The organism is Cupriavidus sp. OV096, assembly GCF_900115455.1.
Taxonomy (GTDB): domain Bacteria; phylum Pseudomonadota; class Gammaproteobacteria; order Burkholderiales; family Burkholderiaceae; genus Cupriavidus.
Map to the genome: position 1 here is coordinate 56,644 of NZ_FOWM01000008.1, position 57,671 is coordinate 114,314.

A 57,671-nucleotide genomic window follows, 5' to 3' on the forward strand; every position below is an offset into this window, starting at 1 on the left:
GCCACGCCGAGCTTTTCCAGCAGCAGCGCGTAGAACTGCGGCTCGATCGACCCGACCGTGATGCTGTGCCCGTCCGCGCAGCGGTAGGTGGCGTAGAAGTGCGAGCTGTCGAAGATGTTGTCGCCGCGCTGGCCGGTGACGAAGCCCTTGGCCTGCGTGGCGAGCAGCAGTTGCAGCATGTGCGCCGAGCCGTCGACGATGGCCGCATCGACCACCGTGCCCTTGCCCGTGGCGCGCGCGTTGAGGATGCCGGACAGCAGGCCAATCGCCAGATACAGCGCGCCGCCGCCGATGTCGCCCACCACGGTGATGGCGGAGGAGGGCGGCTCGACCGGCCCGCCGTTGTAGTACAGCGCGCCCGACAGCGAGATGTAGTTGTTGTCGTGCCCGGCGGCCTGCGCCATCGGGCCGGACTGGCCCCAGCCGGTCATCCGGCCGTAGACCAGGCGGGGATTGCGCGCGTGGCAGGCATCGGGGCCCAGGCCCAGGCGCTCCATCACGCCGGGGCGCATGCCTTCGATCAGCGCGTCGGCGTCCTCGATCAGGCGCAGCACCAGCTCGCGGCCTTCCGGCGTCTTGAGGTCGGCCACGACCGAGCGCTTGCCGCGGTTGATCACGTTGCCTGCGGGGGGTGGCGTGCCCGTACCCGTGCCCGCGGGCAGGCTGCGTTCCACCGCGATCACATCCGCGCCGAGGTCTGCCAGATGCATGGCGCAAAACGGCCCGGGGCCAATACCGCAGATTTCCACGATCCTGATGCCAGACAACATGTGTTTCTACCGTTGGATGAAAGGAGGGGCCTAGGTTACGGTCAGGCCCTCCCACCCCCTCCCCCCCGCATCGGGTAGGTAGCGGGGTCAGTCCAGCCGGGCGCCCGTGCTCATCACCAGCCGCTGTTGCACCGGGTACATCGCCTCGTAGTTGGCCAGCGCCTGCTTGCTGCTGTTGCCGATCGGCTCCATGGCGATGGCGCGCATGCGGGCGCGGATCGGCTCCGAGGCAATCGCGGCGCGTGCAGCACTTTCCAGCTTTTCGACGACCGGGGCGGGCGTGTTGGCCGGCACCATCATCACCACGCGGCCGGTGACCTGGAACTCCGGATCGGTCAGGCCGGCCTCGGCCAGCGTCTGCACGTTGGGCAGGCCGGGCAGGCGGCGGTCCGACGCCACCGCCAGCACCTTGAGCTTGCCGGTTTCGACGAACGGCTTGGCGGCGAAGGCGGAGACGAAGGCGAGGTCGATCTGGCCGCCCACGAGGTCCTGGATCATCGGTGCCTCGCCCTTGTAGGCTACGTGCGTGATGTCGGCCTTGCGCGTGCGGGCCAGGTGCGAGCTGACCAGATGGCCGTAGGAGCCCACCCCCCACGAGCCGAAGCTGGCGTGGTGGTGCGCGGTCCAGTCCAGCAACTCCTTCATGTCCTTGGCCGGCACGTTCGGGCTGGCCACCAGCAACACGCCGGCGGTGCAGATCTCGGTGACGAAGGCCAGTTCCTTGCGGGTGTCGTACGGCAGCTTCGTATACAGGAACTGATTGTTCAGGATCGCCTGGGTCAGTGTGATGCTGACCGTGTAGCCATCGGCAGGTGCCTTGGCCACCACATTCGTGCCGATCATGCCGGACGCGCCGGGACGGTTTTCGACGATGACCGGCTGGCCGAGGCGCTTGCCCATGTCATCGGCCAGCGCGCGCGAGACAATGTCGGCGGCGCCGCCCGGGGTGAACGGCAGGACGAAGGTGATCGGGCGGTTGGGGTAGGGCGCTTGCGCCGCCGCGGCCTGGGCGAGGCATGCCAGTACGAGCATGCAGGTCTTCTTGAACATCGTGTCTCCTGGTCGGCGCGGTCAGGCCGCGCATCGTGATTTTTGGCGCTGCGGCGGGAAGGGGATCCCTGCCGCCGACGCCATCATGCACGGCGCCTGCGCGTCACGACCCACCCGGTCCGGGTGGACGTTGGGGAGGCCCGGGCCCCCGTGCGCGCCGGAAACCCAGGCGCGGCGCGGCCTCCAGACTGACCCCGATGGTCCGGGTGCTGGCGCGTCTCTATAATGCGGGGTTCCCATCGCGCAGAATCCTGCCTGGGTGACGAGCCCGGCACAATCGACACACATGTCTTCGTATGACCCGGCGCCGAAGCCATTGTCGGAGGCTTCCGCGCGCAACTTCGAGCCCATCGCCGGTACCAAGCTGGTACCGCCACGGCCCGCCCGCCGCCCGCTGGCGCGGGAGGCCCTTGCGGCGCGCCTGCTCGAAGCGCGGCACAAGCGCTGCGTAATCGTTCAGGGGCCGGCCGGGTGCGGCAAGACGTCCGCGCTCGTCAGCTGGCGTCAGTCGCTGGTGTCGCTCGGCTTCGAGGTGGCGTGGCTGTCCTTGTCCGAGGAGGACGACGATCCGGCCCGCTTCTTCGATTGCCTGCTCGCCAGCATCGGCTTGATCGATGCCGACATCGTCCGCGACGCGGCGTCGCTGGTGGGCGACGGCAGCGATGCCTCGGCCATCGAGCATTGGGTGGTCACGCTGATCGAGGCCATTGCCGCGCAGCCGCGCGACCTCGTGCTGATCCTGGACGATGTGCACCTCCTAGAGGACGCCCGCATCTGGCAGATGCTGCAATGGCTGTTCGACTATGCGCCGCCGCACCTGCACATCGTGCTCTGTTCGCGCGCCGCGTTGCCGCTCTCGCTGGCGCGGCTCGATTCGCAGGGACTGGTGGCCACGCTGGACCTGCGCGACCTGCGCTTCAGCCCCGAGGAGTCCGAAGCCTACCTGCGCGACCAGCTCGGCGAGATCTCGCCGCGTGACGCGCGCCGTCTGCACGAGCTGACCGATGGCTGGATCGCCGGCCTGCAGCTGTTTGCGCTCGACATCAAGGCCAAGCACGGCACCGGCACGCCGGGCTTCTTCCCCGGTTCCACCAGCACGCTGCGCGACGCCAGCGCCTTTGCCGATTATTTCGAGCACGAGGTGCTGCGCCAGCTTGGCACGGACGACCAGGAACTGCTGACCTGCGTGGCCATCTGCAGCCGCTTCTGCGCGCCGCTGTGCGCCACGCTGGTGGGCGAGCCGCGCGCCGTGGCGCGCATGACCACCCGGTTGGTGCGGCTGGACAGCAGCAACCTGTTCATCATCCAGGTCAGCGGCCACGACCATGAAAGCTGGTACCGGCTGCACCCGCTGTTGCGCGAGGTGCTGCTGGCGCGCGTGGCGCGCATGCCGCAGGCCCGGCAGCATGCGCTGCACGCGGCGGCGTGGCGCTGGTTCGAGCAGCGCGGGCAGGTGGAGGAGGCGGTCCGGCACGCGGTGATGGCCGGCGAGGCCGGCGCGGCGGCCGACGCGATCCAGACCTGCGCGCCCGAGTTGCTTGCGCGCGGTAGTTTCCGCCAGTTGAGTGGCCTGCTGCGCCTGCTGCCCGTCGCGCAGATCGAGTCGCGCTTCGCGCTGCAGCTGATGCAGGCCCACGTGGATTTGCGCTCGCTCAGGCTGGACGCCACCGCGCGGGCCATCCCCCGGCTGGAAGCCCAGGCCGCCGCGCTGGGCGCCCGCGAGCGCTTCGCGGTCATCGTGCTGCGCGGGGCCATGGCGCTGATGCGCGACGATATCGGCGCGGCGGTGGCCCTGCTGCCCGAACTCGAAGCCGCCCCGCCCGATGCCGACGATTTCGTGCTGACCTCGCGCGCCAACGTGCTGGGCTGGCTGCACATGCATCGGGGCGAGTACGAACGCGCCCGCCAGATACTGGCCGATGGCACGCATCACGGCGGTGGCGGCATGCTCAGCAACCTGATCGGGCGATGCCTGTCCGGCCTGAGCCTGTCGATCGAAGGCAGGATGCTCCAGGCCGAGCCCGTGTTCCGGCAGGTGCTGCACGAGGCCGACCAGCTTGGCGCCGAGTACGTCGGCGTGGCCCACATGGCGGCGGTGCTGCTGAGCGAGACGTTCTACGAACTCAACGAGATCGACGCCGTCTGCACGCTGCTGGAGCGGTGGATTGGCCAGCTGGAAACGGTGTCGGTGCCGGATGCGACGCTGCGCGCGCTGCTGATGCTGTCGCTGTCGCACCGCGTGGCTGGCCGGCGGCTGGAGGCCGCGGCCTGCCTGGACCGCCTGGAGGACTACGCGGTACGCAACAACCTCGACCGCCTGCTGGTGATGGCGCTCAACGTGCGCTCCCGCTGGCAGTTGCGCGAAGGCGAGACCGATCTGGCCGAGGCGACCATCGAGCGCGTGCGCAAGCTGGCCGCCGTCAACGCGGGCCGGACCGATGTGTGGGAGATCGCCGCGCACGCGCAGTTGGCCTGCATCGGCCTGGGCCTGCATCGGCATGATTTCGACGGGGCGCTGGCCCGGCTCCACCCGATGCTCTCCAGCCCGGTGCTGGCGTCGCGCGGCCGGCATGGCGCCATCGTCCATATGCAATGCGCGGTGGCCGAGAACGGCCGGGGCAATGGCCGTGCCGCGCGGGAACATCTGGTCGAGGCGCTGCGCCTGGGCCACCGGCTGGGCCTGCTGCGCAGCCTGCTCGATGCCACCTCGGGCGGCGTCACGCTGCTGCGCACGGTGCTGGCCGAAGGCACGCTCGATCCCGTACTGGCGTTTTATACGAAGCGGCTGCTCGAGGCATCGGGCCGCTGGCGCGAGCGCGAGGCGCCCGCCGCGCCGGCCCGCCGCTCCGCGCCGATCAAGGCCCTGAGCGAGCGCGAGACCGAGGTGCTGACCTTGATCTCCCAGGCGATGTCGAACAAGATGGTGGCGCGCACGCTGGCAGTCTCGCCCGAGACCGTGAAGTGGCACCTCAAGAATATCTTCATGAAACTGGGCGTGAGCGGACGCGACGAGGCGGTGGCGCTGCTGCGCGACCTCGCCGCCGATGCGCCCGCCAGCGGCAAGCCGTCCGCCAGCCGTCCGTCTTCCCAGTAGTTCCGCCGTACCGCTGCACCGCCACCCCCCACCCCCCCGTACCGGGGAGGGGTGACGCCGTCGCACCGCTGTAACGTCCAGATCCGTGGGCGGGCGTCCTTCCGGCATCTCTTTCGGCATGCCCGCCTGTTTGTCCGTCCCATCGCATTTAGAGGTTCAGCCATGAAAGCTGCGGTATTCCATCGTCCCGGCCAACCCCTCAGTATCGAGGACATCGCCATCGCCAAGCCCGGCCCGCGCGAGGTGCTGATTCGCACCCGCGCCGTCGGCGTCTGCCATTCCGACCTCCATTTCGTCGACGGCGTGTTTCCGCACCCGGCGCCGGTGGTGCTGGGCCATGAGGCCGCCGGCGTGGTCGAGCAGGTGGGCTCGGAGGTGCGCACCGTCAAGCCGGGCGACCACGTGGTGACCTGCCTGTCGGTCTACTGCGGCCACTGCGAGCACTGCCTGACCGGGCACCTGTCGCTGTGCGAGTCCCCCGACACCCGCCGGTCCAAGGGCGACGAGCCGCGCCTGGCCTACCAGCACAAGCCAATGCCGCAGTTCGCCAACCTGTCGGCCTTCGCCGAGCAGATGCTGGTGCACGAACACGCCTGCGTGGCGATCCGGCGCGACATGCCGCTGGACCGCGCCGCGCTGATCGGCTGCGCCATCACCACGGGCACCGGCGCGGTGGTCAACACCGCCAAGGTGGCGCCCGGCGAGACGGTTGCCGTGATCGGCTGCGGCGGCATCGGGCTGGCCGCGATCAACGGCGCGGCGCTGGCCGGCGCCGGGCGGATCATCGCCATCGACATGCTCGACAGCAAGCTGGAACTGGCGCGGCAGTTCGGCGCCACGGACCTGATCCAGGCGAAGGACATCGACGTGGTCGCGGCCGTGCGGGAGCTGACCGGGCAGGGCGTGCACCACGCTTTCGAGTGCATCGGCCTGAAAGCCACTGCCGAGCAGGCCTTCGGCATGCTGCGGCGCGGTGGCACCGCCACCGTCATCGGCATGATCAAGCCGGGCACCAAGCTGGAGATCGATCCCTTCCATCTGCTGTACGAGCGCCGCATCCAGGGCTCGATGATGGGGTCCAACCGCTTTCCGGTGGATATGCCGCGCCTCGTCGATTTCTACATGGCGGGCAAGCTGCATCTCGACCAGATGATTTCACGCCGCCTGCGGCTCGAGCAGATCAACGAGGCCTTCGACGAGCTGCGGCGCGGCGAACTGGCGCGCTCGGTGATCGTGTTCGACAGCTAAACCGCCCCGCACGTCCGCGCGGGGCTGCATTCCCACGACGATAAAACGAGGAGACAACCATGCAACCTGCAGCAACCGCCGTCGCCGAAGACGCGCCCCCCGCGCGGACCCCCGCCCAGGACACCGAAGCCTGGCCGTTTGGCGTGCGCCGCTCCACCCCGACGATCGGCGCCGAGATCACCGGCATCGACTTCGCCCGGCCGCTCGATGAAGAGACCCACCTCGCCCTGCGCCGCGCGCTGCTGCTGTACAAGGTGCTGTTCTTCCGCGACCAGCACATCACGCCGGCGCAGCACGTGGCCGCCGCGCGCCGATTCGGCGAGCTGGAGGTCCATCCGATGATCCCGCACCATCCGGAGCACCCGGAGCTGGTGGTGTTCGGCCGTGACGGCAGCGCGCGTGGCCGCGAAAACCTCTACCACTCCGACGTGACGTGGCGCCAGGTGCCGTCGATGGGCTCGATGCTGCGCTGCGTGAGCTGCCCGGAGGTGGGTGGCGACACCATCTGGGTGAACATGGTGGCGGCGTACGAGAACCTGCCGGACGAGGTCAAGACGAAGATCGCCCGACTGCGCGCGGTGCATGACGCCATGCCGACCTTCGGCCAGGCCCTCTCCGACGCCAAGGTCGAGGAACTGCGCAAGCTGTATCCGCCGATGGTGCATCCGGTGGTGCGCACCCATCCGGAGACTGGCGAGAAGATCCTGTTTGTCAATGAAGGCTTCACCACCCATTTCGACAACTTCAGCAAGGTGCAGCCGTACCGCATCGGCTCTGATTTCCGTCCCGCAGAGCTGGACCTGCTGCAATACCTGTTCCGCCAGGCCGCCGCGCCCGAGTATCAGGTGCGCCTGAAGTGGGAGCCGGACACCATCGCGCTGTGGGACAACCGCTCCACGCAGCACTATGCGGTGCAGGACTACTTCCCGGCGCCGCGCCATATGAACCGCGCCACCATCATCGGCGACCGCCCGGTCTGAGCGCGCGGGGCAGGGAATGAAAAACGGGGCGCATGCCGCAGTGGCATGCGCCCCGTTCTCATTGGAGCGAGGGGATCAGAACCCGCCGCGCCCACCGCCGCAGATGATGGTCTGGCCGGTGACGTAGTCGGACTCGGGGATGCAGAACATGAAGACCGAACCGGCGGCTTCCTCGGGCGTGCCCGGGCGGCCCAGTGCGATTTCCTTGCTGGCCTGCACGATGCGGTCCGGGTTCACGCCGACCTTGATGTCGCGCCCTTCGATGCTGACGGTCTTCTCTTCGGCGGTCGGCTCGGTCAGGCGCGTGGCGATGAAGCCGAACGCCACGCAATTCACGTTGACCTTCATGCGGCCCCACTCGCGGGCCAACGTCTTGGTCATGCCCATCACGCCGGCCTTGGCGGCCGAGTAGTTGACCTGGCCGGCGTTGCCCTGCGTGCCGGAGGTCGACGAGATATTGACCACCTTGCGGAACACCTCGCGGCCGTCCGCCGCCTCGGCCTTGCTGGCCTCGCGGAAGTAGGGCTGGGCGGCGCGCAGCAGGTTGAAGGGCGCCTTGAGGTGGCAGTCAAGAATCGCGTCCCACTGCTCGTCGCTCATCTTCTGGATCACGTTGTCCCAGGTGTAGCCGGCATTGTTGACGATGATGTCGATGCCGCCGAACGATTCCAGCGTGGCCTTGACGAGGCGGTCGCCGAAGTCCGGCGCCGTGACGTTGCACGGAAAGGCCAACGCCTGGCCGCCGGCGGCGCGGATCTCCGCCACGACTTCGTTGGCCGGGGCGGCGTCGAGGTCGTTGACGACCACGCTGGCGCCCTCATTGGCGAATTTCAGCGCGATGCAGCGGCCGATGCCGCGTCCCGCACCGGTGACGATGGCGACCTTGCCTTCCAGTTTCCTGCTCATGGTGTGACTCCTCTTGTCTCTTGTAGATGGGTAGCGTCAGTTCTTGCCGTAGAGCGTGACCACGCACGCACCGCCAAGACCGAGGTTGTGTTGCAGGGCCAGGCGCGCGCCTTCCACCTGGCGCTTGTCGGCCGTGCCGCGTAGCTGGTGGGTCAGTTCGTAGCACTGGGCCAGCCCGGTGGCGCCGAGCGGGTGCCCCTTCGACAGCAGGCCGCCGGACGGGTTGGTCACGACCTTGCCGCCATAGGTGTTGTCGCCGTCCATCACGAACTTCTCGCCCTCGCCGGTGGGGCAGAAGCCGAGCGCCTCGTAGCTCAGCAGCTCGTTCTGGGCGAAGCAGTCGTGCAACTCGCATACGTCGATGTCCTGCGGGCCGATGCCGGCACGCTCGTACACCTGCTTGGCGGCGGCGCGGGCCATATGGCCGCCGACGTAGCTGATCATCGAGGGCGGATCGAACGATTCCACCGGGTCCGTCGTCATCGACTGGGCCACGATGACCACATCCGAACGCAGGTTGTGCTTGCGGGCGAAGCGCTCCGAGACGATCAGCGCGGCGGCGGCGCCGCACGTCGGCGGGCAGGCCATCAGGCGAGTCATCACGCCGGGCCACATCACCTTGTCGTTCATCACGTCTTCGGTGGTCAGCACGTTGCGGAACAGCGCCAGCGGGTTGTTGGCGGCGTGGCGGCTGGCCTTGGCGCGGATGGCCGCAAAGGTCTCCATGCGCGTGCCGTAGCGCTGCATGTGCTCGCGGCCCGCGCCGCCGAAGCTGCGCAGGGCCTGGGGAATGTCCGTGACGTCCTCGGTCAGCTTCTTCAGGATCGGCTGGAAACGCGCGCGCGTGGGCGGGCGGTCGTCCCAGTGGGACTTCAGCGCGCCGGCCTGCATCTGCTCGAAGCCGAGCGCCAGCACGCAGTCGGCATCGCCCAGCGCCACGGCCTGGCGGGCCAGGTACAGCGCGGTGGAACCCGTCGAGCAGTTGTTGTTGACGTTGACGATGGGAATGCCGGTCAGGCCCACCTCGTACAGCGCGGTCTGGCCGCAGGTGGAGTCGCCGTAGACGTACCCCGCATAAGCCTGCTGGACCAGCTCGTAGCCGATGCCGGCATCGGCCAGCGCGCGGCGCACGGCTTCGGCGCCCATGTCGGTGTAGCTGGCGCTCGCGCCGGGCTTGGCGAACGGGATCATGCCCACGCCGCCGATGATGACTTTCTCGCTCATATCTATCCTCTCTCTATAGGGGGGAGCCGCCCGCCGTTACAGCTTGCGGGCAATCAGGTCGCGCATGACCTCGTTGGCGCCGCCCACCACGCGTGAGACGCGGTAGTCGGTAAAGGCCCGCGCGATGGGGTACTCGAGCATGTAGCCGTAGCCGCCATGGAGCTGGACCATATCGTCCAGACACTTCCACAGCGTCTCGGTGGCGTGCATCTTGGCGATGGCCGCCTCGTTCACGGTCAGCTTGCGGCGCAGGTGCTCGCCGAGGTAGTAGTCGACCATGGTGCGGATGGCCACGGCATGCGCCTTGGCGTCGGCCAGCTTGAAACGGGTGTTCTGGAAGTCCCAGATCGTGCCGCCGAAGGCCTTGCGCTCCTTCACATAGTCCACCGTGATGCCAAGCAGGCGCTCCAGCGCCACGGCGGCGTAGAGCGCGATGATCAGGCGCTCCTGGGCCAGCTCCTGCATCAGGTAGCCGAAGCCCTGGTTCACCTCGCCCAGCAGGTTGCTGGCCGGCACGCGTACGTTGTCGAAGAACAGTTCGGCGGTGTCCGCGGCGGGCTGGCCCACCTTGTGGAGCTTGCGGCCCCGGCGGAAGCCCTCGCGGTTGGTCTCCACCATGATCAGGCTCACGCCCTTGGCGCCGGCCGCCGGATCGGTCTTGCAGATCACCATGATCATGTCGGCGCTCGTGCCGTTCGAGATGAACGTCTTGCTGCCGTTGATGACCCACTCGTCCCCATCCCGGACTGCCGTGGTGCGGCAGGCCTTGACGTCGGAGCCGCCACCGGGCTCGGTGATCGCCACGGCGAGGATGGTCTTGCCGGCGCAGATGTCGGGCAGCCAGCGCTGCTTCTGTTCCTCGGTGCCCAGCCGCGCGATGTAGGGCGCGACGATGTCCGAGTGCAGGGAAAACCCCGAACCCGAGATCCCGGCGCGGTGCGTTTCCTCGAGCACGACCGCCGAGTGGCCGAAATCGCCGCCGCCGCCGCCGTATTCGGTGGGGATGGCCACGCAGAGCAGTCCTTCGCGGCCGGCCTTCAGCCAGCTCTCGCGGTCCACGCGGCCGTCCGCGTCCCACTGCGCCTGGCGCGGGGCGCATTCACGCTCGAAGAAGCGCCGCGCGCTCTCACGGAGCATTTCGTGGTCTTCACGGAAAACGGTACGGGTTACTTCCACGGCACACCTCCTCTTCTGGTTATGGTCGGCGCGGCGTTGGGGGCACGCGCGGCCTGACGGAGATGATGGAGGGGGGGAAGGGGGGTGCGGCCTCCCCGGTTTGGGGAGGGGCGCGGCGCCGGGGGGCAGGGCGGTGGCGACTACCCGATTCGGGGAGGGGTGGTGCGCAATGCGGCCCCGCATCATTTCGCTCACCGCAGGCAGCCCGGGAGCCGCCAGGCGCTTGTCAATTCCGAACAGGAGAGTCTTCGTGGAAGTCGTTCGTAATGTTTATCGTGAAGATCACGAGCAGTTCCGCACCACCGTGCGCCGTTTCCTCGAGCGTGAATGTCTGCCGCGTCAGGAATCCTGGCTGGCCGACGGCATCGTCGACCGCGAGACCTGGCTGAAGGCCGGGCGCGAAGGCTTGCTGGGCACGTCCCTGCCGGAAGAGTATGGCGGTGGCGGTGGCGACTTCGGCCACGCGGCGATCATCGCCGAGGAAATGGCCGACGTGGGCGTCAGCGTGAGCTTCGGCCTGCATTCGGACATCGTCGCGCCCTACATCGCGCGGCTGGGCACGGAGGAGCAGAAGCAGCGCTGGCTGCCCGGCGTCTGCGCCGGCGAGACCATTCTCGCCGTGGCGATCACCGAGCCCGGCGGCGGCTCCGACGTCAAGGCCTGCCGCACCACGGCGGTCCGGGACGGCGACGAGTGGGTCATCAACGGCAGCAAGACCTTCATCTCCAACGGCTTTATCTCGGACATGGTGATGGTGATCTGCAAGACCGATCCCGCCGCCGGCGCCAAGGGCGTGAGCCTGATCATGGTGGAGACCAACCGCGAGGGCTTCCGCCGGGGCCGCAAGCTCCACAAGGTGGGCATGCACTCGCAGGACACCGCCGAGCTGTTCTTCGACAACGTACGCGTGCCGGCCAGCAACCTGCTGGGCGAGGTCAACAAGGGCTTCGGCTACCTGATGCACGACCTGGCGCAGGAGCGCTTCATCATCGCCGTGGGCGCCGCCTCCAAGCTGGAGCGTCTGCTCGCCCAGACCGTCGAGTATGTGAAGGACCGCAAGGCCTTCGGCGGCACGATCTGGGACTTCCAGAACACCAAGTTCAAGCTCGCCGATATCAAGGCGAATGCCGTGGCGCTGCGCACGATGGTGGACTACTACCTCGGCGAGCACATGCGCCGGGGCCTCTCGGGCGAGGAAGCCGCGATCGCCAAGCTGTACTCGACGGAGGTGCTGTGGAAGTGCATCGACGACATGGTGCAGCTGCACGGCGGCTACGGCTACATGCTTGAGTACCCGATCGCCCGGGCGTTCGTGGACATGCGCATCGCCCGCGTCTATGGCGGGTCCAATGAAGTCATGCGTGAACTCATCACGCGCAAGATGTAAGCACAACAAGACCAGCGAGGAGACAAGGCAATGTCAAAGCATGCAGTGGTTGCCGGGGTCGGCATGATCCCGTTCAAGAAGCCGGGCCAGAGCGAGTCGTACAGCGTGATGGGTGCCACGGCGGCGAAGCTGGCGCTCGAGGATGCGGGCCTGCCGTACGACAAGATCCAGCAGGCCTTCGTCGGCTACGTCTATGGCGATTCCACCTGCGGCCAGGCCGCGCTGTACAAGGTGGGCGTGACGGGCATTCCCATCGTCAACGTCAACAACAACTGCTCGACCGGCTCCAGCGCGCTGTTCCTGGCGCGCCAGGCCGTGGAGTCGGGCGCGGTGGAATGCGCGCTGGCGCTGGGCTTCGAATTCATGCAGCCGGGCGCGCTCAAGGGCAAGTGGGATGACCGCGAGGGTCCGCTCGATGGCTTCACCGCGATTGGTGGCCACCTGATCCAGGACGCCGTGGATGCCGGCGTACCGCGCGCGCTGACGCTGTTCGGCGGCGCCGGCCGCGAGCATATGGAGCAGTACGGCACCAAGCTGGAGACCTTCGCCCGAATCCGCGCCAAGGCCAGCCGTCACGCCGCCAACAACCCGCTCGCTGTGTTCCGCGACGTGGTGACGCCGGAAGACGTGATGAACGAGAAGGTGATGTGGCCGGGCGTGATGACGCGCTCGATGGCCTGCCCGCCGACGTGCGGCGCGGCCGCCGCCATCGTCTGTACCGAAGCGTTCGCGCGCAAGCACAACCTGCGTACCGACGTGCGCATCCTGGCGCAGTCGATGACCACCGACGTGCCGGACAGCTTCGCGCCGCCGTCGATGATCCGCCTGGTGGGCTTCCACATGGCGCAGAACGCCGCCAAGGCCGTCTACGAGCAGGCTGGCGTGAGCCCGTCCGATATCCAGGTCTGCGAGCTGCACGACTGCTTCGCGCACAACGAGCTGCTGACCTATGAGTCGCTCGGGTTCGCCAAGGTGGGCGAGGCCGAGAAGATGGTGATGGACGGCGACAACACCTACGGCGGCAAGGTCGTCACCAATCCGTCGGGCGGCCTGCTCTCCAAGGGCCATCCGCTGGGCGCGACGGGTCTCGCCCAGTGCTACGAACTGACCAACCAGCTGCGCGGCACGGCCGACAAGCGCCAGGTGGAGAACGTGCAGCTCGCGCTGCAGCACAACCTCGGCCTGGGCGGCGCCTGCGTGGTGACGCTCTACGGCCGCGGCTGAACCGTCCAATCGAAGAGGAGACAAGAACATGGCAGACAAGAGCATGATCGGGCTCGGCCTGGGCAAGGGCTCGATCGAGGTCGAGAAGGGGCGCCTGCGCTTCTTCGCCAAGGCCATCGGCGAGACCGATGCGATCTACACCGACGAAGCCGCCGCGCGGGATGCCGGGCATCCCACGCTGCCGGTGCCGCCGACCTTCCTGATGTGCCTGAACAGCGACGTCTCGGCAGGCGTGGACCGCATGGGCCTCCTGAAGCTGGACCTCGCGCGCATCCTGCACGCCGAGCAGGCGTTCGACTATCACCAGATGGCCTACGCCGGCGACACGCTGCATTTCGAAACCACCGTGACCGATGTGTACGACAAGAAGGGCGGCGCGCTGCACTTCGTGGTCAACACGACGCGTGTGACCAACCAACGTGGCGAGCACGTGGCCGACATGCGCGGCACGCTCGTGGAACGCCGTGGCTAAGGAGACAACGACCATGCAAGCCCCCCGTTTCAACGATGTGAAGGTTGGCGACCAACTCCCGCCGCTGGCCCTGCCGGCGATCAACCGCACCACGCTGGCGCTGTACTGCGGCGCCTCCGGTGACCACAACCCGATCCACATCGATCTCGACTTCGCCCGCAAGGCGCGCATGCCGGACGTGTTCGCGCACGGCATGCTCTCCGCCGCCTACCTGGGCCGCCTGCTGACCGGCTGGGTGCCGCAGACGCAGGTGCGCAATGTGGCCATCCGCTTCACCGGCATCACGCACCTGGGCAACCAGCCCACCTGCACCGGCGTGGTGACCGAGAAATTCGAGGCCGATGGCGAGCAGCGCGTGAAGGTGGCGCTGCGCTGCGCCAACCAGTATGGCGAGGACAAGCTGCTGGGCGAAGCCATCGTCGCCCTGAAGTAAGCCGGCTCCCCATCGCACCCCAGACGAATCGATACAGGAAGAACAGACATGAGCAAACTCGCAGGCAAGTCCGCCATCGTCACCGGCTCGGGCCGTGGCATTGGCCGTGAAGTGGCGCTGAAGCTGGCATCCGAAGGTGCCCGCGTGGTGGTGAACGACCTGGATGCCGATCCGGCCGCCGAAGTGGTGGAGCTGATCCGCGCGCAGGGTGGCGAAGCCGTGGCATGCGTCGGCAGCGTCACTGCTCCCGATTTCGCCGACCGCCTGGTCAAGACAGCCGTCGAGCACCACAAGGGCATCGACATCATCATCAACAATGCCGGCTACACCTGGGACAACGTCATCCAGAAGATGACCGATGAGCAGTGGTATGCCATCCTTGACTGCCACCTGACCGCGCCGTTCCGCATCCTGCGCGCCGCCCAGCCGGTGATCAGCGCCGCTGCCAAGGCCGAAGCGGCCGAGGGCCGCGAAGTGTTCCGCAAGATCGTCAATATCTCGTCCGGCGCGGCGGGCGGCAACCCGGGCCAGTCGAACTACTCGGCGGCCAAGGCCGGCATCTTGGGCATGACCAAGACCCTGGCCAAGGAATGGGGCCGCCTCAAGGTCAACGTGAACGCAGTGGCTTTCGGCCTGATCGAGACGCGCCTGACGCAGGCGCTGGCCGGCGACCAGAGCAAGACCGTCAACATCGAAGGCCGGGAGATCAAGGTCGGTGTGCAGCAGGCGATGCTCGACGGCGTGAGCCGCATGACGCCGCTGGGCCGCGCCGGCAAGCCGGAAGAAGCGGCTGGCGCCGTGTATCTGTTCTGCACGCCGGAGTCGAACTTCCTGTCCGGGCAGGTCGTCTACTGCGGTGGTGGCCCCGGCGGCAATTTCTAAGCCCGGCTGCACCCGGAAGACCCACAGAGCGGCCCGACAAGAGGCCGCTACCGCCCCTCTCGGTTGGTGACGGAGACACATCGCATGTACATGACACAATCGCTGCACAGATCGCTGCAGCAACGGCCGGACAAGACGGCCGTGCGTTTCCAGGGCCGCAGCCAGACCTATGCCGAACTGGCCGACCGCGTGGCGCGGCTGGCCGGCGCGCTGAAAAAGCTCGGCGTGACCGACGGCGAGCGCGTGGCGATGTTCTCGCTCAATTCGGCCCGCTATATCGAGTACTACATGGCCGTGCCGTGGGCCGGCGCGGCGCTCAATCCGGTGAACACGCGCTGGAGCGCGGCCGAGATCCTGTATTCGTTCAATGACTCGGGCACCGCCGTCCTGATCGTCGACGACCCCTTCACGGTCGTCGCCCGCAAGGTGGCCGCCGAATGCCCGACGTTGCGCCACGTCATCTACGCCGGCGACGGTGAGACGCCCGAGGGCATGCTGAACTACGAGGCACTGGTCGCCGACAGTGAGCCGGTGGAGGACGCCTACCGCCACGGCGACGACCTGGCCGGCATCTTCTACACGGGCGGCACCACGGGCTTCCCGAAGGGCGTGATGCTCAGCCACACGAACCTCGTTTCCTCGGCTTGCAACCAGCCGATGACGGGCACTTTCGACGAAACCATCGTGATGCTGCACGTCATGCCGATGTTCCACCTGGCGTGTTTCGCGGCGATCAACGCCGTCTTCCTGGTCGGTGGCACGCACGTGCCGATGACGGCTTTCGATCCGGGCCAGATGCTGGAGACCATTGCGCGCGACCGCGTGACCTCGGTGCTGCTGGCGCCGACCATGATCCAGATGGGGCTCGACTGGCGCGAACAGAATCCGCAGCGCTCGGCCGATCTCGACCTGTCGTCGCTCGGCCTGATCCGCTACGGCGCTTCGCCGATGACGCCCGCGCTGCTGGCCCGTACCCGGGCCGCGTTCCCGAACGCGCAGTTCGCGCAGGGCTATGGCATGACCGAATTGGCGCCAGTGGCCACGCTGCTCGGCCCCGAGTATCACAGCGAGGCCGCCCTGGCGAGCGGCAAGATGCACTCGGTGGGACGCCCCGCGCCGATGGTGGAAGTGAAGATCGTCGACCAGCAGGGCCGCGAGGTGCCGCGCGGCACGGTGGGGGAGATCGCCGTGCGCGGCCCCAACGTGATGCTCGGCTACTGGAACCAGCCGGAAGCGACCGCGGAGGCCGTGCGCAACGGCTGGATGCATACCGGCGACGGCGGCTACATGGACACGGACGGCTTCGTGTTCCTGGTCGACCGCATGAAGGACATGATCATCAGCGGTGGCGAGAACGTCTATTCCGCCGAGGTGGAGCGCGCGCTGGCGAGCCACCCGGCGGTGGCGCAAGTCGCCGTGATCGGCGTGCCGCACGAGAAGTGGGGCGAGTCCGTGCATGCGGTGGTGGTGCTGAAGGCGGGTGCGGAAGCCACGCTCGAGTCGATCCAGAACCATTGCCGGGAGCTGATCGCGGGGTACAAGATCCCGCGCAGCGCCGAGTTCGTCGACGGCCTGCCGCTGTCCAGCGTCGGCAAGGTGCTCAAGAACGAGCTGCGCAAACGCCACTGGAAGTCGTAGACGTCGATGGTCGCGTCTCCCTGCATCCTGCCCAAGATCGTGCCGCCGCGCCCCGCAAGCGACGCGATCTCGCGCGATCGGCTGATCGGCCGGCTGCAGGCCGCCAGCGACCGCAAGCTGGTGCTGCTCACGGGCGGCGCCGGCTTCGGCAAGACGACGCTGATGGCGCAGTGGCGCCAGCGGCTCGACAAGGCCGGCGCGCGCGTGGCCTGGCTCACGCTGGCCATGCAGGATGGCGCATTGCCGACGTTCCGCGCCATTCTGGCCGGGGCGCTCGGGCACGCGGGCCTCGCCATCGAGGCTGGCGAAGGCGGGGAGGGCAGCGAGGCGTTGATCGCGTCGCTGCTGGAAGTGCTCGCGCGCACGCCGGCCGACCTGTACCTGATGATCGACGATTTCCATCATGTGCAGGACCCCGCCACGCTGACGCTGGTGCAGGCGTTGACCGACGCCATCCTGCCCGGCCTGCATCTGGTGATCGCCTCGCGCACCGTGCCTGCGCTGCGGCTCGGGCGCCTGCGGGCCATGGAAGAGTTCGTGGAAATCGACGGGGCCGAACTGACGTTCGACTTCGACGAGACGGCGGCTTTCCTGACGGCGCGTGCCGGCGTGCCGGCCAATGCCGAGGTGGCGCGGCAGGTGCACGAGATTACCGAAGGCTGGCCGGTGGGCGTACGGCTGGCGGGCCGCACGCGCGACGCCGCCTGCGATAGCGCCGGCGATATGCCGGCCCGCGTGGGCGACGGCGGCAACCTGGAGGCTTACCTGTCGGAGGAGGTCATCGACGAACTGCCGGCCGAGTTGCTCGACTTCATGCTGCATGTGTCGGTGCTGCGCAGCTTCCAGGCTGACCTCGCGGCATTCGTCACCAGCCGCGACGATGCCGCGACCCTGATCGACCAGATTCTGGGGCGCCACGTGTTCCTGCGGCGCGTGGACCGCCGCGACGATCTGGCGTGGTATCGCTTCCATCCGATGTTCGTCGCCTACCTGGACAAGCGCCGGGCGCAGGCGGGCATCGACCCGAAGCCACTGCACCGCCGCGCGGCGCTCTGGTTCGTGCAGCAGGGGCGGTTCGCCGACGCGATGCGCAGCGCCGCGCTCTGCGACGACCTGGAGCTTGCCACGCAGCTGGTCGATGGCGGGCTGCCGCCGGCGCATTCGCTGGCGCACCTCGGCGTGGTGGCGCGCTGGACCGAAAGCGTAGGCGGCAACCGCATGGCGGCCCATCCGCGCCTGTTGCGCATGGGCGCGTGGGCGTCCGCGCTGACCGCGCGCATGGACCTTGCCGAACGCTGGCTCACGCGTCTGGAGACCACGGCGGAAGCCGACGGCCTGGCCGAAGACCCCATCGAGCTGCGCCATCGGCTGCTGCTGCGCGCCGTGCTGGCCACCCATGGCGACGACGAGCCCAGCGCGCGCGCCGCCTTGCAGGGGCTGGATGCGATCCCGGCGCGGTCGCTGCCGGGTGGGCTGGAGGATGTTGAACTGGCGGTGCGCCTGCACTGGCTCTCGGCACAGGGCCACCATCTGGCGGCGCGCTGCCTGTACAGCGCCCCGGCGGCACGCGCCACGCGCACCGGCCGTGGCGAGCTGGCGCTGGTGGCGGCGGCCGCGGCGGCCAACGTGGCGATGCGCGAAGGCAACGCACTCGAGGCGGAGCGCATCGGCGCCGCCGCGCTGCGCCGCGCGCGGACCATCCACGGCAGCGGGGCGCTCTGCGCGACCCTTTGCGCCGGCGTGGTGGCGCAGGCATGGTTCGAACTCGACCGCCTGGACGAGGCGTACGCCGCGCTGGCGGCGTGCCGGGTGCGCCTGCGCGGGGCCTCGGCGGAACTGAAGGTGCGCGCCGCGCGCGTCTTCGGCCGCATCCAGGCCCTGCGCGAGGCCCCGCAGGATGCGCTCGCCTACTTCACGCGCGCGGAGGCGCATTTCCGGGCGACGGGCATGGATCGCGGCGTGGTGGCAATGGTCGCCGAACAGCAGCGGCTGGTGCTGTCTTATGGCGACCGCCGTCACGCGCAGGCCCTGCAGGCGGTGCTCGACGGCTACGCGGCACGGCATCCGGGCGATGGCATTCACGATGTGGAGATTGGCGCGACGGCGGCGTTGGGACGCGCGCGGCTGGCGCTGGCGCAGGACGCTCCGCAGGAGGCGCTGTCCGCGCTGGAGACGCTGCGACGGTTTGCTGCCGTGCGCGGGTGCGAGCGCCTGCAGGCCGTGGCCGACCTGCTACAAGCCCGCGCGCTTGAAGCGCTGGGCCGCAGCGCACAGGCCCAGGCTTGCGCGCAGTCGGCCGTGGCCACGTGCTACCGGCTCGGGCTCCATCGCACCTTGATCGAGGAGGGCGCCGGCCTGCACCCGATGTTGCTGCGCGCCGCCACGCATGGTGGCGCGGCGCTGGTCGACCATGTGCGCGCGCTGCTGGGCGAGTCGGGCGGTGTCTCGGCGCCAGCCATGGCCCCCGCGCCCGTTTCGACCGTTTCGACCGCTTTGCCCGCCTCACCCCCGCCGGCACCCGCCGCGCCGGTGCGCACCATCGCCGCCACGCCGGGACTCACCCGGCGCGAACAGGAGGTGCTTGCGCTGCTCGAACAGTCCATGTCGAACAAGCGGATTGCGCTGACGCTGAACATCAGCGTGCAGACGGTCAAGTGGAACCTCAAGAAGATCTTCGTCAAGCTGCAGGTGACCAGCCGCTACGAAGCCATCGTCGCGGCCCGCAAGCTCGCCACCTGCGAGCAGTGAGCCGGGCATCCTCGTTTCAAACACCCGAAGTCCAACCCTCAGGGAGACACAGCGCATGTATCAGCTCGACCATTTCTATATTGGCGGCCAATGGGTGGCGCCAGCGGCGGGCGCCGGCCGCTTCGACATCGTCAATCCGGCCACCGAGGCGGTGATTGGCCACGTGGCCATGGGCGGCGCGGCCGATGTCGATGCCGCCGTGGCGGCGGCCCGGGCGGCCTTCCCGGCCTGGTCGGCCACCACCCGCGAAGCCCGCGTGGACGTGCTGACGCGGCTGATCGCGCTGTACAAGACGCGCATGGACGATATCGCGCTGGCCATCCACCACGAGATTGGCGCGCCGCAATGGCTGTGCAAGGTCAAGCAGGCGCCGCTCGGCCTGCAGATGCTGGAGTCGGCGCTGGCCGCGCTGAAGGAAGCGGACTTTACCCGGCAGCTGGGTGGCACCGAGGTGGTCAGCGAGCCGATTGGCGTGGCCGCGCTGATCACGCCGTGGAACTGGCCGGTGACGACGATCGCCACCAAGGTGGGTTCGGCGCTGGCGGCGGGGTGCACAGTGGTGCTGAAGCCGTCGGAGCTGGCGCCGCTCGATGCGCGGATCTTCGCCGAGATCGTGCACGCAGCCGAGGTGCCGGCGGGGGTCTTCAATATGGTCTATGGCGATGGGCCGACGGTCGGCGCGGCGCTGTCGCGCCATCATGACGTCGATGTGATCTCGATTACAGGCTCCACGCGGGCCGGGATCGAGGTGGCGGCGGCTGCCGCCGGCACGGTCAAGCGCGTGCTCCAGGAGTTGGGCGGCAAGTCGGCCAACGTGATTCTGGACGATGCGGACCTGCGCGCGGCGGTCTCGGACGGCGTGATCAGCTGCATGATCAACTCCGGCCAGACCTGCGTGGCGCCTACACGTATGCTGGTGCCGCGCCATCTGCACGAGCAGGTCGTGGCCATCGCGGGGGCCACGGTCGCCGCGCTGAAGGTGGGCGACCCGACGCAGCCCGACAGCAAGGTCGGTTCGATGGCCAACCGGGCCCAGTTCGAGAAGGTCCAGCGCCTGATCGGCATTGGCATCGAGGAGGGCGGGCAGGTGGTGGCGGGGGGCGTCGGCCGGCCCGAAGGGCTGGCGTCGGGCTATTTCGTGCGGCCGACCGTCTTCGCCAACGTCCGCAACGACGCCACCGTGGCGCGCGAGGAGATCTTCGGCCCGGTGCTGGCGATCATTCCTTATGACTCGGAGGAAGAGGCGATTGCCATCGCCAACGACACCGAATATGGGCTCGCCGCCTATGTCTGGTCGGGCGATCCGGCCCGGGCGCGCCGCGTGGCGGGACGTCTGCAGGCTGGCATGGTGCGGATCAACGGCGCCCAGCCGCACAGCGGCGCGCCATTCGGCGGATACAAGCGGTCTGGCAATGGCCGCGAGTTCGGCAGCTACGGGCTGGCTGAATATATGGAAGTCAAGGCCATCGCGGCCTGACTGGCGCCTGCTCCGGGTCTGGCGCCGGCTGGCGTCGGGCCCGATCTGAGACAGGGGCGCCGAAGATTTCTGTCCCGGCAATGCGCGTAGTCATTCCCGCGACATGGAATATGGGTATACGAGAACTAAAACAGATGCCCCGGGAAACGTTCCCAAAGCCATACATTATCAAGAGTGCAAAAAGCAGAAAGCCCCGCCAGTGGCGGGGCTTCCCAGGCAAGATATTGCCGGGCGCTTCAGGCGGTTATCAAACTGCCTGAATCTTCGTGGCCTGTTCGCCCTTCTGGCCCATTGCCTTGACGTAGCGGACCTTCTGGCCTTCCTTCAGCGACTTGAAGCCATTGCCTTCAATCGCCGAGAAATGCGCGAACAGGTCGTTGCCGCCTGCGTCCGGGGTGATGAAGCCGAAGCCCTTGGCGTCGTTGAACCACTTAACGGTACCGGTTTCCATATATCTTTCCAACCTTGAATTTCAGATGAGCGTAATCGCCCGACGAGGCATGATCTTCGCAACAGCCCGCGTCGAAAAATTCGTTAGAGGGCAGTGCGCATGCGAGGACCCATTCTGCCGGTTTTTTTTCGCGTGTCAATCGGACTAAGCCCCTAACGGTATTTCGGCATGCAAACAGCAGATATTAGAGTTTTCTACATCGAACACGGTTTTGTCTGACATCTCAACACCTTGGACGATGGTAAGACAGGGTTATCCGCATACCGAGTATCGATAGTCGGTACGAATTCGCGCGATTCCGTTCCGCCGGGCAGTTCGGTGGCCCCCTTCCCGCCATGGCGCCGAATGCTTCAAACTCCTGTACTCCATATGGACTATGGCATTTGGCGGAGGATGCCACGACAATTGCCGCCAATAGAAAACAACGTCGTCTGGACACCAGGCGGCGCGCGCCCAAGGCGCAATTTGAACGTAGAACGGGGATTTTCATGTCAATCGAGCCATAGCCTGGCCGACCGGACGTGCATGCGCGCGTCGCCAGGGTCGGCCTGCCTCGGTCCACATCGGCCCATATCCGGGCTGGACGGACTCCCGCCACAATTTTTCACAATCCATTCCCAGCGAATGCCCTAGCATCGCCCCTTGCCCGGCACATTAGGGAAAATCCCGTATCGATGGCCACGGGGACGGGCATCGCGCGGGCAGCGCCGCCAACGGCGCGCCCAAGGCATAACAGAAGAAGCGGATAACAGCCAGTGAAGCAAGTGCAACGTTCAATCCGGGGACTTTTCGGCCATGCCGGCGATGCCAGCCAGGCGCCGTCACGGGCCGCCGCCCCATGGCAACGCGCCATGGCGGTCGTGGCGGTGCTGGCGTCCGCGCTCGGCGTGGTGCTGGCCACGCTGACGCCTTCGACGGCGGTTCAGGCCCAGCCGGCGGCCGATCTGGCCCGGCCGGCCGCGCCCAACGTCGCCTTCCACTACGGCAGCAAGCCCCCCGTGGACGCCCTGCAGGCCTTCGACGTGGCCGTGGTGGAGCCCGACAGCGGCTTCGACCCGCGCCGCGTCTCCTCGCCGCAGACGGCGTGGTTCGCCTACGTGAGCCTGGGCGAGGTGCTGCCCAGCCGGGCCTACTTCCCGGACATCCCCAAGAACTGGCTGGTGGGCAGCAACGACGCCTGGCAGGCACGCGTGGTCGACCAGGCCGCCGACGGCTGGCCGGCATTCTATGTCGACAAGGTCATCGCCCCGCTGTGGGAGCGCGGCTATCGCGGCTTCTTCCTCGATACGATGGATTCCTATCACCTCGTGGCCAAGACCGACGCCGAGCGCGCCCGGCAGGAAGCCGGCATGGTGCGTGTGATCCAGGCCATCAAGGCCCGCTACCCCGAGGCCCGGCTGCTGTTCAACCGGGGCTTCGAGATCCTGCCGCAGGTCCACAGCCTGGTCTACGGCGTGGTGTTCGAATCGCTGTTCCGGGGCTGGAACCAGGCGCAGGGCCGCTATACGGAAGTCAGCCAGCAGGACCGCGACTGGCTGCTGGCGCAGGCCCGCGTCATCCGCGAGCAGTACAAGCTGCCGGTCATTTCCATCGATTACTGCCCGCCGACCGACCGCCGCTGCGCCCGTGACACCGCGCGCCGCATCCGCGCGCTCGGCATCACGCCGTACGTGACCGATTCCGGCTTGCAGACCGTGGGCGTCGGCCAGATCGAGGTCATGCCGCGCCGCGTGCTGGTGGTGCAGGAGAGCGAGCCCGGCGTGGCCATCGACAACACGGAAGGCGTGCGTTTCGTCTCCATGCCGATCAATTACCTGGGCTACCGGGTGGACTTCGCCGAGACGCGCGATCCGTTGCCCGAGATTGGCCCGGACCGCTATGCCGGCGTGGTGGTCTGGTCCAACGGCTATTTCACCCAGCAGCCCGGCCGTTTCCTGGCCTGGGTGGAGAAGCAGATCGCCCAGGGTGTGCCCGTGGTCTTCATGAACGGCTTCGGCGCCCCCGTGGCCGGCTCGCTGGCGCGTACGCTGGGGCTCAAGCCGGTGAAGGGGCGCGTTTCCGGGCCGGTGTCGATTGTGTCGAAGGACCCGATGGTGGGCTTCGAGATGCCGGTCGCCCCGGACCGCACGGAGGCCGTGCCGGTGCAGGTGCAGGACGGCGCCGCCAACACGCGGTCGCTGCTGCGCATGCGATCGGGCACGCTGACCTTCGACGCCGCTGCCATCACGCCATGGGGCGGATACGTCACAGGCCCATACGCGGTGCGCCAGAACGTGGCGACCGACCAGGACCGCTGGACCATCCAGCCGCTCCAGTTCCTGCGCGAGGCGCTGCGCCTGCCGCAGATGCCCGTCCCCGATTCCACGACGGAGAGTGGCCGCCGCCTGCTGACCATCCATATCGATGGCGACGGCTTTGCCTCCAAGGCCGAGATCCCCGGCGGCGGTTTTTCGGGCGAGGTGCTGTTCCGCGAGATCTTCGACAAATACCGCCTGCCAATGACGATGTCCGTGATCGAGGGCGAGGTGGGCAAGTCGGGCATGTACCCGAAGCTGACGGCCGAGCTGGAGCCGATCGCCCGCAAGATCTTCGCCCAGCCCTACGTGGAAGTGGCCAGCCACACCTACTCGCACCCGTTCGAGTGGGGCCGCACCGTGCCCGGTCACGAGAACGACGCCCGGATCCAGGAGGGCGACGAAGCCTATCACCTGGCGATTCCCGGCTACAAGATGGACCTGAACCGCGAGATCGGCGGGTCGATCGACTATATCAACAAGGTGCTGGCGCCCCCGGGCAAGCCGGTGAAGATGGTGCTGTGGCCCGGCGACTGCCAGGCCCCGCCCGAGGCACTCAAGCTGACCGAGCAGGCCGGCGTGCTGAACATGAATGGTGGCGACACCATGATCACGCGCAGCAACCCGAGCTGGACCGCGATTGCGCCGCTGGGCATCCACAAGGCCGACAACACCTTCCAGGTCTTTGCGACCAACCAGAACGAGAACATCTACACCAACCTGTGGCACGGCCCGTACTACGGCTTCGAGCGCGTGATCGAGACCTACGAGCTGACCGAGAAGCCGTACCGCTTCAAGGCCGTGAACATCTACTACCACAGCTATTCGGGCACCAAGGTGGCGTCGCTGCGGGCGCTGCGCAAGGTCTATGACTACGTGCTCACGCAGCCGCTGCTGCCGATCCATTCCACCGACTATGTGCTCAAGGTCATCGACTGGCAGGGCATGGCCGTGGCGCGCGAGCTGGGCGAGGGCGCGAATGGTGAGAATGGTGAGATGGGCGCGCCGGCCGCCGGGGCCTGGGTGGTGCGGGGCGATGGCAACCTGCGCAACCTGCGCTGGAACGGCACGGGCGTGCCGGACGTGGCCACCGCGCGCGGCGTGACCGGCTCGTCGCCGGCGCCGGGCGGCGGCACCTATGTCCACCTCGATGGCGGCAATGCACGCTTTCAGATCGTGCCGGCCGCCACGCGCGCCGTGCCCGAGATCCCCGAGGCCAACGGCCTGGTGCGTGACTGGCAGCGCGACGGCCAGGTCACGCGCTTCCGTTTCAGCGGCTACTACAAGCCCTTCTTCCGGCTGGCCAACGCCGGCCAGTGCAGTGTGACGGTCGACGGCAAGCCCGTGGCCGGTGTGCGCGAGCGCAACACGCTGCGTATCGATACCCCCGCGGTGAATGATCCGATCCATGTCCAGCAACAAGTCGAAGTCCGCTGCGCCGGCTGAGCGCGAGCGGCTGTTGCCGCCCGCACTGGTCCTGACCTTCACCGCCATGGTGGGGGTGGGGCTGGCGCTGATGTTCCCGCGTGAAACGCTGCGCGAGCGCCTGCTCGGCCAGGGCCGCACCGTCGACGGCCTGACCGTGGCCTACCTCGAGGCGTGGTCGCGCGTGGCCCCCAACGACACCAGTTTCATGGGTGTGCTGGCGGAGCAGTACGCCCGCAGCGGCCGGCTCGATGACGCCGAGGCCATGCTCGCCCGCATGCAGGCGGTGCAGGGCGCGGACCTGAGCGGCCCGATCCTGCGCACCCGGATCGAGATCTCCCAGCAGCGCGCCTACGCGGCGCTGCCGGAGACGCCCGAGCGCGCGCGGCGGCTGGCGATGATGAACGACCTGCTGAAGGACGCCACCACGCCGGCGCAGATGCGCAAGTGGTCGCTCGCCGATCTGCAGGCGCTGGCCACGCAGTCGCGCCAGATCGGTGCGGCGGACCCGGCCGGCAAGCTGTTCCGCGAACTGGCCGTGCGTGACCCCGGCAACGCGGACTTCTACAACAAGCAGCTCGCCGGCATCGCGCTGGCCGGCGGCAACTATCGCGACTCCGCCCAGGCGCTGTTCGACGCCCAGGCGCGCGCCAAGGACCTGTACGAGCAGCGCACGCTGTTCCTGCAGGCGCTGCAGACGCTGCAATCGGGCAACCTGCTCGACGAGGCGCTGGCGGAAGCCGAGCGTCGGGGCGGCAAGCTGCTCGACGATGCCGAGGTGCTGCGCTACCTGACCAAGCTGGCGCTGGCGGCGGGCAAGCCCGAGGTGGCGGCGAAGTACGTGGAGCGGCTGCTGAAGCTGTCGGCCAACAAGCCGATGGGCGCGACGCTGCTCGCGCAGGCCCATCTGCGCCGTGTCTCCGACACCGAGCCGTGGCTGGCCCGCGAGGTGGTGTTCCTCGACGGCCCGCGCGGCGTGAAGCTGCGCGACAAGCTGGCGGCAGCCGGCGAACTTGGCGTGCGCCACGTGGCGGACACCGGCAATGTCTCGCAGGCCGACGCCCAGGCGGCGGCCAAGGCCGAAGTGGCGGCTGCGGCAGCCGAAGGCAAGGCGTTCAATGCCGACGACTACGATCTCGCCTATCGCGTGTTCCTGGCCGCCGGCAAGCTCGACCAGGCGCAGCGCGTGGCGCAGACCGCCGTGCAGAAGCTGCCGAACGAGCCGGTCTGGCGTGAGCGGCTGGCGCAGGTGGCCGAATGGAACCGCCAGCCGATGATCGCGCTGCAAAGCTGGCTCCAGTACGCCCAGGCCACCAACGACGAGCGCGCGTGGAACAACGTCATGCGGCTGGCCCCGGGCCTGGCCGACGACCGCGCCTATCTGGCGGCGCTGCGGCACCGCGCCGGCGGCGGCGACCTGAAGACCATCGACGAGGTGGTGGCTGCCTACGAGCGGCTGGGCGAGCCCGAGGCCGGCATGGCCTTCCTCGATTCCCTGAGCAGCGGCCCGCACGCCCGCGAGGTGATGGAGCGTAACGCGCAGCTGGCCGAGCGCGCAGGCCGCGACGGCCGTGCCTTCGAGCTGTACGGCCAGCTGCAACAGCGCTTCGGCCCCCGGCCCGAGTACGCGCTCAAGCGCGCCAATATGCTCTACGTGGGTGGCCGGCTGACGCAGGCCATGGACGCGATGCTGCCCGCGCGCGCCAAGGCCGGCCCGCGCGACCTGCTGTACTGGCGCACCTACACGGACCTCGCGCGGCTGACGCAGCGCGACGACCTGCTCGCGGACGGCTACCGCCAGATGATGATCGCGGTCAGCAACACGCACGACGACCATTGCATGACGATGCCGCCCGGCGCCGCGCGCAACGACTGTCTGGCCGAAGTGCGCGATACCGAGGAAGCCGATTTCTCGAACCTGATCCAGTACTACGACAAGACGCCGATCGATGCCGGCCGGATTGCCGAGGCCGGCTGGCGCAAGGGCGGCAAGCGCGAGCAGCTCGAACTGGCCATCTATTACTACACGCGTGCCCATGCCTACGTGCGCGTGGAGCGGCTGTTCGCCAGCCTGACGCCGGAGCAGAAGCGCGACGCCGAAGGATCGGCCACGTTCCTGATGCGCCGCGCCGAATACTGGCGCCTGACCGGCGACCGCGAGCACGCGCTGGCCGACCTGCGCCACGCGGTGGGCCAGCCCGATGCGGACAGCGAGACCTTCGCCGCGCTGCTGTGGGCGCTGGTCGACATGGGCACGGACAGCGAAGTGCGCGCCGTGATGCTGCGCCTGAAGCCCGAGGCCGAGGACGATCCCGGTCTCTGGGGCGCCTACGCCGCCGGCGCCATGCGCTTCCAGGACGGCCGCACGGCGCTGCACTACCTGCACAAGATCCAGATGGGCAAGAGCGCCGATCCGCTCTGGCTGGGCCTGCTGGCCGATGCGTACGAGGCCATCGGCCAGACGCAGATGGCGTGGCGCATCCGCAAGCAGGCGTGGATCGACCTTCACAAAGCGTGGTCGCCTGCCGGGCTGCAGGGTGCCGATGCACCGCAGGCCGGCGAGGAGGACGACGCGGCCACTGACCCCGAAGACGAGGAAAACGCGCAGGGCGCCCCGGCGCGCGCGGACCTGCGCCGCCAGACGGTGGCGCTGGGCCAGGTGTTCGCGTCGGGCGATGTCTCGCGCAGCCTCGTCATCGAAATGCTGCGCCGCGACCGCGCGGAAGTGGCTGCGCGCCGTCAGTCGCCGGGGGATCTGCCGTCGGTCACCGGTGCGTCGAAGCTAGGCGAGGTGCCGGGCCTGCCGCCGCTGGTGGTGGCGCCGCCCGCCGAACTGACCGAGCGCGAGCGCCGTCGCCAGAGCCTGATCTCGGCCGCCAGCCGCGAGGTGGCGCTAGCCTGGGCGATGTCGTCGGAGTCGAACGAGCTGGCCCGCGCGTGGCTGGCGCGGCAGTACGTCAAGACGCTCCAGCGGCCGGCGTACGCCGAAGTGTCGATCGCGCTCGACAACAACGACCTGAACGCGCTGGACCGCATCATGGAGCGCCAGGCGGGCCGCGTGCCCGTGGCGAGCCAGATCGAGGCCAATCGCCAGCTTGACCGCATCTCGGCCGCGCAGACCCAGGCGTTCGAGACCCAGGAGCTGGCCCGCACCGACGACACCCTGCAGGAGACCCTGCAGGATGCGCTGCTGTTCAACGCGCAGGCCATCGAGCCGCGCGTGACCTTCCAGCACCAGAAGCCGCTCGAATACTTCGAATACAGCCTGGGCGCCGGTGCCCGGCTGTGGGACGGCTACGCGGTGGGCCTGCGCGGCGTGTTCCGCGACCAGCGCAGCACCGATCCGACCCAGCTGGCCAACGTGCCGGCGGGCGACCGCCGCGCCGAGCTGACGCTGGACTACCGCGACTCGCAGAAGCGCTGGCTGGTAGGCGTGGGCCGCCGCGACGGCCTGGAGAGCTTCACCACCGCGCGCATGACCGGCCAGTGGAATCTGGAAAGCCGGGTGTCGTTCACGACGCTGGCCGGCTACAACCAGCAGGCCGACGAGTCGTCGCAACTGCGCGTGGGCGGCATGAAGGATGTGCTGGGCGCAGGCGCCACGTGGCGACTGGGCCTGCGCGAGTTCATCAGCGGACGCTTCGAGTACAGCCATTTCTACGGCCAGGACCGCAGCGCGCTGGGCCATGGCCTGCTGTTCGACGTGGAGGCCGGCTACCGCATCCGCACGCAGTATCCGGACTACACGGTGCGCGCCGTGGCCACGCGCGGCATCTACACCCGCAACAGCGGCACGCTCACGCCGGCCCTGCAGCGGCTGATGCCGGCCGATGACGACGAGGCGAACACCGCGTTCTACATGCCGCAGAGCTTCACGCAGACCGGCGTGCTGTTCGGCTTCGGCACCGATCTGCTCGCCGAATACACGCGCAAGTGGCGGCCGTTCGCGGAGGTGGGGGCGCTGTACGACTCGCGCGCCGGCCACAACTTCCACGGGCAGGCAGGCCTGGCCGGGTCGGTGTTCGGCAACGACCACCTGGCGCTGTATATCTCGCACGACACCGCGGCCCGCACCAGCGGGACGCCGCTGACCGAGGTCGGCCTGCGCTATCGCTGGCTGTACTGACGATTGACGACGAAGGTTTTCAAGGTAAACGAGGGGAATCCCATGAAAAAGACAATGACTGGCAAGGGCCGCATCGGGCGGATGGCAGCATGGATCGGTGCCGTTGGCGCGGCACTGTGGCTGGCGGGTTGCGCGGTGACGGATGTGGGCCGTGCGCCGCAAATGTCGCCCGGCGACACGGTGGCGGTGCTGCCGATTGTCAACTACACCGAGACGCCGCAGGCCGGCCTGCGCGCCGAAGCCATCGCCGAATCGCTGCTGAAGACCGGCGGCATCGCCAACCTGAAGCGCTACCCGGCTTCGCTGAACCCGGAAACGCTGTTCGAGCCGGCCGAGCGCGAGTCGGTGGGCAAGGCGCTGGAATGGGCCCGCGGCGAGCGTGCCCGCTACGCGCTGACCGGCGCGGTGCAGGAATGGCGCTATAAAGTCGGCGTGGATGGCGAACCGGCAGTGGGCATCTCGCTGCAACTGATCGACGTGGCCAGCGGCCAGGTGGTGTGGTCGGCCACGGGCAGCGACAGCGGCTGGAGCCGCGCCTCGCTGTCGGGCACCGCGCAGAAGCTGCTGCGCCGCCTGCTGGCACCGCTGATGCAGGGTTGATCGCGTTTTCGGACGCTGTAGAAAAGGACAGGTGACACGCGTGGGGAATTCTGCGGAAAAAAGGCGCCAGGGGCAGGGGATCGGCCTCGGCGGGCGCTATGCGCGCTGGCTGGCGCCCGCGGTGAGCGGGCCGGCTGCGGTGCTGGAGTTGATCGCCACGATGGTGGTCGCGATGGGGCTGGCCTATCTGGTGCTGCCGCAGAACCCGCTGCTGCTCGGCATGGGCTTTCCCTGGGCGTGGCTGCTGCCGGTGATCCTGGCGCTGCGCTATGGCACGCTGATCGGCGTGGGCTCGGTGCTGATGCTGCTGGGCGGCTGGTTTGTCTTCGAAGCGCTTGGCAGCTACACCAGCGCGTTCCCGCGCATGTTCTTCCTGGGCGGCCTGCTGCTGGTGCTGATCTCGGGCCAGTTCGGCGATGTGTGGGGCACGCGGCTGGCGCGCGCTCGCGCCGTCAACCGCTATCTGGACGAGCGGCTGGCCGCGCTGACCAAGAACCACTACCTGCTGCGCATTTCCCACGCGCGGCTGGAGAACGACCTGCTGGCACGCCCGACCACGCTGCGCGACACGCTCTCGCAGATGCGGGCCGTCGCCATGGGCGACGCGGCCCGGGGTGGGGTGGACCAGCCCGAGACCACGCTGCCCGGCGCGCAGCCGATGCTGCAAGTGGTGGCGCAGGCCTGCCAGATCGAAGGCGCGGCGCTGTTCGCGTGTGATGGCGAGCGCATCTCGCCGCAGGCCGCCGCGAGCATCGGGCCGGCCTTCGAACTGAACCTGGACGACCCGCTGGTGCGCCATTGCCTCGACACGCGCGAGCTGGCCCACCTGCGTTCCTCGGGCCTGCAGCAGGACGCCGAGACCCGCTACGTCGCCGTGGCGCCGGTGCTGGCTGGTTCCGACCGCCTGATCGGCGTGCTGGTGGTGGAGCGCATGCCGTTCCTCTCGCTGACCTATGAAAACCTCCAGCTGCTGATGGTGCTGATGGGCTACTACGCCGATGGCGTGGAGCACGGGCAGGCCACGCACGGCATCCAGGCGCTGATGCCGGCGATTCCGTACGCGTTTGCGCTCGACTACGCGCGGCTGTCGCGGCTGCGCCAGGAAACCGGCGTCGAAAGCTCGGTGGTGGCGCTGGTGTTCGACCTCGACGAAGCCCGCGACGCGCTGTTCGAACAGGTGGTGCGCAGCCGCCGGGCGCTGGACGTGGCCTGGCCCGCGCGCAGCCCGCGCCAGCGCGCCATGCTGACGCTGATGCCGCTGTCCGACAGCCAGGCCGTCTCGGCCTATCTGGTGCGGATCGAAGACATGCTGCGCGCGCAGTTCGGCACCGATTTCGCCACCTCGCACATCGGCGTGTACTCGCTGACCGTGCCGGCCACCGGCGCCGAAGACGCGCTGGTGCGGCTGTTGCAGCGTTGCCAGATCGATGGCGCCACGGCGACCGATGCCACGGCGCCGCGCTCGGTGGCCCCCGGCGTGGTAGCTGGCGCCGCCGGCAACAACGCTCCGGTGCCGGCTTCGGCCGGCACGCAGGCGGGCTGACGCATGGGCAAGCTGACCTTCGGCGGCACCGCCTTCCAGATCGCCGCGCTGGCGCTGCTGTTTCAGGGCGGCACGGGCCTGCCGCTGCTGCTGGCATTTTTCGCCCTGCAGGCGGCGGCCTCCGGGTTGCTGGGGCTGGCGCTGTGGCGTCTGCTGCCGCGCCGCTTCCGCGCGCCGTTTGCGTGGACCTACGCCTACCTCGCCGCGTTCTGCTTCTTCGTGCCGCTCGGCGGCACGCTGGTCTGCCTCGGCAGCCTGCTGTTCGCGCGGCTGTTCCCGGGCCGGCGCGATGCGTCCGGCATTGCCTCGGTAGCGCTGCCAGCCTTCGTCACCCACCTGATCCAGCGCGTGACGCACGGTGGCGGGGCGCGCCTGCGCGCGCAGCTTGGCAATACCCGCGCGCCGCTGCCGGAGCGCATGAACGCGCTGGTGGCCATGCAGTCCATGCCCACGCGCACGGCCAGCCCGGTGCTGCGCGAACTGCTGGCCGATAGCACGGACGATATCCGCCTGCTCGCCTACGGCATGCTCGACGGCGCCGAGAAACAACTGACGCAACAGATTTTGGCCGAACTGCCGCGCCTGGAAGCCGCCGACACGCCCCAGGCGCGCGGCGAGATCAACAAGCGGCTGGCCGACCTCTACTGGGAACTGATCTACCAGAACCTGGTACAGGGCGATGTCTACCGCTATACCGCCAGCCAGGTGGAGCGCTACGCCAGCGCCGCGCTGGAGACCGACGACACCAACGCCGCGCTCTGGTACATGCGCGGCCGGCTGGCGCTGACGCGCAATGCGCCGGCCGAGGCGCGCGCGTGGCTCACGCGGGCCGAGTCGCTTGGCTTCGCGCGTGAGCGCGTGCTGCCGCTGCTGGCGGAAGCCGCCTACCTGGAACGCGACTACGCCGCCGTGCATCGCCTGATGGCGGCTTTCGACAGTCCTTCGCCGCTCCCACTGGTGCGGCCCCTGTTGCGGTACTGGCAATCATGAGTGAAATACTGGTCAAGGGAACGTCCGCCGACGTCATGCTGCTGCTGGAAGGCACGTTCCCGTATGTGAGCGGGGGCGTGTCCAGCTGGGTCAACCAGATGATCCGCGCTTTCCCGGACATCCGCTTCGGCATCGTCTTTATCGGCAGCCGCCGGCAGGACTATGGCGAGATGGCCTACGCGCTGCCGGACAACGTCGTGCATCTGGAAACCCATTTCCTGTACGACTTTCCGCCGCCGCCGATGGTGCACGGCAGCGCGGGCGACCCGAAGGCTTTTGAGAAGTCCGACGCGCTGCACGAAATGCTGCGGGAGCCCGGCAAGGAACAGGAGGCGGGGGAGCTGATCCGCGAACTGATGCCGGCGCTGCGCGAGGGCGGGGCGCTGTCGGAAGATGCCTTCCTCTACAGCCGCCGCGCCTGGCAGACGATCACCGAGCAGTATCGGCAGTTCTGCACGGACCCGTCGTTCACGGACTACTTCTGGACCATCCGCATCATGCACAAGCCGCTGTGGCAGCTGGTGCGGATTGCCGACTCGCTGATCCCGGCGAAGATGTACCACACGGTGTCCACCGGCTACGCGGGCTTTCTGGGCGCGATGCTGCGCTACCGCAGCGGGCGGCCGCTGCTGGTGTCCGAGCACGGCATCTATACGAAGGAACGCAAGATCGACCTGTTCCAGAGCCAGTGGATCCGGGACAACCGCAACATCTTCGAGCGCGACATCTCCCAGATCAGCTACTTCCGCGAACTGTGGGTGCGTTTCTTCGAGACGCTGGGCCGGGTCTGCTACGACGCCGGCGACGAGATCGTGGCGCTGTACGAGGGCAACCGCCGCCGCCAGGTGGCCGATGGCGCGGTGGAAACCCGCACGCGCAATATCCCGAACGGCATTAACCTGCCGCGGCTGTCGGCGCTGCGCACGCAGCGGGCGCGGGGCGTGCCGCCGGTGCTGTGCCTGATCGGCCGCGTGGTGCCGATCAAGGACATCAAGACCTTTATCCGCGCGATGCTGACCGTGGTGCGCGAGTATCCGGACGCCGAAGGCTGGATCGCCGGCCCCGAGGACGAGGATCCCGAGTACGCGCAGGAATGCCGCAGCCTGGCGGAAAGCCTGGGGCTCGGCCAGAAGGTCAAGTTCCTCGGCTTCCAGAAGATCGACGAACTCCTGCCGAAGGTGGGCGTGCTGATCCTCAGCTCGATCTCGGAGGCGCTGCCGCTGGTGGTGCTCGAGGGCTTCGCGGCGGGCGTGCCGTGCGTGACGACTGACGTGGGCTCGTGCCGCGAACTGATCTTCGGCCTGCCGGGCGAGGATGCAGCGCTGGGCGCGGCGGGCGGCGTGGTCCGTATCGCCGATCCGGCCGCACTGGCTGGTGCCGCGCTGGAACTGCTCACCGACCCGCCGCGCTGGCAGGCTGCCCAGGCGGCCGGCATCTCCCGGGTGGAGCGCTACTACACGCAGGAACAGATGGTGGGCAGCTATCGCACGCTGTATGCGTCGCTGATGGACAAGCCCGATCACGCGGGGCGCACGGATGGGGTCGCGCCCGCCGGCAATCCGGCAAAGTGCCCCGTGCACGGAGGACGCTGACATGGCCGGGATTGGTTTCGAACTCCGCAAGATGCTCCGGCGCGACAGCCTGTCCGGCATGCTGAGCGCCTACGCCTACGCCGGCGTGATCAGCTCCGGGCCGTGGGTGCTGTCGATCCTCGGCATCCTGCTGATCGGCCTGCTGAGCATCGGCTTCGTGATTCCGGGGATGCTGATCACGCAATTCCAGGTGTCGGTGACCTACCTGATTGCCTGCAGCCTGATCCTGACCGGGCCGATGCAGCTGTCGTTCACGCGCTTCACCTCCGACCGGCTGTTCGAGCGGCGCGACCACCTCGTGCTGTCGAACTACCACGCGGTGGCGCTGCTCTCCACCGGGCTGGCCGGCGCCATCGGCGTGGGCTGCGCGGTCTGGGCGTTCCCGGAGCAGTCGGTGCTGTACCGGCTGCTGATGATCGCGGGCTTCGTGATCATGAGCAATATCTGGATCGCGGCGATCTTCCTGTCGGGCATGAAGCAGTACAAGGCCATCGTGTGGACGTTCTTCGTCGGCTACACGATCACGGTGCTGGGCGCGCTGGCGCTGCGCTCGCGCGGGCTGGAGGGGCTGTTGGCCGGCTTCGTGGTGGGGCAGCTCTGCCTGCTGGTGGGCATGATCACGCTGATCTACCGCAACTACACCAGCCAGCGCTTCATGTCGTTCGAGGTGTTCCAGAAGCGCTACGCCTATCCGAGCCTGGTGGCCATCGGCCTGTTCTACAACCTCGGCATCTGGATGGACAAGTTCATGTTCTGGTACGCGCCGTCCACGGGCCAGCAGGTGATCGGCCCGCTGCACGCGTCCATCATCTACGACATCCCGGTGTTCCTGGCCTACCTCGCCATCATCCCGGGCATGGCCGTGTTCCTGGTGCGTATCGAGACCGATTTCGTCGAGTACTACGACGCGTTCTACAACGCGGTGCGCGGCGGCAGTTCGCTCGAGCACATCGAGGACATGCGCAACACGATGGTCCAGACCATCCGCCTGGGGCTGTACGAGATCGTGAAGGTGCAGGCCATCGCGGCGCTGCTGCTGTTCGTGATCGGGCCGTGGGTGCTGCGGCTGCTGGGCATCTCCGAGCTGTACCTGCCGCTGCTCTATGTCGACGTGATCGGCGCGAGCTTGCAGGTGGTGCTGCTCGGCGTGCTCAACATCTACTTCTACCTGGACCGCCGGCGCGAGGTGCTGCTGCTGACCGGGACCTTCGTGGTGCTGAACTTCGTGCTGACCCGGCTCACGCTGGAGCTGGGCCCGGCCTGGTATGGCTACGGGTTCGCGGTGTCGCTGCTGATCGTGGTGGCGCTGGCGCTGTACCTGCTGGACCGCAAGCTGGAGCGCCTGGAGTACGAGACCTACATGCTGCAGTAGGGCGGAGCGGGCAGGGGAGGGCTGTTGTAGCTTTTACACGCGGTGGGGCGCTTGCGTGCGCCTCGCTAGCCATCGTTTCAAACGTGCCGGCCCCATGTGGCCCAATGTGGCCCTATGGCTGCGCTTGCCGCGCGCCATCCCCCGCCGTCGCGGCGGCGCCGCAACACTGGTGCATGCCCCCCGAACGGAGCCTCGACGCGCCATCGTGCGTTTGGGTAACATGACGCGGCCGCGCCACACATCGGCGGTAGTCATCAGAGGGATGTATGAGAATTGCCTCCGTGGAGGACGACCCCAGCCAGGCCGCACAGATCCGACAACTGCTCGAGGAGGCCGGCTTTACCTGTACGAGCTTCGCCGCCGGATCGGATTTCCTGCGCGCGCTGCGCGACCAGGTATTCGACCTGCTGGTCATCGACTGGCAACTGCCCGACATGAGCGGCTACGAAGTCGTGAACTGGGTGCGCCAGCATGCCGGCCGGCTGCCGCCCATCCTGTTCCTGACCAGCCGGATCGATGAATCCGACATCGTCGCCGGCCTCGCCGTGGGCGCCGACGACTACCTGGCCAAGCCGGTGCGCCCCGCCGAATTCGTGGCCCGGGTGCGTGCGTTGCTGCGCCGCGCCTATCCGGCGGTGCCTCATGACGATCAACTGCTGCGCCAGGGCCGCTATGTAGTGGATGCGCGCCGTCGATCCATCACGCTGTCGGGCACGCTGGTGGAACTGTCGCCGCGCGAGTTCGACCTCGCGCTGTTCCTGTTCCGCAATATCGGCCGGCTGCTTTCGCGCGAGGTGATCGAGCAGGCCGTCTGGGGCCGCGCCATGGAGGCCGGCTCGCGCACGCTGGACACCCATATCTCGCGGCTGCGCATCAAGCTGGAGATGCGGCCCGACAACGGCGTGCGGCTGATGTCCGTCTACTCGCACGGCTACCGGTTCGAGGAGGCCAGCACGCTGGCCGCAGGGCAGCCTGATGCGTAGCCAGGCGCCGCCGTTGCCCCGGTATCTCGACGGCCTCGAGAACCTGCCCGAGGCCACGGTGATCGTCGATATCGACGGTGGCATCCTCGTGGCGAACCGCCGCGCGGTGGCGCTGGCGCCTGCCATGCTGTCCGGCATCGAGGATCTGGGGGCAGGCGCATCCCTCGATTTCCCCGATTTCCCCGAAGATGCCTATGGCGGCCTCGCGCCGCCGGGCCTGCCGGACCTGATCGAAGCGCTGTTCCCGGTGCCGGGCCCCGGCCTCGCCTACTGGGACGGGCTCTGCGCGGTGCTGGATTCCCACGCGCCGGTCATGTCGTCCGACGATTCCCAGGGCGTGGAACTCGCCACCGAGGACGATCGCCGCTTCCTGCTCCACGGCGCGCCGCTGCAGGGCGAGGCGGGCTGCCCGCCCGGGGCCATCGTCAGCCTGATCGACATCACCACGGTGCGCCGCGCCGAGCGCCAGCGCGCCCAGATGCTGCATTTCCTGTCGCACGACATGCGTTCGCCCCAGGCGTCGATCCTGGCGCTGATCGACATGCAGTCGCGGCCCAACCGCGCGCTGCCGCCGGAGGTGCTGCTGGCCCGCATCGCCGAGCACGCTCACCGCACGCTGGCGCTGGCCGATGACTTTATCCGGCTGGCGCAGGCCGACTCGGAGCGGCTGGAATTTACCGAGGTGGAGCTGACCGGGCTGGTGCTGGATGCCACTGATGAACTCTGGGCGCTGGCCAAGGCGCGCGGCATCGAGCTGCAACTGAGTCTGGAGGCGGAGGGTGAGACCCTGCGTGCCGCGCCGGTGCTGCTGGTGCGCGCCATCGCCAATCTGGTCAGCAATGCCATCAAGTTCGGGCCGCCGGGCAAACCGGTGTCGGTGCGACTGCGGCGCATGGGGCCGTTCCTGGCGGTGGCGGTGTCGGATTCCGGCCCTGGGATTTCCTACGCGGATCAGGCACGCCTGTTCGAACCGTTCCGCCGCGTGCATGCGCCGGGCGCCGATGCGCCGGGCGGCAGCGGGCTGGGGCTGGTGTTCGTGAAGACCGTGGCAGAGCGGCACGGCGGCCGCGTCATGGTGGACAGCGCCGCCGGCGCCGGGGCCACCTTCACGCTGTTGCTGCCCTTGCGCCGCCGCGCCGGCTGATCCGGCCGCGCCGACACAATTGTTGGCAATCGGCAGAGCCGAACTTGCCTACGATGGGTGGGGCCACGGACTCCGCATCCGAGGCTTTAGTGTCCGCGCTGGCCTCGGCGCGGACACGGCTTTTTTTACTTCGCCATCCCCGGTGCAGGCGCCGGCGTGGCGGCCGGCACCGGTGGGGTGGGTTCGGGCTTGGCGCCGTCGGCGTCCGGCTTGGCCGATGCATCGGGGGAAGCCGGCGTATCCGGCTTGATCCGCTTCGGCACGTCCGAAGGCGTGCCCTCATCCTCATCGTCATACGACGGCAGATCGTCGCCGCCCTGGCCCAGCAGGTAGCGGCGGCGCTGCAGATAGCCATCCCGCACGAAGGAATACTTGTCCAGCGCCGCCAGCGAGAGCAGGTCCGTCGCGCCGAGCAGGTTCGTCCGCACGTTCACCACGTTGAGCGCGAACAGCGAATTGCGCCATGCCGGGTCGAGGTAGTGCGCCGGGTCGAGGTAGAAGCTGCCGGCCAGCCCGATGCCATCACGCACCGTGCTCGGCCCGAACAGCGGCAGCACGATGTACGGCCCCTGCGGAAAGCCCCACACGCCCAGCGTCAGCCCCAGATCCTGCGAATGGCGCTCGATGCCGGCTGCCGTGGCGATGTCGATCAGGCCTCCGATGCCAAGCACCGAGTTGATCGCCACGCGCATCAGCGTCTCCGCCGCGGCGGTGCCCTTGCCTTGCAGCAGGTTGTTGGCGAAGTTGCCGACGTCGGCGAGGTTCGAATAGAAGTTGGTCACGGCCAGCCGCACCGGCTCGGGCGTCACGGCCTTGTAGCCCTTGGCGACGGGCACGGCCACGTACTGGTCCACCGTGTCGTTGACCTTGAAGGTCACGCGGTTCATCGGCTCGAGCGGATCGTCGGGGTTGGCTTGCGGACCGGAGGCGCAGCCCGTGATCAGGGCGGAGAGGGCGGTAGCGGCCAGCACGCTGGCGATCCGCGAGCGGCCCATCGAGCGGGGAACAGAGGGGGAAACCGGAAGATGGCGGGCGCCGGGCATGAGCGGGAGACGGGAGAGCATGGTGAGACGGTTGGTCTTTCTTGATTTCTTGTGGTTATGGGGGCCGGCCGCCGGTACTTCAAGGGCGGCGGCAGGCAACAATACCGCATCACCGCCACTTACCGCCTGGTATTCCCGTTGTCTGCCCCATGGTGGTTATCGGCGGAATTCCCCAGCGTCGTAGCCACCGTCAAGGGGGGTAGCGAGGGGCCGAGCGGGTCATGGCGCCCCACCGGCGCCCGGCGCGGCCGGCCCATCAGGATCGGCTGGAAGAACACCGCGCCCGCCAGCGTGGTCACCAGCGCCAGCGCCAGCAGCTTGCCCATGCTCGCCGTGCCCGGGTGGTGCGACAGCCAGAGGCTGCCGAACGCCGTGGCCGTGGTGGCGGCGCTGAACAGCACCGCATGCGTCAGGCTCGATTGCAGCAGCTTGGTCTTGCCGTTGCGCCACGCAATCACGTAGTAGATCTTGAACGCGACGCCGATGCCGAGCAGCAGCGGCAGCGCAATCACGTTGGCGAAGTTCAGCGCGATGCCGAACACCACGCACAGCTCCAGCGTGACGATGCCGGACACCAGCAGCGGAATCAGCGTGCGCAGCACGTCGCCGATGCGCCGCAGCGTGATCCAGAGCAGTACCGTGATCGACAGCACGGCCCATAGGCCAGCATGGCTGAACGCGGTCATGATCGTGTCCGCCGAACCGCGGATCGCGATCGGGCCGCCCGTGGCATCGGGCTGCACGCGGGCCATCACGTCCAGGAAGTGGTCGAGCGCGGCGGCGCGCGCGGCCTCGTTCTTGACGCCTGGCGGTGGCAGCTTGGGCGTAACGCTGAGCAGCGCCTTGCCGTCCGGGGCCAGCCAGTCGCGCAGGAGTTCCGGCGGCAGGGTCTGCTGCGACACCGGCTCCGGCTGCAGCGAACGTTGCAGCGTGGCCAGCGCAAGCCGCAGCGGCAGGGCGATGGCGCGCTCGGCACGATCGCGCGTGGCGGGTTCGGCATCGGACAGCTTCTTCAGGGAACGCGACAGATGCGCGGCGGCTTCCGCGCCCGGGCCGGGATGATCGAGCGCGGCCAGGTCGAGCTGGCGCGAGGCGTTGCGCAGTGATGCCACGCGCCGCACATCGTCAGCCGGCGCGGATGGGGTTTGCGTCAGCGCCGGCATCATCGTCTTCGCCAGCCCGGCGATGATCGCCAGCTTCGGCGCCTGGTCGTCAGGGATGAAGGTGCGCAGCGTGACCACGCGCTCCACCTCGGGCAGGGCCTTGAGCTTGTCGGCGGTGCGCTGGGCGGCGGCCAGGGACGGGGCCAGCACCTTCACGTCGTCGGTGCCGGCCTGCGGGGCATCCTTGAGCGCCAGCAGCGTGGACATCGACTCGGAATGCGGGTCCTTCAGGTGCAGCGGATCGAAATCGAACTTCAGGTGCGGCAGCAGCGGGGCGCCGCCGATGATCAGCACCAGCACGCCCACCAGCACGCCCTTGCGATGGCGCTCGAAGAACGCATCGGCCGGGGCCAACCAGCCGAAGCCGGGCAACTCGGCTTCGCCCTTGGGGCGCAGCACGCGGATCAGGGCCGGCAGCAGCGTGAACGTGGTGGCGTAGGCGATGAACATGCCCACGCCGGCGATCTTGCCCAACTCCGCCACGCCCCGGTAGTCGGTGGGCAGGAAGCAGAAGAACGCGGCGGCAGTGGCGGCGGCGGCCAGCGTCAGCGGCGTGCCGACGTCGCGCGCGGTCAGCCGCAGGGCTTCGTCGAGGTCGTCGTGCTCGTGCCGCTCGGCACGGTAGCGCACGCCGAACTGGATGCCGAAGTCCACCCCCAGCCCGACGAACAGCACGGCGAACGCCACCGAGATCATGTTCAGCGCGCCCACCATCATCAGGCCCAGCGCGGCCGTCATCAGCAGGCCGGCCACCAGGCTGGCCAGCACGGCCACGATCAGGCGCGCGGAACGCAGCGCCATCCAGAGAATGCCGATGACCACCACCAGCGTGAGCAGGCCGTTGAGCACGGCACCTTCGCTCACGGATGCGAATTCGTCGTCCGCCAGCGGCTGCGGGCCGGTGAGACGGACGGCGGCGCCATAGCGCTGGTCGAGCTTGAGATCGGCGGCGGCGCGACGGATGGCCTCGCTGGCGCCGGCGCCGGCCTTGAGGTCGCTGAAGTCGAGCACCGGCGACAGCGTGACGAAGCTGAACGCCCGGCCATCGGCATTAGGCTTCAGGCTGTCGTCGACCAGCCCCATCCAGGACAGCGCCACGGGTTTGTTGGCCAGCACGCCGTCCACGGTGGTGGCGCTGGCCGCCAGCAGCTTCTCCATATCGCCCAGCTTGATCTGGCCCAGTTGCAGCGGCAGGGTCAGCGTGGTGGTCAGCAGGTCGGACAGCCCACGCAGTGTGGGGTCATGGGCGAGGTTGTTGATCAGCGGTCGCGCCTGGGTGAGCTTGGCGGCCATGTCGTTGACCGAAGCCGTATCGGCGAACAGCAGGCCGTTGCGCTCGAAGAAGGCGCCCGCGCCGGGCTGGCCTACTGCGCGGAAGCGCTGCGACTGCTGGCGCAGGGCGTCGGCCAGCTCGTTGGCGGCGGCGTCGGCCAGTTCCTTGGCCGGGGCCTGCACCACGGCCAGGATCATTTTGTCGCGCTGCGGAAACGCGTCGCTGATGGCCGCGTCGTTCTGCGCCCACGGCGCGTCGGACTCCAGCAGGCGGCTGATATCGGTATTGATGGCGAAGTTGCGCGCCATGTAGACGCTGCTGGCAATGGTGAGCAGCAGCGAGACGCCGATCACGGTCCAGGCGCGAACGGTGGAAAACTTGACGATACGGGTCAGCGTGGATCTGATCATTTGCGTGGGGTTCTGGCACCCGGCCCGGCCGGGGCGCACGGAGGCGGCAGCCCGGAGTATAGCCGCTGGCAGCGGCTTCTCCGCACCCGCCGCGGTCCGGCCGCGCCGCGATCCGCTATATACTGGGCCGACTGGCCCTGTGGTCGATTATCCCTGCATCGGAGACTCATGAACCGACAATTTCCCAGCGCCATCATTGCTCCCGCGATTGCCCCCGTTGCCGTGGCGATTGCGGCCGTAGCGATGATCGGCACCGCGCACGCCCAGACGTCACCTGACAAGCTCGTGCAAACCGCCGTCGAAGGCGTGATTGCCAAGATCAAGGCCGATCCCGAGACGCGCAGCGGCGATCTGGCAAAAATTACCGCCGTCGTGCAGCGTGAGTTCCTGCCTTACACGGATTTCGGCCGCACCACCCGCCTCGCGGTCGGGAATGCCTGGAAGCAGGCTACCCCTGAACAGCAAAAAACACTCCAGGAGCAATTCACGGCCCTGCTGGTGCGCAGCTACGCGGTTTCGCTCTCGCAACTGCGTGACCAGAGTCCCAAATTTACCTACAAGCCGGCCAAGGCTGGCAGCAGCGCCAACGACTCCGTGGTGGCCACCCGCGTGCTGAACAATGGCGACGAGATGCTGATCGACTACCGCCTCCAACGCGGCAACGACGGCTGGAAAATCTACGACATCAATATGATGGGCGCGTGGCTGATCGAGGTGTACCGCAAGCAGTTCGCCGACATCGTCGCCCGCGACGGCGTGGACGGCCTGATCAAGTATCTGACCAATCACAACGCCCGGGCGGCGGCTTAATCGGTCCTAGGTGGCTTGAGCGGTGAAGGGCGGGCCTCGGTGGCCGTCATCCCAGCAATTGGGGATGATGACCCCGGAGCCAGCCGGTCACGTCATCCAGTAGTTCCGCGGCGCAGGCGATACATTCGCGCACGGCGGACAACGGCACCAGATCCCCTGAATAGTCGGAAAGGTTGCGCTGTTTGCGCAGTGCATCAAGCACGATAAGCCGCTCGGCGGGCAGGCTGATGGTCAAGGCTCAGTCCCAGCAGATTCTCCAAGGTCATCGTCGTTGCCGATCAGGAAAAGCTTCGGTTTCGCAACCACATCCACGACGAACGGATCCCGGCGCTGGACGAGTGATTGCCATTCCTCCGCGGAGAACACCTTTGCGTTGATCTCGCGGGCGAGCGACGACTGTACCGGATACAGTAGCTGAACACTGTCCCGAAAGGTAATAGACCCGATGATGGCGACGTCGATGTCACTGTCGGCCACGTCACGGCCCGCTGCCACGGAACCGAAGATGAACGCCGCCTGGATTGAGGCGGCGACTGGCGCGAGGGCAAGCGTCAAGGCCTCGACTGCGCCGGACGTCTTGCGCATGATCCCGGCCAGTTCCTCGAACACCGGGGAAGCCCGGTTCGCGCGATAAAGCACCTGGTTGCCCTGGGGCGTACGCGTGAGGATGCCGGCTTCCGCCAGCTTGCTCGGTTCTTTATGGAGGGTGCCGGGCGCCGTGCCGGTCAGGCGGGCAATCTCTCGGACGTGATACGACGCCTCCGGGCGCAGCAGGAGCAGGCCCAGAACACGGCGCCGGTATTGGCTGAAGAGGGTGTCGGAAAGAGATTGAAGCATTTTCGGCTACGATTGTAGCCAAAAATGCTTCGACTGCGAGATTGCGCTCAATGCGTCGCTTGCACGGCTTCGGCGCGGCTGCCCTGAGCCTTCTTCAGGTTGCCGATCTCGGCCAGCTTGATCTCGACGTGGCGCGAGAACACGTAGTCGGCCGGGCGTTGCTTGTCCAGCGAGATGTCCGGGGCCATGGCGCCGGTCGTCTTCACGCCGCGCAGGGTCACGCCCAGCGCCTTGAGCGGATGCGAGAACGTGTCGGCCACGGCGGTGGCTTCGAAGCCGCTGTGGACCATGCAGTCGGCGCACTTTTCATAGTTGCCGACGCCATAAGCGTCCCAGTCCGTGTCTTCCATCAGTTCCTTGAAGGTCTTCACGTAGCCTTCGCCCACCAGGTAGCACGGGCGCTGCCAGCCGAACACCGTGCGCGCCGGGTTGCCCCAGGGCGTGCACTTGTAGGTCTGATTGCCGGCCAGGAAGTCCAGGAACATCGTCGACTGGCTGAATGCCCAGTTCTTGCCCGCACGGCCGCGCGACAGGATGTCGCGGAACAGCTGCTTGGTCTTGTTGCGGTTCAGGAAGTGCTGCTGGTCCGGCGCGCGCTCGTAGGCATAGCCCGGCGACACCGTGATGCCGTCCACGCCCATCGCCTTGACCGAGTCGAAGAACTTGGCCACGCGGTCCGGCTTGGCGTCGTTGAACAGCGTGCAGTTGATGTTCACGCGGAAGCCGCGTTCCTTGGCCATGCGGATGGCTTCCACGCAGCGGTCGTACACGCCTTCCTGGTTGACCGAGTGGTCATGCATCTCGCGGTCGCCGTCGAGGTGGATCGACCACACGAAGTACGGGCTCGGCTCGTACTGGTCGATCTTCTTCTCCATCAGCAGCGCGTTGGTGCACAGGTAGACAAAGCGCTTGCGGGCGATGATGCCGCGCACGATCTCGGGCATGTCCTTGTGCAGCAGCGGCTCACCGCCGGCGATGGACACCACGGGCGCGCCGCACTCGTCCACGGACTGCAGGCATTCCGCCACGGACAGGCGCTGGTTCAGGATGGGATCCGGATAGTCGATCTTGCCGCAGCCGGAGCAGGCGAGGTTGCAGCGGAACAGGGGTTCCAGCATCAGGGCGAGCGGGTAGCGCTTTTGCCCGGAGAGGTGCTTGCGAGCAATATAGGCGCCAACGCGGGCGACCTGCAGAAACGGAATGGCCAAGGGGTGCTTCCTGTGAGGGTTCGGCGGTGCGGTTCAGCCTGCCGCCGTCTGGTCGGCGAGGCGCGCATCGCGCTGTTCGGTTGTCTTGCTGGCGGGTTGTGCCAGTGCTGTGTCGGCCAATTCGGCCGGCAGGCGGAATTCCGCGTGTTCCACGATGCCTTCCATGGTCGATACCTCGACCGGCCCGAGTCGGCGTAACGCCGCGATCACGTCTTCCACCATCGCCTCGGGCGCCGAGGCCCCCGCGGTAATGCCCACGACATCGGCGTCCCGAACCCAGGCGGGATCCAGCTCGCTGCCATCGGCAATCAGGTAGCTCGGCACGCCGCTTTCCGTGCCAATTTCGCGTAAACGGTTGGAATTGGAGCTATTTGTCGCCCCGATCACGAGAATCACATCCACCCGCGACGACATCTCGCGCACCGCACTCTGGCGGTTTTGGGTGGCGTAGCAGATGTCGCGCGTGTTCGGCCCGACCAAATTGGTGAAGCGCGCCGCGAGCGCCGCAATGATATTACGGGTGTCGTCCACGGACAACGTGGTCTGCGTGATATAGGCCACGGGGGCATCTATCGGCAGGTCCAGCGTGGCGACTTCCGCTTCATTCTGGACCAGGATCACCTTGCCGGGGATCTGGCCCATCGTGCCTTCCACCTCCGGGTGCCCGGCATGGCCGATCAGGATCACGTGACGGCCGGCCGCAGCATACTGGCGGCCCTGGGTATGCACCTTGATGACGAGCGGGCAGGTCGCGTCGATGGCGTGCAACGCTCGGTGCCGGGCGTCCGCCACGACTTCCCGCGAGACTCCGTGGGCGCTGAAGATGGTGACGGCTCCACCGGGCACTTCTTCCAGTTCCTCGACGAAACGCGCGCCTTTCTGCCGCAAGCCTTCCACCACGTGCTTGTTGTGGACAATCTCGTGCCGGACGTAGACGGGAGCGCCATGCTTGACCAGCGCGCGGTCGACGATCTCGATCGCACGGACCACGCCGGCACAGAAGCCCCGAGGCTGGGCGAGTATTACCTGCATAGGGACGGCCCCCCGACCCACTGACGAATATTCAACATTTTCTTATCTTGGTATGCCGGCATCACTTTCCGGCTCACGGTGGTTACTATATACCGGTGCAGAAATTTCTGTCTGGCACGTTGGCTGCGGCCAACACGGGCTTTTGGGTCACAATGCGCGTGGTTTAGGGCCTTAACGGCCCAAAATGGCAATCTGTAGACAGGGGAACTGAAATTAACAATTGCATTTTGGTGACAGGCGCGTCGGGTTTTCTTGGCTCTTCTGTGATGCGGCAGGCCCTCGACCGGGGTTTCCAGGTCCGGGTGCTGGTGCGGGCCACCAGCCCGCGTGCCAACCTTGCCGGGTTGCCTGTGGAGGTGGTGGAGGGCGATATGCGCGACGCGGCGTCCATGTCGCGCGCGATGGCGGGCGTGCGCTATCTGTTCCACGTGGCGGCCGATTACCGGCTCTGGGCGCCCGATCCCGAGGAAATCGTCCGATCCAACGTGGATGGCACCGTCACCGTGATGGAAGCCGCCCGGCAGGCCGGCGTGGAGCGCATTGTATACACCAGCAGCGTGGCCACGCTCCGGGTGGCCGGCGCCACGGCGCCCGTGGACGAGACGGCTGCCATGGCCGGCCACGAGGCCATCGGCGCCTACAAGCGCAGCAAGGTGCTGGCCGAGCGCGAAGTGGAGCGCCTGGTCGCCGAGGGTTTGCCGGCGGTCATCGTCAATCCGTCCACGCCGATCGGCCCGCGCGATGTACGGCCGACGCCCACCGGGCGGATCATCGTCGAGGCGGCCACGGGCAAGATCCCGGCGTTCGTCGATACCGGCCTGAACCTCGCCCATGTCGATGACGTCGCGACGGGCCACTTTCTGGCGCTGGAGCGCGGCAAGATCGGCGAACGGTACATTTTGGGTGGTCAGGACGTCACTTTGCAGCAGATGCTGCAGGACATCGCTGGCATGACCGGCCGCAAGCCGCCCACCGTGCAACTGCCGCGCTGGCCGCTGTACCCGCTGGCGCGGGTGGCCGAGACCGTGGCGCGTTTCACCGGAAAGGAGCCGTTCGTGACCGTTGACGGCCTGAAGATGTCCCAATACCGGATGTTCTTCACGTCGGACAAGGCGCGGCGCGAACTTGGCTACACGCCGCGGCCGTATCAGGAGGGGCTGCGTGACGCCCTGACCTGGTTCCGCGAGGCCGGCTATCTCAACTAGCACTATTAGATACAGATAGGGCGATCGCGCTCACGAGCGGATCGGCGCCTGGGCGCGGCCTTTCCACTGGCCGCCCCGGCGTAGCCAGTAACGGCGCGCCGAATCCAGCGTCGCGCCCAGATAGAACAGCGCGGTGAGCGGCAGCAGCGGTGCCAGCCAGGCCGGCTGCCGGTATTCTCGCAGCATCGGCCGATAGCTGACCGCCATCAGGATCCACGCCAGCCACGCCGGCCACAGCGCGGCGCCACCGGCCAGCGCCAGCACGGGTGGGGCCAGGTAGGTCAGGATCATGCCGAGCGTGGCGCCGGCCAGCATCCAGGGCGAGTAGTGCAACTGGGTGTAGGCGCTGCGCGCGATCATGTTCCAGAGGCTTTCCCAGTCGTCGTAGGGACGCAGCGAGACGCTGTCGTCCGCCAGATCGAGCCGGATCGGGCCGCCTTCCTTGATCCGCGCCGCCAGGCTGCAATCGTCGATCAACTCCCCGCGAATGGCATGGAAACCGCCGATACGGGCCAGCGCCGAGCGCCGCGCCAGCATGCAGCCACCCGCCGCCGCCGCAACGCGGCTCGACGGGTCTGCCACCCGCGCGAACGGGTAGAGTTTGGCGAAGTAGAAGACAAAAGCCGGCACGATCATGCGTTCCCAGGCTGATTCACAGCGCAGGCGCACCATCAGCGAAACGAGGTCGCGGCGCTCAGCCTCGGCGCGGGCCAGCAGTTCCGTCACCGTTCCCGGGCCATGCCAGATGTCGGCGTCGGTGAGGAAGGCGAACCCGGCGTCGGGCATCTGCACGTCGGCAGCGGCCAACCCTTCGGACTGCGCCCAGACCTTGCCGCTCCAGCCGGCAGGCAGGTCCCGCGCCGCCACCACGGTGAGCTGGTCGGCCTTGCCGATCGACAGGGCGGCGGCCCGCGCGATGTCGGCGGTGCCGTCGCTGCTATGGTCGTCCACCACGATCAGGTGAAGCCGGCCCGCGTAGTGCTGGCCCAGCACGCCGGTCACGGCGCGGCCGATCACATCGGCCTCATTGCGGGCGGGGATGATGCCGACCACGGGCGGCCACGCGGCGGGGCGGGGGGAGGGCGCGGGTTTGCGCACGCGCCAGAAGCCGGCGCGGGCGAAGACCAGCACGCACCAGATCAGCAGGACCAGCAGGGACAATCCAAACGCCATGGCGTGCGTCAATTCCAGATTCATTTGAGAAAGCGGCGCACCAGCCGGGCCAGCCGGGGCACCGTGGTCGGGCGCAGAAGCCGCGCATCATACCCCGCCATGCGCCGCGCGTCCTCGGCCAGGCAGAGGTCGATCATGGCGCCGGGGGAGAGCGTCTGGCCCAATGTGTCGGCGGCGTTCATCGGAAAATTCGCATCCTGGGCGGCGCCGTCCACATCCACGTCAATGCCGCGCGCGATGCCGATGCGCTCGCGGATCAGGAAGAACCAGACCCGCCAGACCTTCCAGGCGAAGGCGGGCTTGCGCCACCACGGCAGGCTGGCGCGGTACCACGCCACCCAGTTCGCAAAAAACAGGATATGGCGGCCTTCTTCCTGGATCACGGGCTCAAATGTCTCGACCAGCTCGGCCGGAAAGAAGCCGGAGTCCTTGGCGGCGGCGAACAGCCCGAACGCGGCGAAGCTGTCGATGCACTCGCTGTAGCCGGTCACCAGCCAGCCCCATTCGGGGTCGGCGGGCGGCAGGTACTCGGGTTCGGGCGCCAGCGTGATGCCATACGCCTCCACCAGCTTGGCCAGCACCACCTTGTGGCGCGCTTCCTCGTCGGCATCCATCTCCAGCGCGCTGCGCAGCAGCGGGTCGCGCACGGTGCGGGCATAGCTGTGCACGCGGATGGACGCACGGCCCTCGGTCTGCACGGCGATGTCCCAGATCGGCAGCGAGGTCACCCGGCGCAGCGCATCGGGCGGCAGCACCGGCCAGTCGATCACGGACGGTTTGTAGGGGTTGTGGGTCTGCAGCAGCATGTTGCAGAACATGCGCAGGTGTTCGGGAGAGCCGATGCGGAGCCGGTCCGGCAAGGGATCGGTCCAGTGGCGCATCGCATGGTCGGCCTGCTCCACCGCTGTGCGGGCGATGGTCGCCGCCACGGCGGCGGCACGCGCCTCAGCGCTGGCGGGGGCAGACGGGCTCGGCGAACTGGCGGTGTCGGCAGGGGCGGATGGCAGGTCCGCGACGCTGCCATCGGCTTCGAAAGCTCTTTTCATTGGCGCTCCGGGCAGGGGATGCGGAGGCCATTGTATCTAGGGCCGGTCAATATCGCAGGCCAGGGTGGCCTGATTTTTTCGGGGGCGCACTGCCGGAAGCGGGATTTCGGCGAATTGTCTTACCGCGCACGCGATTCGTGTCCGGGGCGGCGATGCGGGTCGGGCGGGAATTCGGGGAAGACATCGCATTCGCCCCGCACGATGTTCTCGATGGTGGCACAGATGCCCTCGGTGCCGCGCGGGCCCACGCAGACCAGGCTGCGCGGATGGTCGGAATGCGGCGGGATGGCGTAGACGTGCATCCCTTCACGATAGAGAGGATGCCGGGCGAGCCGCTCGTTCATCAGTTCGACAAAGCGGCGGGGGCTGACAGTGGGCTTGTCCATCGCTTTTCTCCGAGAGGCATACGGGAAAAAACGGGACAAAGCGTCCCGTGCCGTGTGCCGCCACGCTTTCAGACTAGGCCGGCGGCCACGGTGGATCAAGGGCAAACAAGCGCTAACGTCGCTTAATGCCTGCCAAACGGATGTTCGATGCGTCTAATGGCGCATGTCCTTCGGATACATGCCGGGCAGTTCGCTTGCCGCGCGCTGGCCGTCGAGCATGCTGTTGCCGGCGGCCCAGCAGGCCGCTTCGGCCTCAGCCTGGGAGCCGTAGTCGGTGGCCGCCTCGATCATGCTGTCGCATTCGGCGCCTCCGCATTTCTCCTCCACCACGATGCGCCATGTATAGCGTCCGGGTGGGTCTTCCATCACATGCATCACGAGGGTGCGACGGTGGTCGGCGATTGTCGTGGGATGAGCGGACATGGCGGTTCTCCCGGAGGGCAGAGTTACGACCGGTGGTGGACTTTCAACATAGCACCGCATCGCCGCTTTGCCAGTGTCATCTGCCGGCGTGCGGCGCGCGCGGCGCCTGGCGCCTTCCGCCGCCCTGTCATTTCCAGTATCTTGTGTCGCCTGGGCAGTGGCCGCGCAACGCGGCAGCGCCCGCATTTCGCTCACCCCCAATGCTCGCCTCTCCGACACTTTCCGAACGGATCGCCTCGCTGATCGCCCATTTCGACACGGCCATTCTGCCCGCCTGGACCGGTCCCGGCTGGCGGGCAGACCTCCGGCTGGCGCATGAGGCGCTCGATGGCGCCACCAGCCAGCCCTTGCCAGACAAGCGTTTCCGGGCGATGGCCTGCGCGCGGCAACTGTACGTCTTCGCCACCGCCGGCCACCTCGCGCATGCCGATACGCTGTTCGCCTCGCTCCAGCACTATTTCGGTGATGGCGCAGGCGGCTGGATCTACAGCACCGATGCCGATGGCGCGCCGCGCGACACCACGCGCGACCTCTACACCCACGCCTTCGTGGTCTTCGCCTGCGCCCACTACCATCGCGCCGGGGGCAGTGCGGCGGCGCTCGAGACCCTGCGCCGCACCGTGGATGTGATCGAGAATCGATTCGGCGACGGAAACGGCCTCTATCACGCGGCTTTGTCGCCCAACTTTGCGGTCAACGGCGGCGGCGTGCTCCAGAACCCGGTCATGCACCTGACGGAGGCCTACCTCGCCGCGTGCGAGGTCACGGGCGATAGCTGGTTCGCCGCCCGCCTGCCAGAGATGGCGGCGGCCGTGGCGGAGCGTTTCGTCGATCCCGCCAATGGCTGCGTGGCCGAGCAGCCGCAGGGCACGCCCGGCAACCGGATCGAGCCGGGACATCAGTTCGAGTGGTATTCGCTGGTGATGATGGCGCCGGCCCTGTTCGCCGATACGCCGTTGCCGGCCTCGCTGCGCCGCGCGTACGACTTCGCACGCACCCATGGTGTGATCAATGACACACTCGGTGTCAGCGCAGCGCTGGATCTCGACGGCACGCTGCAGGACGGTACCCAGCGGATCTGGGCCCAGACCGAATTCGCCCGCGCGTTGGCCGTAAAGGGCACCGTGGAGCCAGGCGCGGCGCCGCTGATCGAACTGGAGCAGTGGATCGACCGCTTCCGCAGCCGTTTTCTCCATGCCGATGGCTGGCACGAATGCGTGGCGCCGGACGGCGAGGTGGTGCGCGCCGAAATGCCGTCCACCACGCCTTACCACCTGCTCACGGCCTATCAGGCGCTGCGCGCGCTCGGCTGAATCGGCGACGAAGCGGGCTGCTGACGCCTCAATCCAGGCGCGATGCGCGCAGATCACTCTTGCGCAGCAGCGTCAGCAGCGTCTCCGCCGGCTCGGACAGGCGGCCAGCCGCCAGCGAGATAAATTCCACTTCTGGCAGCGCCGGCAACTCCTGACTGTTGACGGGCGGCACCAGCCCGCGCCCCGCCAGCGCATGGGCCCGCACGGTGATGCCGAGCCCGCCGCGCGCGGCCGCGATGCAGCCGGAGTGGCTGCTGCTGGCGCAGACCACGCGCCAGGGCCAGCCGGCCTTGGCCAGCGTGGCGAGCACAATCGAGCGCGTGACGCTGGGCTCGTTCACCAGAATCAGCGGCAGCGGCTGGCGCACGTCGATCACCGTGCCCGGCCGGGCCAGCCATTCCAGCGGCCCCCGGAACAGCGACACGCCGCGCCGGTCGCCCTCGCGCCGCTTGCCGATCATCAGATCCAGCATGCCGGCATCGACCAATTCATAGAGCTTGCCGGTCATGCCGATGGTGATTTCGAGTTCCACGTCGGGATGGGTGTCGCGGAACGCCGCCAGCACATTGGGCAGCGGGCCCTGGGCGAGGTCGTCCGAAGTGCCCAGCCGCACGCGGCCGCGCAGCCGGGGCGCGCTGAACTGCGATTCTGCGCGCGCCAGCGCCTCCAGGATTAGCCGGGCGTGGACCAGCAGCGCTTCGCCATCGGCAGTCAGACGCAGGGAGTGGGTGTCGCGCACGAACAGGCGCCGCCCCACGCTGTCTTCGAGCCGGCGGATATGGTCGCTGACCGACGATTGCGAGAGGCCGAGCTGGCGGCCAGCATCGGTAAAACTGCGCGCCGTCGCCACGGTGGCGAAGGTCTGGATCCAGACGGGATTGAGCATCGGGCCATTGTCATCGGCTTTTCCGATTGCAGTCAATAACGCCAGAGGGGTTCCCGATGGGCAGCCCGGTGTTTACCATAGGGTCCATTGTTCCTGGCCACTGCCGACCAGGGATTACAAAGAATCACCATGACCACCGCTTCAGCCCCCGCCAGCCCAGCCGTTGCCTCGCAGAAGGCCATGCTGTGGATCGTCTTCGCCGGCTTCTTCATGCAGACGCTGGACACCACCATCGTCAACACCGCGCTGCCCTCGATGGCGCACAGCCTCGGCGAAAAGCCCCTCGACCTCAAACCGGTGGTGGTGGCCTACACGCTGACCATGGCGATGCTGACCCCCGCCTCCGGCTCGCTCGCCGACAAGTTCGGCACGCGGCGCGTGTACTTCTGCGCCATCCTGATCTTCGTGCTCGGCTCCATCTACTGCGCCACAGCCCATACGCTCACGCAACTGGTGATCGCGCGGGTGCTTCAGGGCGTGGGTGGCTCGATGCTGCTGCCGATCGGCCGGCTGGCCGTGCTGCGCAATATCCCGGGCGAGCAGTACATCGCCGCGCTGGCGTTCGTGTCGATCGCCGGGCAGGTGGGGCCGATCTTCGGCCCGGTGCTGGGCGGCTGGCTGGTGCAGAGCGCGTCCTGGCACTGGATCTTCCTGATCAACGTGCCGGTGGGGCTGGTGGGCCTGCTGGCGGTGCGCCGCTACCTGCCGGCGGGGGAGGCCGGCGTGGCGCCGCCGTTCGACTGGGTCGGCTGCGGGCTGCTGTCGCTATGCATGGTGGCGTTCTCGCTGGCGCTGGACGTGCCGCACGGCGCATCCCACGCGCTCCTGTGGAGCCTGGGGCTGGCCGCCGTCAGCATCGTCGCCGCGCTGCTTTATATCCCGCATGCACGCCGGCACGCCACGCCGCTGTTCCGGCTGGCGCTGTTCCGCGAGCCGAACTTCAGCGTGGGGCTGGTGGGCAATCTGGTCTGCCGCATCGGTTCCGGCGCGGTGCCGTTCCTGCTGCCGCTGCTGATGCAGTTGCAGCTCGGCTATTCGCCGTTCCATTCGGGCCTGATGCTGCTGCCGGTGGCGGTGGCCGGGACCGTGTCCAAGCGCTGGATCGTGCCGCTGGTCAACCGCTACGGCTACGACAACTTCCTGCTGGTGAACACGCTGATCGTGGGGGCCTCGATTGCCTCGTTCGCGGCGATGTCGCCGGGCTGGCCGCTGGCCCTGTCCATCCTGCAACTGGCCACGTTCGGGGCCTCGAACTCGATGCAGTTCGCGGCCATGAACAGCGTGACGCTGAAGGGCCTCTCGCGCGAGGACGCCGGCAGCGGCAACAGCCTGTTCTCGATGGTGCAGATGCTGGCCATCGGCCTGGGCGTGACGATTGGCGGCGGGCTCGTCAGCCTGTTCTCGAACGAGCTGGGCGTGGCCGCGCCCGCCTATCGGCTGGCCTTCCTGGCGGTGGGCATCATCACGCTGCTGTCGGCCTTCGTGTTCCGGCGACTGGACGGCGAGGCACTCAATCCGGTGCGCCGCGCGGTCTGAGCCCGGTCTGAGCCCTAGCTCTCACTCGGTCACGCCGTTCTCATGAAGCAGCCGTTCGCATTCGTCCAGCATGTCATGGGCGAAGGCGGACTGGTAGTTCGGATCGAGCGCTTCCATCATCTCGTGCGTCGCGTAGAGGCCGGCTTCCCGCGAGAGCGATTCGGACAACTGGCGCGCGAACTGATCGCTCAGCTCCGAGAGCAGGCGCCGTTCCGATAGCGCCAGTTGCAGCTTGGAGCGCGACAGCCACATCCCGGCCAGCGTGGCGCCCTGCGCGTCGGTCATCCATTTGCCGTGTTCGTAGAACGCTGCCAGCCGCTCGGCCGTCAGCGCGAACAGCAGCGCCTTGCGGGTGTTGAAATCGATGCGGGGCGGGGGCGTGGTGGGAATCATGCCAGCCGCTCGCGCAGCCACTGGCCGATATCGGCAATTTCTTCCAGGCAGACCGAGTGCGGCATGCGGTACGTGTGCCAGGCCACCGGCTGCTCCCGCGCGGTGAGGAAGTCCCGGGCGCGCGTGCCCAGGCCCAGCGGCACCACGTCGTCCTCCGTGCCGTGCGCGGCGAACACCGGCGTGGCGGCATTGGCGGGCGTGGCCTCGGCGGCGATCAGGTCCGGCGAGGGGATGTAGGTCGAGAGCGCGATCACTCCGGCCAGCGTCTCCGGGTGCGTCAGCGCCGTGGTGTAGGCGATGGCGCCGCCCTGCGAGAACCCGGCCAGCACGATGTGGCTGGTCGGCACGCCGCGCGCGTTCTCGCGCGCGATCAGCGCGCGGATGGCCTCGCACGAGGTGCGGATGCCCGCCTCGTCGGCGCGCCGGCCGGCTTCGTCGAGCGAATAGATGTCATACCAGGCCGGCATGACGTAGCCGTTGTTGCAGGTGACGGGAATCGCCGGGGCATGCGGGAAGATGAAGCGCACCGCCAGCGTGGCGGGCAGGCCCAGTTCGGGCACGACGGGGACGAAATCGTTGCCATCGGCGCCAAGGCCGTGCATCCAGATCACGCTGTGCGTGGGGTTTGGCGCGGTCTCGAGGTCAATCGCGGGCAGAAGGGTGCTCATGGGCCGGTTCCTTGAAGTCTGGTGCAGACGTGCGCATGCCGCCCCGGAGTGGGGGCGGCATGGCATCGAACGCGGCGAGTATCGCACAGCCGGGCATGCCGGCCGGGCGAAGGAACGGTCAGGCGGCCGAGGGTACGATGGGGACGGTGGTCAGGCCCGGCGCCACGCGCGCGGGCTGCGAGGCCGGCGGCAGGGCGGGTGCCCCGGGGGTCGGCGACATGGCCGCATGGCGACGGTCCGCCACGCCTTCGACACCGGTCGCGCCCACTTCCTCGAGGAACGAGATCATGTTGCGGTAGTAATCGACTTGCATCTGCGCTTCCAGCAGGCGACGCTCTGCCTGAAAAAGCGTCAGCCTCATGTCTTGCAGTTCCTTCTCGGCGATCTTCTCTGGCGTCGGCGGACTGAACAAGTTGGCAAGCGAACGCATGGCAGTTACCTCCAGGGCTGTCTTACGGCTGGGTGATTCGGGATGTGCGCGCCATAGGTCAAATATAGTCGATTCGCCGCGAGGTACACGATGGGTCACCACAATGCATGTGGCGTCGCCCACAAGGATGATTGCCGCCACTTACCTGGATGAGTAGATTGTTCGCCCATTGGCCTCCCGCCCCGTGATTGCGGGGATCCGGGCGCGATCCGGGGCGATTCCGGCGCCATACTTTGTGATTACTACCGGCGGCTGTGTGACGTAATTGCCTGTCATGGTCAACATTGCAAAGCGGACCGCCGGCGCCCATCCGATGAAAAAAACAACACGCGCGTGGGTGGCGCGCAACAGCAGGTGATCTGCACGCATCAAACATACGTACGAATGGCGCGCGGCTGCCGCATCCACTGCGGGTAAAATGCCGGGCCAGCCGCTTCCGCGATGTGCGGTGTGCTGCCCGTCATGCCATCCTGCCCCCTCCGAGTGACTCCCCATCCTGCCGTCGCCCGCTGCCTGCGCCTGTGGCTCGCGCTGCTCTGCTGCCTGCTGCTGCCCACTTCGGTGGTAGCTGCAGTCGCCGCGGTCGCTGCCGCGCCGGTGCGCGTGCTTGTCGTCACGTCGAACGCCCACCTGCTGCCCGCCGCCGAAGCCGCCTTCCGCGCTGCGCACGGCAACGCGCTGGCCATGTTCACCTTCCGCACCGATGCCCCGGACGCCGCAACGCTGGCGCACGCCGATGTCATCTATGCACGATTCGCCCCGACCGCGGTGCTGCGCGCGATGGCACCCGGCGTGCGCCAGGCCGCCGCGCGTGGTGCGCTGGTCTTCGGCGCCCCGGCGGAGAGCGTCGATGCGGCGTGGGGCCCGGTAGCGGCCCGGCGCGATGTTGCCGATGCCGCGCAGCCCTATTGGGAAGCGGGCGGCGTGGACAACCTCGCCGCCTTCCTCGCTCTCGCCGTGGCGGCGCGGCAGCGCATGCAAGGGCTGCCGGCGCAGGACGTGGTCGCCGTGCCCGCCGTGCGCCCTGCGCCGGCGGCCGGCATCTACCATCCCCGCGCGGCGCAGCCGTTCGCGTCGCTGGCGGACTACCTCAAGTGGTACCGGCAGGCCGGCATCGTTGCCGACGGCGCGCCGCTCGTCGGCATCGCCTTCTACGCCACCCACTACCGCCAGCGTGACCTCGCCCATATCGACGCCCTGATCGCCGCGCTCGAGCGCCAGGGCGTGGGCGCGGTGCCGGTGTTCGGCTGGCCGCTTTCCGGGCTCGATGCGCTGGTCACGCAGGATGGCGTGTCGCCGTTGCGCGCACTGCTGGCGCTGAACCTGACCATTCCGCGCGCCGAGGACAAGGACTGGCTGGCGCGGCACGGCCTGCACACGATCAACCTGATTGCCACGCGCGACAGCGAAGCCGGCTGGCGTGCCGATGTACGTGGCATCGCCGGGGAGCGGCTGCCGTTGCTGCTGACCGCGCCCGAGCGCAGCGGGGCGACCGAGCCGATCCTGTTCGCCACGCAGGAAGGCGGGGAGGGGAGCCAGCGCAGCGCGGCGGTGCCCGAGCGCGTGGAGGCCATCGTGGCGCGCGTGCGCCGCTGGATCGCGCTGCAGGACAAGCCGCCCGCCAGCAAGCACGTGGCGGTGCTCTACTACAACAACCCGCCCGGGCGCGGCAATCTCGGCGCCAGCTACCTGGCCACGCTGCCGTCGCTCACGCAGATCCTGCAGCGGCTGCGCGCGGCGGGTTATCAAACGGGCGATGACCTGCCAGACACCGCCACGCTGACCGCGCTGCTGGAAGCGAACGGGCGCAACATCGAGACCTGGTCGCCCGGCGAGCTGGCGCGCATGGTGCGCGGCGGCCACGTCACGCTGCTGCCGATGGCGCAGTACCGGCGCTGGTTCGACGCGCTGCCGCCCGCCTTCCGCGCCGCCGTCACGCAGGCCTGGGGCCCGCCCGAGCGCAATCCGCTGATGGTGGCGCGCGACCCACAGGGCGAGCCGGCCTTCGTGATTCCGGGCCTGCGTTTCGGCAATGTGTTCGTCGGCCCCCAGCCGCTGCGCTCGACCTTCGCGCGCGCGATGGATACCTCGCACGACACCATCACGCCACCGCCGCATTCCTACCTCGCCGCCTATCTCTGGTACCGCCATGCCTTCGGCGCCGATGCCATGGTGCACGTGGGCCGGCACGGCACGCTGGAGTGGCTGCCGGGCAAGCAGGTGGGGCAGGCCGGTGACGACAGCGCCGAAGTGCTGCTCGGCGACCTGCCCAACGCCTACGTCTACATCCAGGATGGCGGCGGCGAGGCGGTCCAGGCCAAGCGCCGCAGCGCCGCCGTGCTGGTGAGCCATCTGTCGCCGCTGCTGGCCAGCGCCGGCCAGCCGCCCGTGCTGGCGCAGCTCGACGAAGCCATCGAGCAGGCCGAGGCCACGCGGGGCAGCTCGCCCGAGCTATCGGCGCAGTACCGGCAGCAGGCCATCGCCCAGATGCGCACGCTGAAGCTCGACCAGCAACTGGGTCTCGATGCCGACGCGCCGTGGGCGCAGATCGAGCCGATCCTGCACGCCTTCCTGCACAAGGTGGAGGCCGAGCCGATGCCGCTGGGCATCCACGCGCTCGGCGAGATGCCGCCCGAGGCCGATCAGGCGGACGCGCTGGCGCTGCTGCTGTCGTCCCAGCTGCGCAATTCCGCCCATGACGCCCGGGTGCACGGCTGGGCCGAGGATCTGGTCGCCGGCCGCGCGCCGTCGCTGGACGGACTGGCCGACGATCAGGCGCCTGCTGTGCGGGCCGCGCTCCAACTCGCCCGGCAATGGCTGGCCGATCTGCGCGCATCGCCCCGGGGCGAACTGGATGGCCTCGTCACCGTGTTGTCGGGCCGCTATCTGCCGACCGGGCCGCTCGGTGACCCCGTGCGCACGCCCGACGGCCTGCCCACGGGCCGCAACCTCCATGCCTTCGATGGCGCGAAGATCCCCACGCCGGCAGCGTGGGCGCTCGGCAAGACCATGGCCGCGCAGACGCTGGCGCGCTATCGGCAGGAAACGGGGCGGCTGCCGGAGTCGGTGTCGATGGTGCTCTGGTACGGCGAAACGGAACGGCATCAGGGCGCGATGGAGGCCGAGGCGTTCTGGCTGATGGGCGTGACGCCGGTATGGAACGCGCGCGGCGGCGTGGAGGACGTGCGGCTGATTCCCGATGCCGAA

The 57,671-nt window shown here is 68.1% G+C and carries 45 protein-coding genes (2 of these 45 only partly in view); 25 read left to right on the forward strand and 20 right to left on the reverse strand.

Going from position 1 to position 57,671, the window contains the following annotated elements:
- Both BM115_RS18170 and BM115_RS18175 read right to left on the reverse strand, forming a co-directional pair.
- Nucleotides 1–770, reverse strand: partial view of a CaiB/BaiF CoA transferase family protein gene (locus BM115_RS18170; protein WP_092297026.1) — the 5' portion only. Its footprint begins 358 nt before the window's first position; the window shows 770 of its 1,128 coding nt (coding positions 1–770); the start codon lies at nt 768–770; its stop codon lies beyond the left edge, outside the window.
- An 87-nt stretch (nt 771–857) separates the two neighbouring features.
- Nucleotides 858–1,820 carry a tripartite tricarboxylate transporter substrate binding protein gene (locus tag BM115_RS18175; protein ID WP_092297028.1) on the reverse strand — a complete coding sequence of 321 codons (963 nt, stop codon included), beginning with the start codon at nt 1,818–1,820 and terminating at the stop codon, nt 858–860.
- Nucleotides 1,821–2,106: 286 nt separating this feature from the next.
- Between BM115_RS18175 and BM115_RS18180 the strand changes: the two genes are divergently transcribed.
- From BM115_RS18180 to BM115_RS18190, 3 genes are all read left to right on the forward strand, one after another.
- Nucleotides 2,107–4,914, forward strand: coding sequence for a winged helix-turn-helix domain-containing protein (locus tag BM115_RS18180; protein ID WP_092297030.1), 2,808 nt, complete (start codon nt 2,107–2,109; stop codon nt 4,912–4,914).
- A 162-nt stretch (nt 4,915–5,076) separates the two neighbouring features.
- Nucleotides 5,077–6,162 carry a Zn-dependent alcohol dehydrogenase gene (locus tag BM115_RS18185; protein ID WP_092297031.1) on the forward strand — a complete coding sequence of 362 codons (1,086 nt, stop codon included), beginning with the start codon at nt 5,077–5,079 and terminating at the stop codon, nt 6,160–6,162.
- Between the two features lie 59 nt (nt 6,163–6,221).
- Nucleotides 6,222–7,142 (forward strand): TauD/TfdA dioxygenase family protein, encoded by a 921-nt coding sequence (locus BM115_RS18190; RefSeq protein ID WP_092297033.1) that lies wholly within the window; start codon nt 6,222–6,224, stop codon nt 7,140–7,142.
- A 75-nt stretch (nt 7,143–7,217) separates the two neighbouring features.
- On the opposite strand, the gene BM115_RS18195 is transcribed toward BM115_RS18190, so the two are convergent.
- Genes BM115_RS18195 through BM115_RS18205 form a run of 3 tightly spaced genes read right to left on the reverse strand, consistent with a single transcriptional unit; the run spans nt 7,218 to nt 10,448 of the window.
- The gene (locus tag BM115_RS18195; protein WP_092297035.1) at nt 7,218–8,048 is read right to left on the reverse strand and encodes an SDR family NAD(P)-dependent oxidoreductase; all 831 of its coding nucleotides are present in this window, start codon (nt 8,046–8,048) and stop codon (nt 7,218–7,220) included.
- 36 nt (nt 8,049–8,084) lie between these two features.
- Nucleotides 8,085–9,272, reverse strand: coding sequence for a lipid-transfer protein (locus BM115_RS18200; RefSeq protein ID WP_092297037.1), 1,188 nt, complete (start codon nt 9,270–9,272; stop codon nt 8,085–8,087).
- Between the two features lie 36 nt (nt 9,273–9,308).
- Nucleotides 9,309–10,448 carry an acyl-CoA dehydrogenase family protein gene (locus tag BM115_RS18205; protein ID WP_092297040.1) on the reverse strand — a complete coding sequence of 380 codons (1,140 nt, stop codon included), beginning with the start codon at nt 10,446–10,448 and terminating at the stop codon, nt 9,309–9,311.
- Between the two features lie 250 nt (nt 10,449–10,698).
- Here BM115_RS18205 and BM115_RS18210 point away from each other — a divergent pair, with 250 nt between their 5' ends.
- From BM115_RS18210 to BM115_RS18245, 8 genes are all read left to right on the forward strand, one after another.
- Nucleotides 10,699–11,835, forward strand: coding sequence for an acyl-CoA dehydrogenase family protein (locus tag BM115_RS18210; protein ID WP_092297042.1), 1,137 nt, complete (start codon nt 10,699–10,701; stop codon nt 11,833–11,835).
- A 30-nt stretch (nt 11,836–11,865) separates the two neighbouring features.
- Nucleotides 11,866–13,059, forward strand: coding sequence for a lipid-transfer protein (locus BM115_RS18215; RefSeq protein ID WP_092297045.1), 1,194 nt, complete (start codon nt 11,866–11,868; stop codon nt 13,057–13,059).
- A 28-nt stretch (nt 13,060–13,087) separates the two neighbouring features.
- Complete coding sequence (locus tag BM115_RS18220) at nt 13,088–13,531, forward strand: MaoC family dehydratase N-terminal domain-containing protein (protein ID WP_092297048.1); 444 nt, start codon at nt 13,088–13,090, stop codon at nt 13,529–13,531.
- 13 nt (nt 13,532–13,544) lie between these two features.
- Nucleotides 13,545–13,964: a MaoC family dehydratase gene (locus BM115_RS18225; RefSeq protein WP_092297051.1), complete on the forward strand. Its 420-nt coding sequence runs from the start codon at nt 13,545–13,547 to the stop codon at nt 13,962–13,964.
- Nucleotides 13,965–14,012: 48 nt separating this feature from the next.
- Complete coding sequence (locus BM115_RS18230) at nt 14,013–14,846, forward strand: SDR family NAD(P)-dependent oxidoreductase (protein ID WP_092297054.1); 834 nt, start codon at nt 14,013–14,015, stop codon at nt 14,844–14,846.
- Between the two features lie 84 nt (nt 14,847–14,930).
- Entirely contained in the window at nt 14,931–16,484 is a 1,554-nt protein-coding gene (locus BM115_RS18235) for a long-chain-fatty-acid--CoA ligase (protein WP_092297057.1), read from the forward strand.
- A 6-nt stretch (nt 16,485–16,490) separates the two neighbouring features.
- Entirely contained in the window at nt 16,491–19,232 is a 2,742-nt protein-coding gene (locus BM115_RS18240; protein WP_092297059.1) for a helix-turn-helix transcriptional regulator, read from the forward strand.
- Nucleotides 19,233–19,287: 55 nt separating this feature from the next.
- Complete coding sequence (locus tag BM115_RS18245; RefSeq protein WP_092297062.1) at nt 19,288–20,709, forward strand: aldehyde dehydrogenase family protein; 1,422 nt, start codon at nt 19,288–19,290, stop codon at nt 20,707–20,709.
- 247 nt (nt 20,710–20,956) lie between these two features.
- Here BM115_RS18245 and BM115_RS18250 read toward each other — a convergent pair whose 3' ends face one another.
- Nucleotides 20,957–21,160: a cold-shock protein gene (locus BM115_RS18250; RefSeq protein ID WP_039009350.1), complete on the reverse strand. Its 204-nt coding sequence runs from the start codon at nt 21,158–21,160 to the stop codon at nt 20,957–20,959.
- Nucleotides 21,161–22,011: 851 nt separating this feature from the next.
- Between BM115_RS18250 and BM115_RS18255 the strand changes: the two genes are divergently transcribed.
- The 9 genes from BM115_RS18255 (at nt 22,012) to BM115_RS18295 (ending at nt 37,229) form a co-directional block, all read left to right on the forward strand.
- Complete coding sequence (locus BM115_RS18255; RefSeq protein ID WP_092297065.1) at nt 22,012–24,900, forward strand: bifunctional glycoside hydrolase 114/ polysaccharide deacetylase family protein; 2,889 nt, start codon at nt 22,012–22,014, stop codon at nt 24,898–24,900.
- A complete protein-coding gene (locus BM115_RS18260; protein ID WP_092297068.1) occupies nt 24,863–29,005 on the forward strand; it encodes a tetratricopeptide repeat protein in 4,143 nt (1,380 codons plus the stop codon). The genes BM115_RS18255 and BM115_RS18260 overlap by 38 nt, the downstream gene beginning before the upstream one ends.
- Before the next feature lie 42 nt (nt 29,006–29,047).
- Complete coding sequence (locus tag BM115_RS18265; RefSeq protein ID WP_092297071.1) at nt 29,048–29,605, forward strand: penicillin-binding protein activator LpoB; 558 nt, start codon at nt 29,048–29,050, stop codon at nt 29,603–29,605.
- Between the two features lie 40 nt (nt 29,606–29,645).
- The gene (locus tag BM115_RS18270; protein ID WP_092297432.1) at nt 29,646–31,148 is read left to right on the forward strand and encodes a PelD GGDEF domain-containing protein; all 1,503 of its coding nucleotides are present in this window, start codon (nt 29,646–29,648) and stop codon (nt 31,146–31,148) included.
- 3 nt (nt 31,149–31,151) lie between these two features.
- Nucleotides 31,152–32,138 (forward strand): tetratricopeptide repeat protein, encoded by a 987-nt coding sequence (locus BM115_RS18275; protein ID WP_092297074.1) that lies wholly within the window; start codon nt 31,152–31,154, stop codon nt 32,136–32,138.
- Complete coding sequence (gene pelF, locus BM115_RS18280; RefSeq protein ID WP_092297077.1) at nt 32,135–33,730, forward strand: GT4 family glycosyltransferase PelF; 1,596 nt, start codon at nt 32,135–32,137, stop codon at nt 33,728–33,730. The genes BM115_RS18275 and pelF overlap by 4 nt, the downstream gene beginning before the upstream one ends.
- A gap of 1 nt (nt 33,731) precedes the next feature.
- Nucleotides 33,732–35,102, forward strand: coding sequence for an exopolysaccharide Pel transporter PelG (gene pelG / locus BM115_RS18285; protein ID WP_092297080.1), 1,371 nt, complete (start codon nt 33,732–33,734; stop codon nt 35,100–35,102).
- Nucleotides 35,103–35,368: 266 nt separating this feature from the next.
- A complete protein-coding gene (locus BM115_RS18290) occupies nt 35,369–36,085 on the forward strand; it encodes a response regulator transcription factor (RefSeq protein WP_092297083.1) in 717 nt (238 codons plus the stop codon).
- 13 nt (nt 36,086–36,098) lie between these two features.
- Entirely contained in the window at nt 36,099–37,229 is a 1,131-nt protein-coding gene (locus BM115_RS18295) for a sensor histidine kinase (RefSeq protein WP_255370891.1), read from the forward strand.
- 125 nt (nt 37,230–37,354) lie between these two features.
- On the opposite strand, the gene BM115_RS18300 is transcribed toward BM115_RS18295, so the two are convergent.
- Nucleotides 37,355–38,224: an MlaA family lipoprotein gene (locus BM115_RS18300; RefSeq protein WP_092297090.1), complete on the reverse strand. Its 870-nt coding sequence runs from the start codon at nt 38,222–38,224 to the stop codon at nt 37,355–37,357.
- Nucleotides 38,225–38,391: 167 nt separating this feature from the next.
- A complete protein-coding gene (locus BM115_RS18305; protein WP_092297093.1) occupies nt 38,392–41,118 on the reverse strand; it encodes a hopanoid transporter HpnN in 2,727 nt (908 codons plus the stop codon).
- A gap of 168 nt (nt 41,119–41,286) precedes the next feature.
- Between BM115_RS18305 and BM115_RS18310 the strand changes: the two genes are divergently transcribed.
- Complete coding sequence (locus tag BM115_RS18310) at nt 41,287–41,928, forward strand: MlaC/ttg2D family ABC transporter substrate-binding protein (protein ID WP_092297096.1); 642 nt, start codon at nt 41,287–41,289, stop codon at nt 41,926–41,928.
- A 46-nt stretch (nt 41,929–41,974) separates the two neighbouring features.
- On the opposite strand, the gene BM115_RS18315 is transcribed toward BM115_RS18310, so the two are convergent.
- From BM115_RS18315 to ispH, 4 genes are read right to left on the reverse strand one after another with little or no spacing between them, the layout of a single operon-like run.
- Nucleotides 41,975–42,163: a hypothetical protein gene (locus BM115_RS18315; protein ID WP_092297099.1), complete on the reverse strand. Its 189-nt coding sequence runs from the start codon at nt 42,161–42,163 to the stop codon at nt 41,975–41,977.
- Complete coding sequence (locus BM115_RS18320; protein ID WP_092297102.1) at nt 42,160–42,765, reverse strand: DNA polymerase subunit beta; 606 nt, start codon at nt 42,763–42,765, stop codon at nt 42,160–42,162. Before BM115_RS18320 ends, BM115_RS18315 begins: the two co-directional genes overlap by 4 nt.
- Before the next feature lie 47 nt (nt 42,766–42,812).
- Nucleotides 42,813–43,973 carry an adenosyl-hopene transferase HpnH gene (gene hpnH, locus BM115_RS18325; RefSeq protein ID WP_092297105.1) on the reverse strand — a complete coding sequence of 387 codons (1,161 nt, stop codon included), beginning with the start codon at nt 43,971–43,973 and terminating at the stop codon, nt 42,813–42,815.
- A 33-nt stretch (nt 43,974–44,006) separates the two neighbouring features.
- Nucleotides 44,007–45,005 (reverse strand): 4-hydroxy-3-methylbut-2-enyl diphosphate reductase, encoded by a 999-nt coding sequence (gene ispH, locus BM115_RS18330; RefSeq protein WP_092297108.1) that lies wholly within the window; start codon nt 45,003–45,005, stop codon nt 44,007–44,009.
- 212 nt (nt 45,006–45,217) lie between these two features.
- Between ispH and hpnA the strand changes: the two genes are divergently transcribed.
- Nucleotides 45,218–46,210: a hopanoid-associated sugar epimerase gene (hpnA, locus tag BM115_RS18335; RefSeq protein WP_092297111.1), complete on the forward strand. Its 993-nt coding sequence runs from the start codon at nt 45,218–45,220 to the stop codon at nt 46,208–46,210.
- A gap of 30 nt (nt 46,211–46,240) precedes the next feature.
- Here hpnA and BM115_RS18340 read toward each other — a convergent pair whose 3' ends face one another.
- The 4 genes from BM115_RS18340 to BM115_RS18355 all read right to left on the reverse strand — a co-directional run bounded on the left by BM115_RS18340 (nt 46,241) and on the right by BM115_RS18355 (nt 49,238).
- A complete protein-coding gene (locus BM115_RS18340) occupies nt 46,241–47,383 on the reverse strand; it encodes a glycosyltransferase (protein WP_092297435.1) in 1,143 nt (380 codons plus the stop codon).
- A 20-nt stretch (nt 47,384–47,403) separates the two neighbouring features.
- Nucleotides 47,404–48,312: a ferritin-like domain-containing protein gene (locus tag BM115_RS18345; RefSeq protein WP_211943569.1), complete on the reverse strand. Its 909-nt coding sequence runs from the start codon at nt 48,310–48,312 to the stop codon at nt 47,404–47,406.
- 236 nt (nt 48,313–48,548) lie between these two features.
- Nucleotides 48,549–48,815 carry a hypothetical protein gene (locus BM115_RS18350; RefSeq protein WP_092297117.1) on the reverse strand — a complete coding sequence of 89 codons (267 nt, stop codon included), beginning with the start codon at nt 48,813–48,815 and terminating at the stop codon, nt 48,549–48,551.
- A 153-nt stretch (nt 48,816–48,968) separates the two neighbouring features.
- The gene (locus BM115_RS18355; RefSeq protein WP_092297120.1) at nt 48,969–49,238 is read right to left on the reverse strand and encodes a hypothetical protein; all 270 of its coding nucleotides are present in this window, start codon (nt 49,236–49,238) and stop codon (nt 48,969–48,971) included.
- A 200-nt stretch (nt 49,239–49,438) separates the two neighbouring features.
- On the opposite strand from BM115_RS18355, the gene BM115_RS18360 reads away from it, so the two are divergent.
- Nucleotides 49,439–50,551, forward strand: coding sequence for an AGE family epimerase/isomerase (locus tag BM115_RS18360; protein WP_092297123.1), 1,113 nt, complete (start codon nt 49,439–49,441; stop codon nt 50,549–50,551).
- Between the two features lie 28 nt (nt 50,552–50,579).
- Here BM115_RS18360 and BM115_RS18365 read toward each other — a convergent pair whose 3' ends face one another.
- Nucleotides 50,580–51,437 carry a LysR family transcriptional regulator gene (locus tag BM115_RS18365; RefSeq protein ID WP_092297125.1) on the reverse strand — a complete coding sequence of 286 codons (858 nt, stop codon included), beginning with the start codon at nt 51,435–51,437 and terminating at the stop codon, nt 50,580–50,582.
- A gap of 129 nt (nt 51,438–51,566) precedes the next feature.
- On the opposite strand from BM115_RS18365, the gene mdtD reads away from it, so the two are divergent.
- On the forward strand, nt 51,567–52,973 hold the full coding sequence (gene mdtD / locus BM115_RS18370; RefSeq protein ID WP_255370892.1) for a multidrug transporter subunit MdtD: 1,407 nt from the start codon (nt 51,567–51,569) through the stop codon (nt 52,971–52,973).
- 21 nt (nt 52,974–52,994) lie between these two features.
- On the opposite strand, the gene BM115_RS18375 is transcribed toward mdtD, so the two are convergent.
- The 3 genes from BM115_RS18375 to BM115_RS18385 all read right to left on the reverse strand — a co-directional run bounded on the left by BM115_RS18375 (nt 52,995) and on the right by BM115_RS18385 (nt 54,464).
- Nucleotides 52,995–53,366, reverse strand: coding sequence for a hypothetical protein (locus BM115_RS18375; RefSeq protein WP_177219960.1), 372 nt, complete (start codon nt 53,364–53,366; stop codon nt 52,995–52,997).
- Nucleotides 53,363–54,034 (reverse strand): alpha/beta hydrolase, encoded by a 672-nt coding sequence (locus BM115_RS18380; protein WP_092297131.1) that lies wholly within the window; start codon nt 54,032–54,034, stop codon nt 53,363–53,365. Before BM115_RS18380 ends, BM115_RS18375 begins: the two co-directional genes overlap by 4 nt.
- A gap of 118 nt (nt 54,035–54,152) precedes the next feature.
- Nucleotides 54,153–54,464 (reverse strand): hypothetical protein, encoded by a 312-nt coding sequence (locus BM115_RS18385; protein ID WP_092297134.1) that lies wholly within the window; start codon nt 54,462–54,464, stop codon nt 54,153–54,155.
- 483 nt (nt 54,465–54,947) lie between these two features.
- Here BM115_RS18385 and BM115_RS18390 point away from each other — a divergent pair, with 483 nt between their 5' ends.
- Nucleotides 54,948–57,671 carry the 5' portion of a cobaltochelatase subunit CobN gene (locus BM115_RS18390; protein WP_177219961.1) on the forward strand. It continues 1,392 nt past the right edge of the window, so the window shows 2,724 of its 4,116 coding nt (coding positions 1–2,724); the start codon lies at nt 54,948–54,950; its stop codon lies beyond the right edge, outside the window.

What these genes read in the sequence shown, in the direction of transcription:
- BM115_RS18310 (WP_092297096.1), top strand. Translation starts at nt 41,287, where the DNA reads ATGAACCGACAATTTCCCAGCGCCATCATTGCTCCCGCGATTGCCCCC.
- BM115_RS18175 (WP_092297028.1), bottom strand. Translation starts at nt 1,820, where the DNA reads ATGTTCAAGAAGACCTGCATGCTCGTACTGGCATGCCTCGCCCAGGCC.
- BM115_RS18290 (WP_092297083.1), top strand. Translation starts at nt 35,369, where the DNA reads ATGAGAATTGCCTCCGTGGAGGACGACCCCAGCCAGGCCGCACAGATC.
- BM115_RS18360 (WP_092297123.1), top strand. Translation starts at nt 49,439, where the DNA reads ATGCTCGCCTCTCCGACACTTTCCGAACGGATCGCCTCGCTGATCGCC.
- mdtD (WP_255370892.1), top strand. Translation starts at nt 51,567, where the DNA reads ATGACCACCGCTTCAGCCCCCGCCAGCCCAGCCGTTGCCTCGCAGAAG.
- pelF (WP_092297077.1), top strand. Translation starts at nt 32,135, where the DNA reads ATGAGTGAAATACTGGTCAAGGGAACGTCCGCCGACGTCATGCTGCTG.
- BM115_RS18225 (WP_092297051.1), top strand. Translation starts at nt 13,545, where the DNA reads ATGCAAGCCCCCCGTTTCAACGATGTGAAGGTTGGCGACCAACTCCCG.
- BM115_RS18245 (WP_092297062.1), top strand. Translation starts at nt 19,288, where the DNA reads ATGTATCAGCTCGACCATTTCTATATTGGCGGCCAATGGGTGGCGCCA.
- BM115_RS18195 (WP_092297035.1), bottom strand. Translation starts at nt 8,048, where the DNA reads ATGAGCAGGAAACTGGAAGGCAAGGTCGCCATCGTCACCGGTGCGGGA.
- BM115_RS18215 (WP_092297045.1), top strand. Translation starts at nt 11,866, where the DNA reads ATGTCAAAGCATGCAGTGGTTGCCGGGGTCGGCATGATCCCGTTCAAG.
- BM115_RS18385 (WP_092297134.1), bottom strand. Translation starts at nt 54,464, where the DNA reads ATGCGTTCGCTTGCCAACTTGTTCAGTCCGCCGACGCCAGAGAAGATC.
- BM115_RS18275 (WP_092297074.1), top strand. Translation starts at nt 31,152, where the DNA reads ATGGGCAAGCTGACCTTCGGCGGCACCGCCTTCCAGATCGCCGCGCTG.
- pelG (WP_092297080.1), top strand. Translation starts at nt 33,732, where the DNA reads ATGGCCGGGATTGGTTTCGAACTCCGCAAGATGCTCCGGCGCGACAGC.
- BM115_RS18340 (WP_092297435.1), bottom strand. Translation starts at nt 47,383, where the DNA reads ATGGCGTTTGGATTGTCCCTGCTGGTCCTGCTGATCTGGTGCGTGCTG.
- ispH (WP_092297108.1), bottom strand. Translation starts at nt 45,005, where the DNA reads ATGCAGGTAATACTCGCCCAGCCTCGGGGCTTCTGTGCCGGCGTGGTC.
- BM115_RS18260 (WP_092297068.1), top strand. Translation starts at nt 24,863, where the DNA reads ATGTCCAGCAACAAGTCGAAGTCCGCTGCGCCGGCTGAGCGCGAGCGG.
- BM115_RS18355 (WP_092297120.1), bottom strand. Translation starts at nt 49,238, where the DNA reads ATGTCCGCTCATCCCACGACAATCGCCGACCACCGTCGCACCCTCGTG.
- BM115_RS18265 (WP_092297071.1), top strand. Translation starts at nt 29,048, where the DNA reads ATGAAAAAGACAATGACTGGCAAGGGCCGCATCGGGCGGATGGCAGCA.
- BM115_RS18240 (WP_092297059.1), top strand. Translation starts at nt 16,491, where the DNA reads ATGGTCGCGTCTCCCTGCATCCTGCCCAAGATCGTGCCGCCGCGCCCC.
- BM115_RS18180 (WP_092297030.1), top strand. Translation starts at nt 2,107, where the DNA reads ATGTCTTCGTATGACCCGGCGCCGAAGCCATTGTCGGAGGCTTCCGCG.
- BM115_RS18305 (WP_092297093.1), bottom strand. Translation starts at nt 41,118, where the DNA reads ATGATCAGATCCACGCTGACCCGTATCGTCAAGTTTTCCACCGTTCGC.
- BM115_RS18185 (WP_092297031.1), top strand. Translation starts at nt 5,077, where the DNA reads ATGAAAGCTGCGGTATTCCATCGTCCCGGCCAACCCCTCAGTATCGAG.
- BM115_RS18190 (WP_092297033.1), top strand. Translation starts at nt 6,222, where the DNA reads ATGCAACCTGCAGCAACCGCCGTCGCCGAAGACGCGCCCCCCGCGCGG.
- BM115_RS18255 (WP_092297065.1), top strand. Translation starts at nt 22,012, where the DNA reads ATGGCGGTCGTGGCGGTGCTGGCGTCCGCGCTCGGCGTGGTGCTGGCC.
- BM115_RS18365 (WP_092297125.1), bottom strand. Translation starts at nt 51,437, where the DNA reads ATGCTCAATCCCGTCTGGATCCAGACCTTCGCCACCGTGGCGACGGCG.
- BM115_RS18350 (WP_092297117.1), bottom strand. Translation starts at nt 48,815, where the DNA reads ATGGACAAGCCCACTGTCAGCCCCCGCCGCTTTGTCGAACTGATGAAC.
- BM115_RS18220 (WP_092297048.1), top strand. Translation starts at nt 13,088, where the DNA reads ATGGCAGACAAGAGCATGATCGGGCTCGGCCTGGGCAAGGGCTCGATC.
- BM115_RS18230 (WP_092297054.1), top strand. Translation starts at nt 14,013, where the DNA reads ATGAGCAAACTCGCAGGCAAGTCCGCCATCGTCACCGGCTCGGGCCGT.
- BM115_RS18250 (WP_039009350.1), bottom strand. Translation starts at nt 21,160, where the DNA reads ATGGAAACCGGTACCGTTAAGTGGTTCAACGACGCCAAGGGCTTCGGC.
- BM115_RS18320 (WP_092297102.1), bottom strand. Translation starts at nt 42,765, where the DNA reads ATGCTTCAATCTCTTTCCGACACCCTCTTCAGCCAATACCGGCGCCGT.
- BM115_RS18375 (WP_177219960.1), bottom strand. Translation starts at nt 53,366, where the DNA reads ATGATTCCCACCACGCCCCCGCCCCGCATCGATTTCAACACCCGCAAG.
- BM115_RS18200 (WP_092297037.1), bottom strand. Translation starts at nt 9,272, where the DNA reads ATGAGCGAGAAAGTCATCATCGGCGGCGTGGGCATGATCCCGTTCGCC.
- BM115_RS18380 (WP_092297131.1), bottom strand. Translation starts at nt 54,034, where the DNA reads ATGAGCACCCTTCTGCCCGCGATTGACCTCGAGACCGCGCCAAACCCC.
- BM115_RS18300 (WP_092297090.1), bottom strand. Translation starts at nt 38,224, where the DNA reads ATGGGCCGCTCGCGGATCGCCAGCGTGCTGGCCGCTACCGCCCTCTCC.
- BM115_RS18235 (WP_092297057.1), top strand. Translation starts at nt 14,931, where the DNA reads ATGTACATGACACAATCGCTGCACAGATCGCTGCAGCAACGGCCGGAC.